This is a genomic window from Ruegeria sp. BG10 (genome assembly GCF_056538575.1).
Window position 1 is genome coordinate 109,031 of the sequence record NZ_JBQFTI010000005.1, and the last position, 55,560, is coordinate 164,590.

Annotated in this window: 58 protein-coding genes, 3 tRNA genes and 1 pseudogene (2 of these 62 only partly in view); 37 read left to right on the forward strand and 25 right to left on the reverse strand. The window is 55.8% G+C overall.

Annotation, left to right across the window (positions count from 1 at the left end):
- The 9 genes from nspC to ACR0D8_RS17630 all read right to left on the reverse strand — a co-directional run.
- Positions 1–1,053, reverse strand: the 5' portion of a protein-coding gene (nspC, locus tag ACR0D8_RS17590) for a carboxynorspermidine decarboxylase (RefSeq protein ID WP_480648445.1). Its footprint begins 117 nt before the window's first position; the window shows 1,053 of its 1,170 coding nt (coding positions 1–1,053); the start codon lies at positions 1,051–1,053; the stop codon falls past the left edge of the window.
- A gap of 102 nt (positions 1,054–1,155) precedes the next feature.
- Positions 1,156–2,367, reverse strand: coding sequence for a saccharopine dehydrogenase family protein (locus tag ACR0D8_RS17595; protein WP_480648447.1), 1,212 nt, complete (start codon positions 2,365–2,367; stop codon positions 1,156–1,158).
- 22 nt (positions 2,368–2,389) lie between these two features.
- Complete coding sequence (gene speA / locus ACR0D8_RS17600; protein WP_480648449.1) at positions 2,390–4,279, reverse strand: biosynthetic arginine decarboxylase; 1,890 nt, start codon at positions 4,277–4,279, stop codon at positions 2,390–2,392.
- Positions 4,280–4,379: 100 nt separating this feature from the next.
- Positions 4,380–5,465: a DUF1513 domain-containing protein gene (locus tag ACR0D8_RS17605; RefSeq protein ID WP_480648451.1), complete on the reverse strand. Its 1,086-nt coding sequence runs from the start codon at positions 5,463–5,465 to the stop codon at positions 4,380–4,382.
- Positions 5,466–5,468: 3 nt separating this feature from the next.
- The gene (locus tag ACR0D8_RS17610; protein WP_480648453.1) at positions 5,469–6,479 is read right to left on the reverse strand and encodes an imelysin family protein; all 1,011 of its coding nucleotides are present in this window, start codon (positions 6,477–6,479) and stop codon (positions 5,469–5,471) included.
- 3 nt (positions 6,480–6,482) lie between these two features.
- Positions 6,483–8,030, reverse strand: coding sequence for a di-heme oxidoreductase family protein (locus ACR0D8_RS17615; protein WP_480648454.1), 1,548 nt, complete (start codon positions 8,028–8,030; stop codon positions 6,483–6,485).
- Positions 7,990–8,475, reverse strand: coding sequence for a bacterioferritin (bfr, locus tag ACR0D8_RS17620; RefSeq protein ID WP_480648456.1), 486 nt, complete (start codon positions 8,473–8,475; stop codon positions 7,990–7,992). The genes ACR0D8_RS17615 and bfr overlap by 41 nt, the downstream gene beginning before the upstream one ends.
- Positions 8,423–8,716 carry a (2Fe-2S)-binding protein gene (locus tag ACR0D8_RS17625; RefSeq protein ID WP_480648458.1) on the reverse strand — a complete coding sequence of 98 codons (294 nt, stop codon included), beginning with the start codon at positions 8,714–8,716 and terminating at the stop codon, positions 8,423–8,425. The genes bfr and ACR0D8_RS17625 overlap by 53 nt, the downstream gene beginning before the upstream one ends.
- 157 nt (positions 8,717–8,873) lie before the next feature.
- Positions 8,874–10,145, reverse strand: a complete 1,272-nt coding sequence (locus ACR0D8_RS17630) for an imelysin family protein (RefSeq protein ID WP_480648460.1) — start codon at positions 10,143–10,145, stop codon at positions 8,874–8,876.
- Positions 10,146–10,444: 299 nt separating this feature from the next.
- On the opposite strand from ACR0D8_RS17630, the gene ACR0D8_RS17635 reads away from it, so the two are divergent.
- The gene (locus tag ACR0D8_RS17635) at positions 10,445–10,912 is read left to right on the forward strand and encodes a ZrgA family zinc uptake protein (protein WP_480648462.1); all 468 of its coding nucleotides are present in this window, start codon (positions 10,445–10,447) and stop codon (positions 10,910–10,912) included.
- A 267-nt stretch (positions 10,913–11,179) separates the two neighbouring features.
- Here the strand turns inward: ACR0D8_RS17635 and ACR0D8_RS17640 are convergent, their stop codons facing one another.
- A complete protein-coding gene (locus ACR0D8_RS17640; RefSeq protein WP_480648464.1) occupies positions 11,180–11,476 on the reverse strand; it encodes an RraA family protein in 297 nt (98 codons plus the stop codon).
- A gap of 124 nt (positions 11,477–11,600) precedes the next feature.
- Positions 11,601–12,518, reverse strand: a complete 918-nt coding sequence (locus tag ACR0D8_RS17645; protein ID WP_480648466.1) for a LysR family transcriptional regulator — start codon at positions 12,516–12,518, stop codon at positions 11,601–11,603.
- Positions 12,519–12,620: 102 nt separating this feature from the next.
- On the opposite strand from ACR0D8_RS17645, the gene ACR0D8_RS17650 reads away from it, so the two are divergent.
- The 10 genes and pseudogenes from ACR0D8_RS17650 to ACR0D8_RS17695 all read left to right on the forward strand — a co-directional run bounded on the left by ACR0D8_RS17650 (position 12,621) and on the right by ACR0D8_RS17695 (position 20,440).
- On the forward strand, positions 12,621–13,580 hold the full coding sequence (locus ACR0D8_RS17650) for a tripartite tricarboxylate transporter substrate binding protein (protein ID WP_480648468.1): 960 nt from the start codon (positions 12,621–12,623) through the stop codon (positions 13,578–13,580).
- 68 nt (positions 13,581–13,648) lie between these two features.
- Entirely contained in the window at positions 13,649–14,116 is a 468-nt protein-coding gene (locus ACR0D8_RS17655) for a tripartite tricarboxylate transporter TctB family protein (protein WP_480648469.1), read from the forward strand.
- A gap of 5 nt (positions 14,117–14,121) precedes the next feature.
- On the forward strand, positions 14,122–15,636 hold the full coding sequence (locus ACR0D8_RS17660; protein ID WP_480648471.1) for a tripartite tricarboxylate transporter permease: 1,515 nt from the start codon (positions 14,122–14,124) through the stop codon (positions 15,634–15,636).
- Entirely contained in the window at positions 15,629–16,732 is a 1,104-nt protein-coding gene (locus ACR0D8_RS17665) for a lyase family protein (RefSeq protein WP_480648473.1), read from the forward strand. Before ACR0D8_RS17660 ends, ACR0D8_RS17665 begins: the two co-directional genes overlap by 8 nt.
- Before the next feature lie 133 nt (positions 16,733–16,865).
- On the forward strand, positions 16,866–17,456 hold the full coding sequence (locus tag ACR0D8_RS17670; RefSeq protein WP_480648475.1) for a TetR/AcrR family transcriptional regulator: 591 nt from the start codon (positions 16,866–16,868) through the stop codon (positions 17,454–17,456).
- Entirely contained in the window at positions 17,453–17,716 is a 264-nt protein-coding gene (locus ACR0D8_RS17675) for a hypothetical protein (RefSeq protein ID WP_480648477.1), read from the forward strand. Before ACR0D8_RS17670 ends, ACR0D8_RS17675 begins: the two co-directional genes overlap by 4 nt.
- Positions 17,717–17,725: 9 nt before the next feature.
- Positions 17,726–18,877: an aromatic ring-hydroxylating oxygenase subunit alpha gene (locus ACR0D8_RS17680; RefSeq protein ID WP_480648479.1), complete on the forward strand. Its 1,152-nt coding sequence runs from the start codon at positions 17,726–17,728 to the stop codon at positions 18,875–18,877.
- Positions 18,878–18,895: 18 nt separating this feature from the next.
- Positions 18,896–19,369, forward strand: coding sequence for a hypothetical protein (locus ACR0D8_RS17685; protein WP_480648481.1), 474 nt, complete (start codon positions 18,896–18,898; stop codon positions 19,367–19,369).
- 12 nt (positions 19,370–19,381) lie between these two features.
- Positions 19,382–19,681: pseudogene (locus ACR0D8_RS17690) on the forward strand (FAD-binding oxidoreductase); the annotation flags it as partial.
- 33 nt (positions 19,682–19,714) lie between these two features.
- Entirely contained in the window at positions 19,715–20,440 is a 726-nt protein-coding gene (locus tag ACR0D8_RS17695) for a flavin reductase family protein (RefSeq protein WP_480648725.1), read from the forward strand.
- Positions 20,441–20,815: 375 nt separating this feature from the next.
- Here ACR0D8_RS17695 and ACR0D8_RS17700 read toward each other — a convergent pair.
- Positions 20,816–20,890, reverse strand: a tRNA-Thr gene (locus ACR0D8_RS17700).
- Positions 20,891–20,973: 83 nt separating this feature from the next.
- On the opposite strand from ACR0D8_RS17700, the gene ACR0D8_RS17705 reads away from it, so the two are divergent.
- From ACR0D8_RS17705 to ACR0D8_RS17745, 9 genes are all read left to right on the forward strand, one after another.
- A complete protein-coding gene (locus tag ACR0D8_RS17705; RefSeq protein WP_475158003.1) occupies positions 20,974–21,129 on the forward strand; it encodes a hypothetical protein in 156 nt (51 codons plus the stop codon).
- 6 nt (positions 21,130–21,135) lie between these two features.
- Positions 21,136–22,404: a UDP-N-acetylglucosamine 1-carboxyvinyltransferase gene (murA, locus tag ACR0D8_RS17710; RefSeq protein ID WP_480648483.1), complete on the forward strand. Its 1,269-nt coding sequence runs from the start codon at positions 21,136–21,138 to the stop codon at positions 22,402–22,404.
- Complete coding sequence (locus ACR0D8_RS17715; protein ID WP_480648485.1) at positions 22,401–22,877, forward strand: DUF2948 family protein; 477 nt, start codon at positions 22,401–22,403, stop codon at positions 22,875–22,877. The genes murA and ACR0D8_RS17715 overlap by 4 nt, the downstream gene beginning before the upstream one ends.
- A 43-nt stretch (positions 22,878–22,920) precedes the next feature.
- Positions 22,921–23,427, forward strand: a complete 507-nt coding sequence (locus ACR0D8_RS17720) for a GNAT family N-acetyltransferase (RefSeq protein WP_480648487.1) — start codon at positions 22,921–22,923, stop codon at positions 23,425–23,427.
- Between the two features lie 21 nt (positions 23,428–23,448).
- Positions 23,449–24,750 carry a histidinol dehydrogenase gene (hisD, locus tag ACR0D8_RS17725; protein ID WP_480648489.1) on the forward strand — a complete coding sequence of 434 codons (1,302 nt, stop codon included), beginning with the start codon at positions 23,449–23,451 and terminating at the stop codon, positions 24,748–24,750.
- An 85-nt stretch (positions 24,751–24,835) separates the two neighbouring features.
- The gene (locus ACR0D8_RS17730) at positions 24,836–25,315 is read left to right on the forward strand and encodes a UPF0262 family protein (protein WP_475158013.1); all 480 of its coding nucleotides are present in this window, start codon (positions 24,836–24,838) and stop codon (positions 25,313–25,315) included.
- Between the two features lie 3 nt (positions 25,316–25,318).
- On the forward strand, positions 25,319–25,771 hold the full coding sequence (locus tag ACR0D8_RS17735; protein WP_475158015.1) for an arsenate-mycothiol transferase ArsC: 453 nt from the start codon (positions 25,319–25,321) through the stop codon (positions 25,769–25,771).
- A gap of 2 nt (positions 25,772–25,773) precedes the next feature.
- Entirely contained in the window at positions 25,774–26,172 is a 399-nt protein-coding gene (locus ACR0D8_RS17740; protein ID WP_480648491.1) for a ketosteroid isomerase-related protein, read from the forward strand.
- Positions 26,165–26,764 carry a GNAT family N-acetyltransferase gene (locus ACR0D8_RS17745; RefSeq protein WP_480648493.1) on the forward strand — a complete coding sequence of 200 codons (600 nt, stop codon included), beginning with the start codon at positions 26,165–26,167 and terminating at the stop codon, positions 26,762–26,764. The genes ACR0D8_RS17740 and ACR0D8_RS17745 overlap by 8 nt, the downstream gene beginning before the upstream one ends.
- A gap of 22 nt (positions 26,765–26,786) precedes the next feature.
- On the opposite strand, the gene ACR0D8_RS17750 is transcribed toward ACR0D8_RS17745, so the two are convergent.
- Positions 26,787–27,002 carry a hypothetical protein gene (locus ACR0D8_RS17750; protein WP_480648494.1) on the reverse strand — a complete coding sequence of 72 codons (216 nt, stop codon included), beginning with the start codon at positions 27,000–27,002 and terminating at the stop codon, positions 26,787–26,789.
- Positions 27,003–27,151: 149 nt separating this feature from the next.
- Here ACR0D8_RS17750 and ACR0D8_RS17755 point away from each other — a divergent pair, with 149 nt between their 5' ends.
- The 8 genes from ACR0D8_RS17755 (at position 27,152) to ACR0D8_RS17790 (ending at position 32,014) form a co-directional block, all read left to right on the forward strand.
- Positions 27,152–28,027 (forward strand): carbon-nitrogen hydrolase family protein, encoded by an 876-nt coding sequence (locus tag ACR0D8_RS17755; RefSeq protein WP_480648496.1) that lies wholly within the window; start codon positions 27,152–27,154, stop codon positions 28,025–28,027.
- Between the two features lie 91 nt (positions 28,028–28,118).
- Positions 28,119–28,337 (forward strand): translation initiation factor IF-1, encoded by a 219-nt coding sequence (infA, locus tag ACR0D8_RS17760; protein WP_005978431.1) that lies wholly within the window; start codon positions 28,119–28,121, stop codon positions 28,335–28,337.
- 11 nt (positions 28,338–28,348) lie between these two features.
- Complete coding sequence (locus tag ACR0D8_RS17765; RefSeq protein ID WP_480648498.1) at positions 28,349–28,927, forward strand: Maf family protein; 579 nt, start codon at positions 28,349–28,351, stop codon at positions 28,925–28,927.
- Positions 28,924–29,946 carry a ribonuclease E/G gene (locus ACR0D8_RS17770; protein ID WP_480648500.1) on the forward strand — a complete coding sequence of 341 codons (1,023 nt, stop codon included), beginning with the start codon at positions 28,924–28,926 and terminating at the stop codon, positions 29,944–29,946. The genes ACR0D8_RS17765 and ACR0D8_RS17770 overlap by 4 nt, the downstream gene beginning before the upstream one ends.
- Entirely contained in the window at positions 29,943–30,125 is a 183-nt protein-coding gene (locus ACR0D8_RS17775) for a DNA gyrase inhibitor YacG (protein ID WP_480648502.1), read from the forward strand. Before ACR0D8_RS17770 ends, ACR0D8_RS17775 begins: the two co-directional genes overlap by 4 nt.
- A gap of 79 nt (positions 30,126–30,204) precedes the next feature.
- Positions 30,205–30,279: transfer RNA gene (locus ACR0D8_RS17780), tRNA-Phe, on the forward strand.
- Positions 30,280–30,378: 99 nt separating this feature from the next.
- Positions 30,379–31,560 (forward strand): tyrosine-type recombinase/integrase, encoded by a 1,182-nt coding sequence (locus tag ACR0D8_RS17785; RefSeq protein ID WP_480648504.1) that lies wholly within the window; start codon positions 30,379–30,381, stop codon positions 31,558–31,560.
- Positions 31,561–31,645: 85 nt separating this feature from the next.
- Positions 31,646–32,014 carry a hypothetical protein gene (locus ACR0D8_RS17790; protein WP_480648506.1) on the forward strand — a complete coding sequence of 123 codons (369 nt, stop codon included), beginning with the start codon at positions 31,646–31,648 and terminating at the stop codon, positions 32,012–32,014.
- A 634-nt stretch (positions 32,015–32,648) separates the two neighbouring features.
- On the opposite strand, the gene ACR0D8_RS17795 is transcribed toward ACR0D8_RS17790, so the two are convergent.
- From ACR0D8_RS17795 to ACR0D8_RS17815, 5 genes are all read right to left on the reverse strand, one after another.
- Positions 32,649–33,182: a hypothetical protein gene (locus ACR0D8_RS17795; RefSeq protein WP_480648508.1), complete on the reverse strand. Its 534-nt coding sequence runs from the start codon at positions 33,180–33,182 to the stop codon at positions 32,649–32,651.
- 274 nt (positions 33,183–33,456) lie between these two features.
- Positions 33,457–34,320 (reverse strand): hypothetical protein, encoded by an 864-nt coding sequence (locus tag ACR0D8_RS17800; protein WP_480648510.1) that lies wholly within the window; start codon positions 34,318–34,320, stop codon positions 33,457–33,459.
- Between the two features lie 91 nt (positions 34,321–34,411).
- On the reverse strand, positions 34,412–34,651 hold the full coding sequence (locus ACR0D8_RS17805) for a hypothetical protein (RefSeq protein WP_480648512.1): 240 nt from the start codon (positions 34,649–34,651) through the stop codon (positions 34,412–34,414).
- Between the two features lie 338 nt (positions 34,652–34,989).
- The gene (locus tag ACR0D8_RS17810; RefSeq protein WP_480648514.1) at positions 34,990–35,313 is read right to left on the reverse strand and encodes an H-NS histone family protein; all 324 of its coding nucleotides are present in this window, start codon (positions 35,311–35,313) and stop codon (positions 34,990–34,992) included.
- A gap of 789 nt (positions 35,314–36,102) precedes the next feature.
- Complete coding sequence (locus tag ACR0D8_RS17815) at positions 36,103–36,786, reverse strand: recombinase family protein (protein ID WP_480648516.1); 684 nt, start codon at positions 36,784–36,786, stop codon at positions 36,103–36,105.
- Between the two features lie 342 nt (positions 36,787–37,128).
- On the opposite strand from ACR0D8_RS17815, the gene ACR0D8_RS17820 reads away from it, so the two are divergent.
- Complete coding sequence (locus tag ACR0D8_RS17820; RefSeq protein WP_480648518.1) at positions 37,129–38,292, forward strand: DUF3800 domain-containing protein; 1,164 nt, start codon at positions 37,129–37,131, stop codon at positions 38,290–38,292.
- Positions 38,293–39,044: 752 nt separating this feature from the next.
- On the opposite strand, the gene ACR0D8_RS17825 is transcribed toward ACR0D8_RS17820, so the two are convergent.
- Positions 39,045–39,998: a TAXI family TRAP transporter solute-binding subunit gene (locus tag ACR0D8_RS17825; RefSeq protein ID WP_480648520.1), complete on the reverse strand. Its 954-nt coding sequence runs from the start codon at positions 39,996–39,998 to the stop codon at positions 39,045–39,047.
- 156 nt (positions 39,999–40,154) lie between these two features.
- Here ACR0D8_RS17825 and ACR0D8_RS17830 point away from each other — a divergent pair, with 156 nt between their 5' ends.
- The 3 genes from ACR0D8_RS17830 to ACR0D8_RS17840 all read left to right on the forward strand — a co-directional run bounded on the left by ACR0D8_RS17830 (position 40,155) and on the right by ACR0D8_RS17840 (position 44,468).
- Positions 40,155–41,603, forward strand: a complete 1,449-nt coding sequence (locus ACR0D8_RS17830) for a hypothetical protein (protein ID WP_480648522.1) — start codon at positions 40,155–40,157, stop codon at positions 41,601–41,603.
- A 143-nt stretch (positions 41,604–41,746) separates the two neighbouring features.
- On the forward strand, positions 41,747–42,853 hold the full coding sequence (locus ACR0D8_RS17835; RefSeq protein WP_480648523.1) for a tetratricopeptide repeat protein: 1,107 nt from the start codon (positions 41,747–41,749) through the stop codon (positions 42,851–42,853).
- A 595-nt stretch (positions 42,854–43,448) separates the two neighbouring features.
- Positions 43,449–44,468 carry a S1 family peptidase gene (locus ACR0D8_RS17840; RefSeq protein WP_480648525.1) on the forward strand — a complete coding sequence of 340 codons (1,020 nt, stop codon included), beginning with the start codon at positions 43,449–43,451 and terminating at the stop codon, positions 44,466–44,468.
- A gap of 121 nt (positions 44,469–44,589) precedes the next feature.
- Here ACR0D8_RS17840 and ACR0D8_RS17845 read toward each other — a convergent pair whose 3' ends face one another.
- Positions 44,590–45,438, reverse strand: coding sequence for a M43 family zinc metalloprotease (locus ACR0D8_RS17845; protein ID WP_480648527.1), 849 nt, complete (start codon positions 45,436–45,438; stop codon positions 44,590–44,592).
- 64 nt (positions 45,439–45,502) lie between these two features.
- Positions 45,503–46,237, reverse strand: coding sequence for a hypothetical protein (locus tag ACR0D8_RS17850; protein WP_480648529.1), 735 nt, complete (start codon positions 46,235–46,237; stop codon positions 45,503–45,505).
- 1,206 nt (positions 46,238–47,443) lie between these two features.
- Here ACR0D8_RS17850 and ACR0D8_RS17855 point away from each other — a divergent pair.
- Positions 47,444–48,637, forward strand: a complete 1,194-nt coding sequence (locus ACR0D8_RS17855) for a hypothetical protein (protein WP_480648531.1) — start codon at positions 47,444–47,446, stop codon at positions 48,635–48,637.
- A gap of 1,362 nt (positions 48,638–49,999) precedes the next feature.
- Here the strand turns inward: ACR0D8_RS17855 and ACR0D8_RS17860 are convergent.
- Positions 50,000–50,075, reverse strand: a tRNA-Ala gene (locus tag ACR0D8_RS17860).
- Between the two features lie 142 nt (positions 50,076–50,217).
- Positions 50,218–50,544, reverse strand: a complete 327-nt coding sequence (locus tag ACR0D8_RS17865; RefSeq protein WP_475163220.1) for a TIGR02300 family protein — start codon at positions 50,542–50,544, stop codon at positions 50,218–50,220.
- Between the two features lie 100 nt (positions 50,545–50,644).
- Here ACR0D8_RS17865 and ACR0D8_RS17870 point away from each other — a divergent pair, with 100 nt between their 5' ends.
- The 3 genes from ACR0D8_RS17870 to ACR0D8_RS17880 all read left to right on the forward strand — a co-directional run bounded on the left by ACR0D8_RS17870 (position 50,645) and on the right by ACR0D8_RS17880 (position 53,257).
- Positions 50,645–51,340 (forward strand): M48 family metallopeptidase, encoded by a 696-nt coding sequence (locus ACR0D8_RS17870; RefSeq protein WP_480648534.1) that lies wholly within the window; start codon positions 50,645–50,647, stop codon positions 51,338–51,340.
- Positions 51,341–51,370: 30 nt separating this feature from the next.
- Entirely contained in the window at positions 51,371–52,018 is a 648-nt protein-coding gene (locus ACR0D8_RS17875; protein WP_480648535.1) for a GntR family transcriptional regulator, read from the forward strand.
- A gap of 111 nt (positions 52,019–52,129) precedes the next feature.
- Complete coding sequence (locus ACR0D8_RS17880) at positions 52,130–53,257, forward strand: lytic murein transglycosylase (protein WP_480648537.1); 1,128 nt, start codon at positions 52,130–52,132, stop codon at positions 53,255–53,257.
- A gap of 4 nt (positions 53,258–53,261) precedes the next feature.
- Here ACR0D8_RS17880 and ACR0D8_RS17885 read toward each other — a convergent pair whose 3' ends face one another.
- Positions 53,262–54,224 carry an acetyl-CoA carboxylase carboxyltransferase subunit alpha gene (locus ACR0D8_RS17885; protein WP_480648539.1) on the reverse strand — a complete coding sequence of 321 codons (963 nt, stop codon included), beginning with the start codon at positions 54,222–54,224 and terminating at the stop codon, positions 53,262–53,264.
- A 121-nt stretch (positions 54,225–54,345) separates the two neighbouring features.
- Between ACR0D8_RS17885 and ACR0D8_RS17890 the strand changes: the two genes are divergently transcribed.
- Positions 54,346–55,179, forward strand: coding sequence for an AraC family transcriptional regulator (locus ACR0D8_RS17890; protein ID WP_480648541.1), 834 nt, complete (start codon positions 54,346–54,348; stop codon positions 55,177–55,179).
- Position 55,180: 1 nt separating this feature from the next.
- On the opposite strand, the gene ACR0D8_RS17895 is transcribed toward ACR0D8_RS17890, so the two are convergent.
- Positions 55,181–55,560 carry the 3' portion of a LysE family translocator gene (locus ACR0D8_RS17895; protein WP_475163208.1) on the reverse strand. It continues 217 nt past the right edge of the window, so only the last 380 of its 597 coding nucleotides appear in the window; the start codon falls outside the window, past its right edge; its stop codon occupies positions 55,181–55,183.

Consider the following 55,560-nt stretch of genomic DNA (forward strand, 5'->3'; position numbering starts at 1 on the left):
CTTGACCATCGAATAATGCGCCTGATCAAGGAAGGCGAAGCGCTGACCGATCTCCAGCGGTTTGTCCCACGTGTAATCGCCGATCACGTCGCCCGCCAGACAGGACGGGCCGCCCAGACGGTAGGTATGGCCCGTCTCGGCCTCGTCCATCAGGGCCGGGCGATAGGGCGCTTCGATGACGTCCGGCATGTGGCAGGTGGCCGAGATATCGGTGATCGCGAGGCTCATGCCATTGGTCGGCAGGTCGAGGATTTCGCCAACCAGAATGCCCGCGTCCAGCGCCACGGCCTCGCCGGGTTCGAGGTAGACGTCGATGTCATAGGTTTCGCGGATGGCTTTGATGAAGGCCACCAGCCCGTCGCGGTCATAATCGCCGCGGGTGATGTGGTGGCCGCCGCCGAAGTTCAGCCATTTGAGCTGGCCGAGGAAGGGTTTGAGTTTTGGTTCGACCGAGGCCCAAGTGCGTTGCAGAGGCTCAAACCCCTGTTCGCAAAGCGTGTGCATGTGCAGGCCGTCCACGCCGCTCAGCGCCTGCGCGTCAAGCTGGCTGACCGGCGTGCCGAGGCGTGAGCACGGGGCGCAGGGGTCGTATTTCGGAACCTCGCCTTCCGAGTGTTCGGGGTTGATGCGAAGACCGATCTGCACGCCTGCATTTTGGGCTTTGGTCAGGAACCGGTCTTTTTGCGCCGGGCTGTTGAAGATGACATGGTCGGACAGCGACAGGATTTCGTCGATGTCGCTGTCTTTGTATCCGGCGCAGAAGGTCGCGACCTCGCCCCCGTATTCCTCGCGGCCGAGACGGGCCTCGTAGATACCGCTGGCGCAGGTGCCGCCGAGATACCGGCGCACCAGCGGCGCCAGAGAGAACATCGAAAACGCCTTGAGCGCGCTGAGGATATGCGCGCCGGATTGTGTGCCGATATCGGCGAGGATGGCCAGGTTCCGTTCCACGGTCTTTTCGTCGACCACGAAACATGGGGTTGGCACGCGACTGAGGTCGAGCTTTCGGAAGGCTCCGGCGTCTCCTGCCTGTGTGGTCATCATATCTGCCATCGTGGTGCGCCTTAGATGTTGGGGAGGCAGGGGGCGCTGCCCCCTCTTGCCCTGCGGGCAATTCACCCCTGAGGTATTTTTGGCCAGATGAAGCTGCGCGGATCAGAAATCGACCGGGCCGTCAAGTTCGTGGACCTGCCATGGAAGGCCATGGGTGTTCAGCATGTCCATGAAGTCATCGGGGTCGAGCTGTTCCATGTTCCACACGCCCGGCTCGGTCCAGTTGCCTTTCAAAACCTGTGCAGCGCCGATCATGGCAGGGACGCCGGTGGTATAGCTGACGGCCTGACTGCCCACTTCGCGGTAGCATTCTTCGTGGTCGCAGATGTTGTAAATGTAGTAGGTCTTCTCGCCCGAGCCGTCCTTGGCCTGACCTGTGGCGATGTCGCCGATACAGGCCTTGCCCTTGGTTTCCGCGCCCAGGTCACCGGGATCGGGCAGCAGGGTTTTCAGGAACTGGATCGGGATGATTTCCTTGCTGTCATGCATCACCGGGTCAATGCGGGTCATGCCGACGTTTTCCAGCACTTTGGCGTGGGTGATATAGGCGTCGCCGAAGGTCATCCAGAAGCGCGCGCGCTCGATCTCGGGGAAGTGGGTCGACAGCGATTCCAGTTCCTCGTGATACATCAGGTACATGTTCTTGGGGCCGATGGCGGGAAAGTCAAACTCGACCTTGTGGGTCATCGCCGGGCTGGTTTTCCATTCGCCGCCTTCCCAGTGGCGGACCTCGGCCAGCACTTCGCGGAGATTGATCTCGGGGTTGAAGTTGGTGGCGAATTCCTGATCGTTGCTTCCGCCGTTGGCATCGAGCACGTCGATCTGACGGATCGTGTCCAGCTTGTGTTTCTTGAGCCATGTGGCGAAGACGGATGTGACACCCGGATCAAAGCCCGAGCCGAGGATGGCGGTCAGGCCTGCTGCTTTGAACCGTTCCTGATAGGCCCATTGCCAGTGGTATTCGAACTTGGCCTCATCCTCGGGCTCATAATTCGCGGTGTCGAGATAGTGGATGCTCGCCTCAAGGCACGCGTCCATCAGCACCAGATCCTGATAGGGCAGGGCGAGGTTCACCAGAATCTCGGCGCCCGTTTCCTTGATCAGCTTGACCGTGTCTTCGACCTTGTAGGCGTCCAGTTCCGCGGTCTTGATGTCTACACCGACGCGGTCCTTGACCGCCGCAGCGATAGCGTCGCATTTCGATTTCGTGCGGCTAGCCAGAGTGATTTCGGTGAAGATGTCCGAGTTCATCGCCATCTTGTGCACGGCTGCGTGGGATACGCCGCCTGCGCCGACAACCAGTGTTTTGCCCATGGGGTTTTCTCCTCTCAAGGGGTTATTCGTAATAGGTGTAGCCGTTGATCGAGTCGCGATAGGCGCTTATCAGGGTTTTGCGGTCCTTGGCTTTCAGAGTACCTGTCGAGATCGCCTCGTCCACCATTTTGCGGAAGGCGGCGAGGCAATCCTGCGGGTCGAACTCGACATAGGACAGGACCTGGCTGATCGTATCGCCCTCTTGTTCGTGCAGCAGGTCAAAACCGCCATCGGCGCGCAGGTCGATGGTAACGACATTGGTGTCCCCGAACAGGTTGTGCAGATCGCCCAGCGTTTCCTGATAGGCGCCGACAAAAAAGACGCCCATCAGGTATTCTTCATCCTCTGGCAGGGAATGCACCGGCAGGCTGGGGGAAACGCCGTCGGCCAGAATAAAACGGTCGATCTTGCCGTCACTGTCACAGGTGATGTCCGACAGAACCGCGCGGCGGTCGGGGGATTTGTTCAGCCCTTGCAGCGGCACGATCGGGTGCAACTGGTCGATGGCCCAGACATCCGGTAGCGACTGAAACAGGGAAAAGTTGCAGTGGTAGATGTCGGCCACTTTCTCAAGCTGATCGTCGACGTCGGTTTCCAGATCGTCGGAGGCGGCCAGGGCCTTGAGGCGGGCCATCAACGACAGGTAGATGCGTTCGGCCCGGGCCATCTGGCGCAGGTCGACATAGCCGCGGCGGAACAAAGCGCGCAGCTCGTTGCGATAGAAGGTGGCGTCGTTCCAGCATTCCTGCAGGCGGTCGCTGCTGAGGTAGCCGTGCACGGCGGCAAGGTCCGCAACCATGTGGTGATCGTCCGACTGGACCTCTGGTCCGTTGGGCGCATCATAGAGCGTACTTTCCAGTACGTTGAACACCAGCATCGAGGAGGTCGCCACCACAGCACGCCCACTTTCGGTGACAAGTGTGGGGTGACCCACTTCGGCCTCATCCATCGCATAGGCCACGGTTTCGACGACATTGGCGCAGTATTCCTCGACCGTGTAGTTGATCGAGTTTTCGGCGGCCTTCTTCTCGCCTGTGTAATCCACTCCCATACCACCGCCGAGGTCCAGATGGGTCAGCGGTGCACCTTCGCGGGTCAGTTCGGTGTAATACCGGCAAGCCTCACCCACGGCGCGGCGTACGTCGTTGACGTCCTGCACCTGTGATCCAAGATGCGAATGCTGCAGCTTGAGGCAATGCAACAGACCGGCCTCTTTCAGCTTGTCTACTGTGGCGACCAGTTGATCGGTATTCATGCCAAAGGCCGAGCGGTCGCCCGAGCTTTCCTCCCATTTGCCGCTGATCTGGTTGGTCAGTTTGACGCGCACGCCGATAAGGGGTTCGATGCCCAGTTCTTTGTAGACCTCGATCACCGTATCCGCCTCTTTCGGGCTTTCCAGCACGATCACCGTGTTGAACCCGATCTTGCGGCTGAGGATGGCGAGTTGGATGAATTCAGCGTCCTTGACGCCGTTACAGACAATCAGAGCCTCACTGGCCAGCCGATGTGCCAGCGCAACAACCAGTTCTGGTTTGGAGCCGGCCTCAAGCCCGTAATTGTACTTCTTACCGAACTCGACGATGCGGTCGACCACCTGCGCCTGCTGGTTGACCTTGATCGGGAACACCCCGCGATAGCTGCCCTTATAGCCCACCCGCGCAATGGCATCGCGGAAGCTTTCATTCAGGTGGGCGATCTCATGTTCCAGATAAGAGGTGACGCGCAAGACCATCGGGGCTTTGATCCCGCGGTCATCCAGATCGCTGAGAATGCCGGGCAGGCTGATGGCTGCCGCCTCGGGGGCCATCGGATTGCGCAGACCGATCTCGCCCCGCTCCGTCACCTCGATGAGGCCTTTCCCCCATTTCTCAACTCCGTAGACGGAATGCGGTGCGTCGGGCGTCTGTTTCAATCAAGTCGGTCCTTACAGCAGGGGTGCCAGTTTCGCGCCCGCCAATACGGCAGCAGTTTGATTCTTCCAAGTGTAATCTATGTGACGGGTTTTGCCGAATTCACGCTGTTGGGCGAATTGGGATCAGGTGGTTGTCCCACAGGCAGTCCGGTCGGGCGAAAACGCGGACCCCGTCATCCGTCAATTGGCCGATGGTTCCGGTGCCGGTGGTGAAGACGAACCCGTTGCCGCCGGGGCCTAGACCGCAGACATCCTCCAGCGCGAAAACGCCCGCAATCTGGCCGTCCGCCACCCTGAACCTGTGCAGTGCGTTTCCGCGCGGACAAGTGATGGCAACAGTTTTTCCGTCCCCGGCAAAGGCGACGCTGCCGGCATAGCCCTGCGTCTGGCTTTGGGCGGTGTCCGGGGCCGTCAGCAGGCGCGGTGCCCCGCCCCGTTGGTGCAGGCCCAGCAAGGGCGGGTGCCGGGACTTGTCCCCCTGCCATTGCATGGCAAACGCCACCAGCCCGTCCGGCCGCACCGCCAGATGACGGATCGAGTTCTTGTGCAACTCCCGTGGCAGCTCAACCTGCTCCAGCAGCGCGCCGGACAAGTCAAGATAGCTGAGCCGCGGCTGCATCACCGGCAGGTTCAGCTTGGTGCGGCCGGTTTCGGGATGGGTTTCGATCCCGCCATTTGCAACAACAAGCGTCTTGCCGTCGGGTATCAGCCGCATGTCATGCGGGCCAACGCCGCCCGAGGGGAATTCGCCGATCCGGGTATAACTGGTGGTGTCCCAGATGCCGATCACGCCCTCGGCGGCCTCAAAATCGTTTTCGGTGGTGTAAAGCCGCGCGCCATCGGGCGAGAATACGCCATGACCGTAAAAGTGTCGCCCGACCGGGGTGTTCAGCCGGGTCAGTTCGGTGCCCGAGGCACAGTCGATGACAACGGCAAAGGTGCCGGGGCGGCGGGCAAAGGCAACGGCCTGCGGGCGATGAGGATGCGCCGCCGCCGCATGGCCGCGGGCGGGCAGGGGTAATGTGAATATTATATCGCCCTCTGCGCCCAGCCCGGCCAGTCGGTAGCTGCCGTCCGGAAACAAAGCCGCAGCCAGATAATCCGGCGCGCCGACCGATGCCCAGCCGCGCATCGGTGCAAGGCTAGCGGCGGCCAGACCGGCCAGAAAGTGGCGGCGGCTGGGCATCGCTTAATCTCCATCCAATGAGTTGAACCCGGCGCTTATACCGAGCGTCGGGCCAAGCTCGGCCGAAACAATCGCGCGGATATCGTTGATCGACTGCTGCAACGCCTCGATCCGGAACCGCGTCCGGGCTGAGGCCACACCGGCCAGCGCCGGGTCGTCCAGTGACTGCGCCCGGTCAATCGCCGCTGCAAACGCCCGGTCCAGATCCGCCGCGATCGCCATGTGATCAACCGACAGATGTGCCGCCAGATCCCGCAATGCGATCAGGGAAAGCTCTACGTGGCGCAGGGACCGATCCGACCGCCGCGCCTCGGCCCGGTTGGGACGCGGGCGGTCGAAAGCGCCAAGGGGGCGGCCCAGCCTCGTGTCGGCGGTAAATTCCAGACCGGTGGTCAGGGCCCTGAACAACTCCTGCATGGCCTCGTCGTCTGAACGGTAGGGGCTGCTTGCGTCCTGCTGGGTCAGGGCCAGGGCATAGCTCTTCCAATCGGTGCTGATGTCACGGGCATTGCGGTCGATTTCGGTGGAAATCGCCTGAACCAGCGCGCAGCGATAGGCGGCGCTACCCTGTTCCGCAAATTGCGGGTCATATAGCATCTGCTCCAGGGCAAAGAACCCGCGCCCCGCCACCGATGTTTCCGCAAATGCAGCGGGGTTTTGAACGGCTGCGTCCCCGGCGGCGATGAGACCGGACAGCGCCTTGGGTGTAAAGCCTTTGGCGTCCGGCCAGAAGGCCAGCGCAAAAGCGCGGTCTTCAACCTCGGATGGGCCAAAGCGCAGGTGGCTGACTGAAATCCAGTCGTCGAAAGCCGCGTGGTAGGCTGCGCGCAACTGCGGCGAGTTCGGTGTGCAATCCGCCTGCGCCGCCTGTGCCAATGCCCCGGTCTTGTCTGACAGGGCGGCAAATCCGGGCAGGATATGCTGGTCGACCGTGCTGGTCAGGATCGGCGCGCGATCCTGCGCGAGCGCCGAAAAAGGCAGCGTCAGGGCGAGGACATAGGCAAGGGTACGCATTGGTCAAAGGCTTTCCAGAAAACGGATCAGGGCGTCGCGGTCGGGTTTGGGCATGGAAACGACCCTGTCGCGGGCCGCCTGCGCCTCGCCCCCGTGCCAGAGGACGGCCTCCAGCAGCGACCGTGCGCGGCCGTCATGCAGAAACTGCGTGTGGCCCGAGACCTGTTCGGTCAGGCCGATCCCCCACAGAGGCGGCGTACGCCATTCACGGCCAGTTGCGCGAGCTTCTGGGCGATTGTCGGCCAAGCCTTCGCCCATGTCGTGTAACAACAGATCGGTGTAGGGCCAGATCAGCTGAAAACTGTGTTCCGGCTGGTCATCCATGCGGTGAGTGACAAATGCGGGAGTATGGCAGGCCGCACAGCCGGTATCGTGAAACACTTTCTTGCCGCGCAGAACCTGCGGATCGTCCACATCGCGCCGGGCCGGTACGCCCAGATTTCGGCTGTAGAAGGCAACCAGATCCATGCCGACCTGATCAATCTCGAACCCGCGCACGTCACCATCCCCATGCGGCGCGTTTGTGCATCCAGCCTGTGCCTGGGTGCAGTCACCGTGGCCCGCTGGATAAAGAGGGCTGGAGATACCGATATCGCCCGCAAAGGCGGCCGCCGATTGCTCCATGATCGTGGGCATCCCGGCCTTGTGGCCGAACCGGCCCATCATGGGAGCGCCAAATTCGATGGACCAGACGATATTTGGCCGTCCTGAAATTCCGTCGCCGTCGGTATCGTCCGGGTCCGCGTTCGCAAGCAGATCTTCTACCGGGATCGACTCGAGCAAACCCAGACCGATCATCTGCGGCGCCACCCGCGGGCTGAACATCGCGTCGGGATGCAGCGGTCCGTATCCCAGATCGGCCGCCTTGTAGTGGGGTTGGCGCAGGGAGACGGTATCCCCGCCCGACAACATGACCGGAAACTCGTCATAGGTGATGTCCAGCCGGTACTCTGCCGGATGTCCCGGCAGCGCCAGATCCTGCATCTGGTTGCCATAGTTCGGCTCGGGCAGGGTGGCGATATAGTCCTGAATCTCGGCAAACCCGTCTTCGGGCCCGCCGGGGATCGAAACACGCAGGAACATGGAAATCGCATTGTCATCCGGGCCGTTCGGCGTATGCCCGCGCCCGTCCTTGATGTGGCAGCGCTGGCAGGATCGCGCGTTGTAAAGGGGTCCCAGCCCGTCAGAGGCCAGGGTTGAAGAGGGCGACGACACCCAGATTTTTCTGAACAAGCCGTTGCCGACCCGGAAGTCCAGTTCCTTCTCAAAGCTCAGGTTGCCCGATGGTTGCGAAAACGCATCCGCATCGGTGCGCGCCCGGACGGTCGCGACCCCGGCAGGCAAGCCTTCGAACGGCTGTGGCGCACTGAAATCCTCCGGGGCTGCAGTGGCCTTGGTGATCCGGGCGCGTTCGTCTTCGGTTCTGGGAAGGTGGTTCAGATGATAGTCCCGCAATTCGGCGGACAGGGACTGGGTGGCCGCCAAGGCGGCCACCGTCAGGATGACTGGCCTACTCGCCTTCGTCCATTTTCGATGCGTTGAGTTGCGCATAATTGGCTTCGCCAATCCTTTCGTACAGGTCAAGCTGCGTTTCGAGGAAGTCGATATGACCCTCTTCATCCGACAGCAGTTGTTCGAACAGACCCATCGACACGTAGTCGCCGGCCTCGCGGCAATACTCGCGCGCCTCGTTGTACAGCGCCCGGGCATCGATCTCGGCCGCCAGATCGCATTCCAGCGTTTCCTTGGGCGTCTGGCCGATCCTCAGGGGGTCCAGCTTTTGCAGATTGGGATGACCTTCCAGAAAGATGATCCGTTCGATCAGCTTGTCCGCGTGGCCCATCTCTTCGATGCTTTCCTCGCGGCTTTTCTTGGCCATATGGCCAAGGCCCCAATCCTCCTGCAGGCGATAATGCAACCAGTACTGGCTGACGGCCGTCAGCTCATGCCGCAGGGATTTGTTGAGATATTCTATGACTTTGGGATCGCCCTTCATCTTCACTCTCCTGTGATGCTCCGGTGCGCAGTGCACGAAGCTGCATGGGGACTTCCAGCTTATCGCTGGAACGCATCGAGTCTAGGAAAAGTGGCATGCACCCGCCACAATCCGCTGACTTACCAAGGGCGTGGTAGATCTTGCCGGGCGTGATGACCGCGTTAGGGTCCGATGTTCGCATCCAGTCAATCGCGGCGCGAATGTCGTGGTCCGAGATTTGGGTACAGTGGCAGACGATCATGGTCTCAGGGCTTTGAAGTCGATATCTTACAAGAATAGTAAGTTATTATTTCCGCGTCCAGATGCAAAACGTGCGCTTGCCGTAACAAAGGCGCGAATGGGCGGAAAGTGACGCACCGGAACCGGGCCGGGTCGTAACTGACCCGGCCCAGAATATGTCACTGAAACACCGCGCTGGGGTTGTCCAGGCTGTCCGATCCTTCGAACTGGATCTGGTCCAGCTCCAGCGTGCTGACGATCCGTTCGATAGTCTTGGTCTGATCCACCAGACCGTTCACACCGCCCATGATCAGCACCTCGCCCCCCTTGTTGCCGCGCTCCAGCATCTGGTCATAGGCGAACCCGGCCTCAGCGGTCGATTTCAACCGACTAAAAGCCTGCATGGTGTTGGCCAGCTTGACCTTCATCTCGGCGTCGAGTGACGGGTCGGTGGCAATCACCAGATCAGACATGGACGCGCCGCTGACCGGGGTGCCGTCGATGCGGGTGTAGCGGCCCAGATAAACGTTCTGAATACCCAACCCATCATAGTAGTGGCTGTTGTGGGTATTGTCCGAGAAGCAATCATGCTCTTCCTCGGGGTCGTTCAGCATCAGGCCCAGACGCATCCGCTCACCCGCTTGTTCGCCATAAGACAGCGAGCCCATGCCGGTAAGAATCGCGCTGACGCCTGCGGTCTCGTTCGCGGCCAGGGCAGCCCGCGCGTCGCCACCATCCCGCCATTGGGCGGCCATCCATTCCAGATCGCTGACAAGAAGCTCGGTCGCGGCGCTCAGGTATTGGGCGCGGCGGTCACAATTGCCGCCGGTGCAAGCGTCACCCTGGGCATAATCGGTCCACGGACGGTTGCCGGCGCCGGCGCCATGACCGTTCAGGTCCTGACCCCACAGCAGGAATTCGATGGCGTGATAACCGGTGGCGACGTTGGCCTCGATCCCGTCGGCCTCATGCAGGGTTTCGCCCAGCAGTTCAGGGGTGATCTGGCTCGCGTCGATAGTTTCGCCAGACAGCTCGAAGCTGGGGTTGGCGATAACGTTCAGGGCGGCGAATTCATTCTCGTCGGTGGGGCCGCCGTATGCGGCGTCTACATAGTCAATCAGCCCCTCGTCCAGTGGCCAGGCGTTTACCTTGCCTTCCCAGTCGTCGACGATGGCGTTGCCGAAACGGTAAACCTCGGTCTGCTGATAGGGCACGCGCGCCGCGATCCAGGCAGCGCGGGCCAGGTTCAGCGTAGCGTCCGATGGATCGGCGATCAGGGCGTTGACCGCCTCCTGCAACCGTTTTGCCGCGATGAGGCTGTCATCATACTTGGCCTCAGCGATATCCGCATAGGTGTTCAGAACATCCGCCTTGGACGGGGCATCGGCGGCAACTGATGCCGATGCGAGGCTGAGCGTCATGGCGGTTGAGGCCACAAAATATCGGATCATGGGTTAAGCTTTCCTGTCAGAAACATATTTCAGGCGCCGCCTGCGCGGCACGACACGGGGTAATAACTGAGTGAAATAGTCACCTATGTCAACCTGAGTTTTATTGTCAGGTAATGGCGCCTGTACTGCACATTGATTGGGCAAGGACGGGTGCGCCAACGCCCTGAGTTTGCGTGGTTTCTGAAACTGACTAGTATGAATCCCGTGATTCCCAGTTAGGTGGTGACCGGTTTATGAAAAGCGTTTTTCTTTCACTGATCCTGTTTCCTTCCGCTGTCTTGTCGCAAACTTCAGGAGAAGTGGCGCATGAACACGGCACCGGGCATCTCGATATCACCTTTTCCGAAGCCGGGTTTTCGCTGTCCCTGGTGGTTCCCGCGGCCGATATCGTCGGCTTCGAAGGTCCGGCGGAAACCGATGATGATCGCGCGCTGGTCGCGGTTGCGATCTCGGAACTTTCCAAGCCGCTTGAGTTGTTTGTCCTGCCGGAAGAGGCGGGGTGCTTTTCAGCATCCGCGAATGTGACACTGTCCGGCGAGGCGCTGGGCCAGGGCAGCGGAGACGGGCAGTCGGCGGATCAGACGGAACACACAGAGTTTCGCGCCGATTATCAGATACAATGTCAGGAATTCGGCCTGGTCGAAGGTATCGAGCTCTTGTACTTCGACAACTTCCCAAACGCGCAGCGGCTGATCGTCCGGACGGCCCAATCCGGAGAAGTACGCACGACCGAAATCGCGCGAGACCAACCCAGGCTGGCGTTTTAGCGGCGCGCAATTACTCGTCTCGAATAAACCCAGTCAAGGGAAGTTCGGGGCGCTGCCGACGGTCTTATTTTCGTTGTTTCCGGTTTTGATGGGATTGATTTTTGTGTGACTGCTCCAGAGCTTTCGCCTTGATAGGGAGACATTCAGTCAAGCCCTGGCCTTTTCGAACGCCCCCCAGGCTGTTTGGAACGCGTCGAAATTAAAAATTGGTCTGCCTGCGGCATCGAGGACAATACGTTCGGTCGTCAACAGTTTTTGAATTGATGCTTACAATTGGTCTGTAGTGTTTTCGGACACCACCTTCGCGCCATGGCGATCAGCGTGAATCAGGTCGCCCGGATTGACCGTCATGCCGAAGATCGACACCGGGATATCGATCTCGTGAACGTGGACGAAACCGTGGCTTGGTCCGACAGAGCCAGCGACGACAGGGAACCCCTTGGGCAGATTGCCCAGGTCACGCATCACGCCGTTGGTCAGGGCGCTGGACATGCCGAACCCTTTGCGGATGGACGTATTGATCTCGCCCCAAATAAGCGCCGATGCAATCCGGGTAGTCCTCATCCTCGATCACAGCGTCGGACGGACCAGGTGCGCCGGCCTTGTATCTCTAATAGGCCATACGCCGGGTCTTTGTGAGTTCGTGTTGTTCGGTCGGAGGATCGATCGCAGGAACGCTTAGGCGTGCTTAATTTGCTAGTTCAAGCGTCGTACTTTTTCGCGCTAACCCTTCAACTACGTCGAACAATGCTGTTTCGAACTTAACAAGTGCATCCGATCGTTTGTTGGACACGGGGTAGAGCAGACCAAAGGTCATCCAACGTGCGGGTGTAACAGGTACAAGCGCGACACTCTCCGGTTTGGACTGTGCGGCGACCAATTCATCTGCAATTGTTAGCCCCGCACCTTGGGCAACCAATGAACAGGCAATCTGGGAAGCCGCAACTTCGCAAGTTTGCACCGGTGTAACACCAGCCGAGTGGAAGATGTCATCAAGTTGGTCGCGCAACAGCAAGCCGTGCATCAGACGTATTATGGTCTCATCTGCAAGATCACCCGCCGTCAGTTCTGCTCGGGCAGAAAGTCTATGAGCCAAAGGTAGAACGACCTGAGCCCTCACTCTCAACAAAGGCTTCGTGATGATACCCGGATGATCGACCGGCAGCGCGCCAATCCCGATGTCGTATTCCCGTCCGGCCAGCCATTTTCCTGCTTCTCTTCGGGCCCGCACATCCAGGCTGATATTGGTGTCGGGATTGTTTTTCATGAACCGCGCGACAGCTGGGGCCGACAGGGATTGCGCGATCCTTGGCATGGTCACAATGCGCAATGTTTCAGTGCGCCCCGCCTTAATGTCTGCGGCAATGCGCGGAACCTCGTCAAGGTTATCGAGGATCCGTCCGGCCTCTTTGTAAAAGGCCAGCCCCTCTGCGGTCGGGGTCAGGTTTCGGCCGCTGCGATCGAAAAGCGTCAGTTTGAGCTCGGCTTCCAGTCCCGAAATCAGACGGCTGATCGCAGGCTGGCTAAGGTGAAGGGTCTCCGATGCGGCGACAAGCGAGCCTTCGGACAACGTTGCCCGAAACGCGCGCAGGGCTTTGATATTCATTTTCGATGCTTTCGAAATTTGCAAGAGTAGATAACATCTTTGCATTTTTTACAATAAAAGCCTTGCCGTAAGTTTGTCCCAAGTGAAATTGGGAGGAAACACATGATACGCAGAACTTTTCTTGGTGCTGCAATCGCGGCTATTGCCGCCACCGCATCCGTCACCGCGGGCTATGCCGCGGATTGGCCGAAGCGACCGATCAACCTCGTTGTTCCCTACAAGGCTGGCGGAGGCACCGATGCCTACGCCCGCGCCATTTCGGCCGCTGCCGATGGTGTTTTGGATGTGCCTGTGGTCGTTGTGAACAAGCCCGGGTCGGGTGGGTTGAACGGTGCCAATGCCGTTGTCGGTGCCCGTCCTGATGGCTACACGATGATGATGACTTCCGGCGGGTCGTTCCTGTTGTCTACCATGACCCGCGACACGAAGATCGACGCTTTGGAAAGCTTTGATTTCGTGGCTCAGGTGGGTCAGTTGCAAACCTCGCTGATGGTGCCGGTCAACAGCCCGTTCGAAACCGTTCAGGACGTGATAGATGCGGCCAAGGCAAACCCGGGTGAATTGCGCTGGGCGCATTCGGGGCGCGGCGGGTTCCATCACGTCGGCGGCCTGGGCTTTTTGGCCGGCAACGACATCAAGGCACAAGATGTGCCGTTCAAAGGGGGCGGTCCGACCCGTGCCGCTCTGATCGGTGAGCAGGCGGATTTCGGGTTTCTCGGCGTTCAGCAGCTTGCAGGTTTCGAAGAACAATTGCGCGCACTGGCCGTCAACAGCCAGAACCGTGACAGCATCATGAAGGATGTCCCGTCGTTTGGTGAGTTGGGCATTCCGTTCGCCGCTGTCTCCTCACCGGTGATCGTGTTTGCGCCAAAAGGCACACCAGAAAATGTTGTCGCGGCGATGCAAACCGCACTTGAGCAGATCGCTGCCAAGCCCGAGTTCGCCGAACTGCTCGCCTCGCGCGGAACAGGTCCGGTCTACCAGAGCGGTAAAGACGCCAAAGCGACACTGTCCGCCATGAAAGAGGATGCCACTCCCTTGGTTCAAAGTCTGACCAACTAAAGTTCTCAGGACCGGATGGCAGTAGCCCCTCCGGCCCTTCTTTACCATTGGAATTCGGGAGGAAAATCATGCGTGCTTATGCCGAGGGTTTGGTGCTTGCCTTAATCTCGATCTTTGCCATTTGGGGCGCCTGGCAAGTGCCGGCTGCATCCCCGGGAGATACCTGGGCCGGGATAGTACCATTCTCAGCATCGGTTGCCTTGCTGTTCCTGTCGGGTCTGATGCTTTGGGGCGCCGCGCGCCAGACAGCGGGACACCCGAGCCGGGAACAAGACGGCGGTGCAACACTTCAGATCATCGGTCTGTTCATCATCGCCGTGATCTATCAACAATCCTTCCGCTGGTTCGGTTACCTGCTGCCCACGGCAATTGTTGCACCGATCGTCCTCTACTTCTTCGGCGTACGCAGTTGGGTCGGGCTGGGCTTGTCTGTGGTTCTCTGCCCGCTGGCTTTCCATCTCATCTTTTTTGTCCTGCTTGGTGTGTTCCCGCCCTATGGCGAGGTTTTCGACCTGCTCAGCTGGATTCAGGGGTAAACATCATGGAAATTTTTCCCGCACTGCTTTCGGTAATCACCGACCCCACACTGCTTTTTGCCATCGTCCTTGCCGCAGTTGTGGGCATGGTCGTGGGCGCCACACCTGGGCTGACGGCCTCGGCGGCAATTGCGATGCTGCTTCCAATCACCTTCTACATGTCTCCGATTTTTGCCCTCGCCTTTCTCTACGTGATCGGCAAATCAGGCCGGTATGGCGGCTCGATTGCAGCCATCCTGTTCAACACGCCCGGGACGGCGGCCAGTGCTGCGACACAGATTGACGGCTACCCGCTTGCGCGGGCGGGAAAGGCGGGCAAGGCAATGAAAGTCGCCACGATCTCGTCGATTATCGGTGACCTGATGGGGGACATCCTGCTTGTCATCGGTGTCGGCTTCATCGCAGCCATCGCCCTGAAACTGGGTCCGCCCGAAACCTTTGCAATCTACTTTGCCGCCTTCGTCGTCATCGGGTCTGTCATTGGCAATTCCATCGTCAAGGGTCTGGCATCGGCGTTGATGGGCATCCTGATTGCCATGGTCGGGCTTGATCCGATCTCAAGCGAAGAGCGCTATACGTTTGGGTCGTTCGAGCTGTCTAACGGCATTGGCCTTGTGCCGCTGATGATCGGTGTATTCGTTCTGGGCGAAGTCTTTGCCCAGTTGGAAACGCGCCGCAAAGCCTTGGGCGAGACCGAAGAGAATGAAAGCACCAAAGACGGCAACACGCTGACCTGGGAAGAATACAAACCCTGCCTGCCGCATGCTTTTCGTGGTGGCTTTATCGGAGCAGGAATCGGTGTTCTGCCCGGCCTGGGATCTGCCATCGCGGCGTTCATCTCATATGGTGAGGGTAAACGCCGCGCCAAGAACCCCCAGATGTGGGGCAAAGGTGCGCTGGAAGGCGTGGCAGCCCCCGAAGCGGCCAATAACGCCGTATCCGGACCATCAATGGCACCGCTGCTGACACTGGGCATTCCGGGTTCGACCATCGGGGCAATCCTGCTGGGTGTTTTCCTGATCCATGGCATTCAGGTTGGCCCGACCCTGTTTCTGACGGACAAGGAGCTGGTCTACAAACTGTTCGCCTGCGGCATGCTGGGTATTCTGGCCTATGGTCTGATCGGCTATTTCGGTGCCACGCAGGTGGCTCGCCTGATCCTGAAAATCCCCACCAACGTTCTGTATCCGCTCATCTTTATGACGGCGTTTGTTGCGGCCTATTCCGCCCGTGGGTCTATGTTCGACGTGACGGTCATGACGATTGCGGGCTTTGCCGGCTGGCTGATGCGGAAATTCGACTTCAACGTCGCGGCCTTTGTGATCTCGTTCGTGCTGGCCAAGGGCGCCGAAGAGACCTTTCGCCAGTCGCTGCTGATGTCCGAGGGCGGCGCGATGATCTTTGTCGAGCGCCCAATCGCGCTGGCTTTCCTGATCGTTGGTTTGGCCGCCATGGCGTTCCGTGTCCGTGGAATCCTCAAAGAGCGCAAGATCGCACAGGGAGAGCTGGAAGATGCTTGACTATGGGATCTATCGGGACTGTTTTTCCAGCCCCGACATGCGCGCCATTTGGTCGGAACATGCCACGATTTCAGCCTGGCTAAAGATCGAACAGGTACTCGCCGAACATCAGGCAAGCGTCGGTCTGATTTCGAATGAGGCCGCTGCGGCGATCCAAAAGGTTTCAATCGGCGATCTGAATCGGGCCGAGTTGCAGGCCGAGATGATACTAGTCGGCCGCCCGATCGTAGGGCTGGTCCAGCAGTTGCGCAGGTTGCTGCCGGATTACGCGACCCAAGTGCATTTCCGCGCGACAACGCAGGACGTCATGGACACTGCCATGGTCCTGCAGATGAAATTTGGGCTTGAGCACGTCCAGGCCAGTCTTTCGACGGTTGAGGCTTTGATCGACGACCACATCACTGCCTGTCAGGACACGATGATCATGGGGCGCACCAACGGTCAGCACGCTGTTCCAATCTATTTGGCGACGAAGTTCAAGGTCTGGCGATCCGAGCTGGCACGCCGGTCTCAAGCGTTGGAAGCAGCGGCGGAACGTGGCCTGAATGTTCAGATCGGTGGTCCTATGGGTGATTTGCGCGGGTATGAAAACGGCACTGGCCAGCAAGTCAAACAGGGGGTCGCGGCCGCACTGGGGTTGAACGTGTTCGAGCCACATTGGCAAAACGCGCGTGACGGGGTGGCCGACATCGTCACCGCTCTGGGCGCTTTGTGCGGGACGCTTTGCAAAATCGCCCACAACGTCAATCAGCTCTCGTCATCTGACATCGGTGAATTCACCGAGGTTCATGAGCCGGGCAAAGGTGCATCCTCTGCAATGACACACAAACGAAACCAACGGGCCTCGGAATTCGGCGAAGCGGTGGCCCGTCTGGGACGCCAACGCGCTGAACAGATTGGGGAACTGACCCTGCACGAACATGAGCGGTCCGGCGGCGTCTGGATTGGTGAATGGATCGTCGTGCCTGAGACATTTCTTCTGACCTCGGGCGCGTTGCGGTGGTCAGAACAAATGCTGAAGTCACTGGTCGTGAACCCGGTTGCGATGCGGAGGCTGGTGGCAGACGGCGCTCACTTGAAAATCCCCCACGCGTAATTTGGTCTTTGCTTTGCAAGACTCCGCTGATCGCGGGCGGTCTGGTATTAGGGGCAGCCCGAAAGTAAATTGTCACTATTGACAAATTATAATCGGTCGTTATTTGTCAATGGTGACAATTTAAGGGGCGCAGATGCCAAGACCCTCACTGAAAGACCAAAGATCCCACGAAATTCTTGAAGCCTACCTGACCTGCGTGGCGCGGTTCGGGCTTGAGGGCGCAACCCAGGCGCGGATAGCCGATGAGGCGGGCGTCAAGCGTCCCCTTTTGCGCCATTATCTGGGCAATAGGGACGAGATGATCACGGCGCTGGCCGAATATGTCGTTGCGGGGTTTGCAGAATCGTTGGACGGGCTACGTCAGGCTTTGCCGGACGGCGCAACGCCGTCCGATCTTGTGGACGAGTTGTTTGCCGAAGCAAGCGGGACTGATCCGCGGTTGATGCTGGCGTACCAGGCGCTCGTGACAGCCGTTCCGGATCGACCGGATCTGCGGCAAGACCTGATGGACAGCCTCACGGAATTCTTTGACGTGGTCGAGGAAATCCTGAGGCGAGCCGCTCCTGACGCGGCGGATACCAGCATTCGCGCAGTGACGCAGGGAATATCGGCAATCTTTGTCAGCATGGACGCCCTGTCTCCGCTGGAGCCACCCGCAATTTGGCGCGCAGAATTGAAACTGGCGGCCACTTTGCTCGCCTCCACCCTGGAGACAACACCATGAGCCACGCCAGAACAGCGAACTACATCGCTCTGCCTGTCCTGCTGGCCGCCACAGCGCTGGGTCTTTACTGGGTCTGGGGGCTACTTTTTGTCTGGTGGATCATTCCAACAGTCATGAACGGGCAGGCTTTTCTGGTCTTTGAGATCAACCGCACAGAGGACCCGGTTTTGTATTGGGCCATCGTTGGTCTCTGGGCGGCGCTGGGTCTGATGATGATCATGGCCAGCCTGTTTCCCCAATACGCCCATCTTCTGGTTTGAGGTGCCTTTATGACCAACATGTATCACCATCTGCCGGTTGACGCTTATACAGCGCAAGACTGGTTCGATCAGGAACAACGCCGGATCTTCTCGCGCACCTGGCGTTTCGCCGGTTTGGCCGAAGATATCGAAGGGCCGGGACATTACCTGTCGGTTCAGGCGGGCCTGAATAACCTTTTCATTGTCATGGGGCGCGACCACCGTCTGCGCGCCTTTCACAATATCTGCCGCCACCGGGGTACGCAGTTGATCCGGGCGGTCGGCAAGACGCAAAAGGCGCTCACCTGCCCTTATCACGACTGGACGTACGACCTGGAAGGCAACCTGATCTCGGTTCCCGATGAAGCGACCGAGTTCCCCGACGGTGTCGACAAATCCTGTCTTGGTCTAAAGCGCGCGAGCGTGGATGTCTGGCGCGGCATGTTGTTCGTGCACCCCGACCCGGACGCGCCGACTTTGGCGGAATGGTTCGGGGAGGTTGACCGGTATCTCGGGCCTCACAAGCCAGAGGAACTGGTCGAATATACCGAAGGCCGGAACAGCTATGAGATCAGGGCCAACTGGAAGATCGTCGTCGAGAATTATATCGACGTCTACCACCTGAGCCACCTGCATTCGAATACCCTGCACATGTATGACCATGCCAAGGCCGAGTACGGGTGGAAGGGGCCACACTATCACTTTTGGGAACCCCCGTCGGCGGCTTATGCGAAGGACCACGAAGCCAACCTGCCGATGCCGCGTACGATCCCTGAACCGCATGTAGGCGCTTGGGTTCCGATGCTGTTTCCCGGCATTGGCATCGGGGCCAGCGAGGAAAGCTGGAATCTGTTCATTGTCACTCCGCTGGCCCCTGATCTGACGCGGGTCGAAAACCGCACGAAGCTGGCCAACGTGTCGGACTGGGCGTTTCAGAAACAACAATGGAAAAGCCGGGGCTTCTGGAAGGACTTCGGCGGTGCAAAATACCAAGGGGATGATGCTGCCGGTGCCGACGACCCGATGGCCTCTGGCGATTTCACGGCCGAGGATATCTACGCCTGCGAGCAGCAGCAGAAGTCTCTGAAAAGCCCGTATCTTGAAATTGGCCCGGCCGGGAATGGCGAAAGCCCGATTACGCAGCACCAGAAGACGGTGCTGGATTTCATGCAGGATGACTGAACAATGCGGAGACAGATCATGAAACCAGTACAAGCCAGCCTGATCGGTGTTGCGCTCGCGTCGGGTCTGGTGCTGACGGCGCAGGCAGACGCGCCCGAGGACATTGCCGTTCGCGTCCTTCAGGCTCGGGACGACCAAAGCCTACTGGCCACATGGGACAACTGGCACCCCGAAGCCACGCATCAGGTCATCCTAAAATACGGCATGGGCCAAGAGGATGACGTCTTCTCATACCGGGTCGCCGACGCATCTGATGCCGAAGACCCCGAACTCACGCAGGCGTTGGAGGGCTACACTGAAACCGCACGATCCGCGCCTCGGATTACCGCGCGCATCGAGGACGGAGTGCAGCACGTCACAGCCGTTACCCGTGTCGATTATGACTGGCAGGGATATGTCGGCAAAATGCGTCAGACCGATAATTTTGTCTTTGAACCTTACCTTGGCCGCGCGGTGATCCGTTCTTTGACCACGACTTACGATTACCGGTGACGGGAAACCCAAATGCAACGTGACTTTCATTCGCTGACTGTATCCGACATTCGCAGGGAAATCGGCGGCGCGGCCACCAGTGTTTTTTTTGACGTCCCTCCGGCACTGACAAAACCGTTTCAATGGACGGCCGGACAACATCTAACCGTCAGATTTTGGATTGACGGGCAGGAACAAAGGCGAAGCTACACCATTTCGAACCCTCCCGGATCAGCGTTGCGCATCACGGTGAAACGCGTGAAAGGCGGGATCGTCTCGAACCACATAGGTGACAAGCTATCACCGGGAGATGCTGTTGAAGTCCTGCCCCCGTTCGGACAGTTTGTGCTACGCCCGGGGCCCCTGATGCGCCGCACCCATTATTTCTTTGGCGCAGGCAGTGGCATCACGCCGTTGTTTGCGATGATCAACTCGGTTCTGGCAAACGAGCCTCACTCCACGGCGCATCTGGTGTTTGGCAATACAAATGCGGACAGCATCATTTTCCGGGACGATTTGGAGAAGATACAGACGCAAAACCCACAGAGGTTCACTTTACGGCATGTTCTGTCCCACCCCGCCTTGCTCAGTTGGTTCAGCCCCTGGCGCACGGGGCGGCTTGATGCAGATGCCATTAAGGCCGCAATTGCCGAAACGCCGCCGGTTGCCCAGGACGCCCAATACTGGATCTGCGGCCCTGGCAGCATGAACTCAGATATCCGCGCTGCGCTGCAAAATCTGGACGTTCCTAATGACCGTATTCACACAGAGAGTTTCGGCGGAGATACCGAAAGCGACCTGAGCGTGGAGGGCGTCGCGGCGACGGCCCAAATAAGGCTGAACGGCGCATGGCACGAAGTTCAGGTTGACGCCGACCAAACTATTCTCGAAGCTGCCCAATCTGCCGGACTATCCCCACCATTCAGTTGCCAGTCTGGCGTCTGTGGGGCCTGCATGGCCCGCCTGACCGACGGGGCCGTCCACATGCGGAATCGGACGGCTCTTGAAGACGATGATATTTCCAGGGGGTTCATTCTGTGCTGCCAAAGTGTCGCCACGCAAAAGAAAATTGCATTGAAGTTTCAGGACTAAATTTGACGTGTGGTTAACCCACTGGTCGAGTCTTCGATGCATGCCGAACGCACACTAAGTTGCCGTCCTTCTCAACCCTGACATCCGGCAGTCAACGATGAGGGAGTTGAATTGCAATCACGAAATTCGGTGAGTTTCGGTCCGAGTTGTCGCGAAATGTACCCGCGCAATCGTCAACCTATAGCTTGTTCGTTCTTCGGGTAGCGTCAAAAGTTATGTCCGCTGGGGCTGCAATCCAAAGTTAAAAGGTCCTGTTATCTCGCAAGCAGGTTCGGCATCATATTCACTCGCGTCAATGTACCACCTGCATCTGCCAGACACCACGGTGCTGCACCCAAAGATAAAAGGGAAACCATATAAACAAGGCTGATTGGATGGTGCTGCTGGAGAGAATTGAACTCTCGACCTCTCCCTTACCAAGGGAGTGCTCTACCTCTGAGCTACAGCAGCGCTGTGGGCGGGTGATTAGACTCAAACGAAACGGGGCGCAAGGGTGTCTGGACGGTTTTTTTCGCCTCCTGTAGAGAAAGACAATGGCAGACAAAGATACACCCAAAAAACACGGCAAATCCGGGGATGCGCGCGAAGAGCGGCTGAAGGCGGCGCTGAAGGCCAATATGGCGCGGCGCAAGGCGCAGGCGAAGGCACGCGCGGCATCCGGGGACAAGGCCGGCAAGGACGAGGGATAAGAGCAGATGGATTCGATTCTGGTGACAGGCAACGGGCCGCTGAACGGTCAGATACCGATTGCGGGGGCCAAGAATGCGTGCCTGACGCTGATGCCCGCGACCTTGCTGAGCGAAGAACCGCTGACGCTGACCAATGCGCCGCGGTTGAGCGACATCAAGACCATGACAGCCCTGCTGCAATCTCTGGGGGCCGAGGTTTCGGCTTTGCAGGACGGACAGGTGATCGCGATGTCCAGCCATGATCTGACCAGCCAGACCGCCGACTATGATATCGTGCGCAAGATGCGCGCGTCGAATCTGGTGCTGGGTCCGCTCTTGGCGCGGTTCGGGCAGGCGGTTGTGTCGCTGCCCGGCGGCTGCGCGATCGGGGCGCGGCCGATGGACCTGCACGTCGAAGGCCTTGAGGCGCTGGGCGCTGAGATTGAGCTGAAGGACGGGTACCTGCACGCCAAGGCGCCGGGCAGGCTGAAGGGTGCCGTGCATGAAATGCGGTTCGCCTCGGTCGGGGCGACGGAAAACATTGTCATGGCCGCGACTCTGGCCCAGGGCACTACGGTTCTGAAAAACGCCGCGCGCGAGCCCGAGATTGTCGATCTGGTCGAATGCCTGCGCAAGATGGGCGCGCAGATTTCGGGCGAGGGCACCTCGACCATCGAAATTCAGGGCGTCGACCGGTTGCATGGCGCGACGCATCAGGTCGTGACAGACCGGATCGAACTGGGCACCTATATGCTGGCCCCAGCGATTTGCGGGGGCGAAGTTGAACTGCTGGGCGGCCGCATGTCTCTGGTCGAATCCTTTGCCGAGAAGCTGAACGCCGCTGGCATTGACGTGTTCCAGACTGAAAACGGCCTGAAAGTCACCCGCAGAAACGGCCGCGTCGGCGCAGTGGATGTGGTGACCGAACCCTTCCCCGGCTTCCCCACCGATCTGCAGGCGCAGATGATGGCGCTGATGTGTACGGCCGAAGGCACCTCGGTTCTTGAGGAACGCATTTTCGAGAACCGCTTTATGCACGCGCCGGAACTGGTTCGGATGGGGGCGGAAATCGAAGTGCATGGCGGAACCGCCACCGTGACCGGGGTGGAGCGCCTGAAGGGTGCGCCGGTTATGGCGACCGATCTGCGGGCTTCGGTCTCGCTGATCCTGGCTGGACTGGCGGCAGAAGGGGAAACAATGGTCAGCCGGGTCTATCATCTGGACCGCGGTTATGAACATGTGGTGCGCAAGCTGGAAGGCGTGGGCGCAAAGATTGAACGGATCAAAGGCCAATGACAGACGCAAGTTTCAAGGACGGGCGCGAGGCCCCGCTCAATCTGGGGGCCGAGGACGGGGATGACCTGCAGGTGATCTCCAGCCTGACCCAGGACGCGGTGTTTCCGGTGACGGAAATGACATGGCGCCCGTCCGAGCGCCGCTTTGGGCTGTTGCTGAATCGCTTCCGGTGGGAAGACAAAGACGCCGCCGCCCGCCGGGACCGCCCGTTCGAGCGTGTGCAATCGGTTTTGGTGTTCGATTCTGTTCTTTCAGTGTCCAGCCAGGGCATCGACCGCAGCGACAAGGATATGGTGATGTCGCTGCTGTCCGTCGATTTCGAGGCGGGCGAGGACGGGGCCGGTCAGATCATGCTGACCTTGGCCGGCGACGGCGCCATCCGCCTGTTGGTCGAGGCGTTGGAGGTCACCCTCAAGGACGTGACCCGGCCCTATCAGGCCCCATCAGGCCAGGCGCCGCATCATCCGGAATAAGCGTGGCATAGCGCAGGCTTTTCCCGGTCCTTCGACGGGTCTGGTGTTGCGCCGCGCGACCGTGTTCGACGTGTTCCACATCAGCCGGGTGCTGACCCGATCAATCACGCACCTGTGTGTTGCCGATCATCGCAATGATCCCAGCCTGCTGACGCTGTGGACCGCCAACAAGGACCCGCAGACGATACGGCGCTGGATACAGTCCGGTGCCGCGCTTTGGCTGGCCGAGGCAAACGGGCAGGTGGCGGGCGTTGGCTGTCTGGACAATCGGTCAGAAATTTCGCTGCTCTACGTCGATCCCGCCCACGCGCGGCGCGGCGTGGGCTTATCCCTGTTGATCCGGCTGGAAGACGAACTGGCCCGGCTGGGGTGCACGCAGGCGCATCTGGTTGCCACCGCTACTGCCAGAGAGTTCTACCGCAGGTATGGCTGGCAGGACGACGGCATCCCGGATGACTGGCACGGCATCGGGCAATTCCCGATGCGCAAATCGCTGCACCCGCCGGACGAAGGGTTGAGGCCGGCGGGCCCCGGCGATATGTCCCTGTGAAACGCCCCGGAGTGCCAGACAATGCCCGTGTTTCTTGATACCACCTCGTCCGATTTCGAGACCGCCTTTCAGGCATTGCTGTCGGCCAAGCGTGAAGACAGCCCCGACGTGGACGCCGTTGTGGCCGACATCATCCAGGACGTGCGTTCCCGCGGCGACGCAGCGGTGATCGAACTGACCGCGAAATTTGACCGGCTGGACCTGACACCCGAAACTCTGGCCTTTTCGGCCGCTGAAATCGACGCGGCAGTTGCACAGGTTTCGGATACGGACCGTGCTGCGCTGGAACTGGCCGCGGCCCGCATCCGTGCTTATCACGAAAAACAGATGCCGGCCGATCAGGAATGGACGGACGAGGCCGGCGCTACTCTGGGCTGGCGCTGGTCGGCCGTGTCGGCGGCGGGGCTGTATGTGCCGGGCGGGTTGGCCTCTTACCCCTCTTCCGTGCTGATGAACGCGATTCCGGCCAAGGTGGCGGGGGTCGAACGGCTGGCCATTGCCGTGCCCACGCCTGACGGGCAGGCGAACCCGTTGGTTCTGTTGGCGGCCCGGCTGTCGGGGGTGGACACGATCTATCGCATCGGCGGGGCGCAGGCGATTGCGGCGTTGGCCTATGGCACCGCTTCCATTGCGCCGGTGGACAAGATCACCGGTCCGGGCAATGCCTTTGTTGCCGCTGCTAAACGCCGGGTCTTTGGCAAGGTTGGCATCGACATGATCGCGGGCCCGTCCGAGATTCTGGTCATCGCCGACAAGGACAATGACCCCGACTGGATCGCGCTGGACTTGCTCAGCCAGGCCGAGCATGACGAAAGCGCGCAATCAATCCTGATCACCGATGATGCCGCGTTCGGCCAGGCCGTTGCCGCGGCGGTCGAGACGCGGCTGGAAACGCTGCAACGGCGTGTCATTGCGGGCGCAAGCTGGCGCGACTTTGGCGCGGTGATCACCGTGCGCAATCTGGATGAGGCGGCGGCCTTGTCGAACCGCATCGCGCCCGAACATCTGGAGCTTTGCGTGGCCGATCCGCGGGCGCTGAGCCGGAAAACCGTCCATGCCGGGGCCATATTCCTGGGTCAGTACACGCCCGAGGCCATTGGCGATTACGTCGGCGGCCCGAACCACGTTCTGCCGACCGCGCGCTCGGCCCGGTTCTCGTCGGGGCTTAGCGTTATGGATTTCCTCAAGCGCACCACGCTCAGCCATATGACGCCCGAAGCACTGCGCGCCATAGGTCCCGCCGCCGAGCAGTTGGCCCGGTCCGAAAGCCTTGAGGCACACGGGTTGTCGGTGACTGCGCGGCTGAAACGCCTGAACGGATGATTTGGCGCAACGTCCCTCGCGCCGGGCGTTGCCGATCCATTTCGCTTGTTATAGGTCTGTGCTGACCTGAACGGACCAGACACCAATGACCCGCATTTCGCATATCGAACTGGACGACCGAAACCTGCCGCCGCCGACCCCCGAGATCGAGCAGGAGCGCAAGGTTGCGATCTATGATCTGCTAGAGGATAACCGCTTTGCGCTGCCCAAGCGCGACGACCGGGTGGTGCCGGATGGCCCCTATCACGTCCAACTGTCGATCCGCGATAAACGGCTGGTCTTCGACATCGCCACCGAGGCCGAGGAAAAAGCGGCCGAATTTCACCTTTCTCTGGGTCCTTTCCGGCAGGTGGTCAAAGACTATTTTCAGATCTGCGAAAGCTATTTCGACGCGGTGAAATCCCTGCCGCCCAGCCAGATCGAAACCATCGACATGGCCCGGCGCGGCATCCACAACGAAGGCAGCCGGGTATTACAGGAGCGGCTGGAAGGGAAGGCCGACATCGACACCGATACCGCACGCCGCCTGTTCACGCTGATCTGCGTGCTGCATTTCGGGGGGTGACGGGTGAAGCCTCTGCCGCAGTCGGTCCTGTTTTGTTGCGACCACAACTCGGTTCGGTCCCCGATGGCCGAAGGCATCATGAAGAAATTCTACGGCACCGGCACTTATGTCCAATCCGCCGGCGTGCATAACGACCTTGAAATTGACGGCTTTTGCATAGCGGCCTGTCATGAGATCGGTGTCGAACTTTCGCGCCACCGGTCACGCTCGTTCGACGAGATGCAGGAATGGGGCGACGACCTCAGCTCGTTCGACCTGATCGTGGCCCTGTCGCCGGCCAGTCAGCGCCGCGCGCTGGAACTGACCCGGATTTTTCATCTCGATGTCGATTATTGGCCAATAATGGACCCTACCGGACTGGGCGAAAGCCGCGAAGAAAAGCTACATCACTACCGACAGACCCGCGATCAGATCATCCAGCATCTGACAGAGCGCTGGGGCGAACCAACGGAGTGATCATGAACCAGACCGTCAAAACCTATTTCGATGCATTCAATGCCGGGGATGTGGACGGCATGCTGGCCTGCCTGTCCGATGACGTGGCCCATCACGTGAACGAGGGGCAGATTCGCGTCGGCAAGGACAAATTTGCGGCCTTCTGTGCCCACATGAACCGCTGCTATCGCGAGAATCTGACCGACATCGTGGTGTTCGAGGCTGAGGGCGGCACACGCGCGGCGGCCGAGTTTATCGTGAACGGCACCTATCTGGAAACGGATGAGGGCCTGCCGGATGCGCGCGGCCAGACCTATCGCCTGCCTGCGGGGTCGTTCTTTGACCTGAAAGACGGCAAGATCACCCGCGTCACCACGTTCTACAACCTCGCCGACTGGACCAAACAGGTGGCAGGTGGCTGAGGTCACCGACATCAGCGCCCTGACCGGCGCGGCGCTGGAGACCGCGCTGGACGATGTCGCGCGCCTGCGGATCGAGGTGTTTCGGGCCTGGCCCTATCTCTATGACGGCGATCTGGCCTACGAGCGGAAGTACCTGCAATCCTACCGAGACAGCGACAAGGCGATTGTCGTGGGCGCATTCGACGGCGACGACCTGGTTGGCGCTTCGACCGGGGCGCCTCTGACAGACCATGCCGAGGATTTTGCCGCCGCCTTCGACGGCACCGGTCTGGATCTGTCGGACATCTTCTATTGCGCCGAATCCGTTTTGCTGTCGGACTATCGCGGGCAGGGCGTCGGCCACAAATTCTTTGACCTGCGCGAAGCTCATGCTCTTACCTTGGGCTTCACCAAATGCGCTTTCTGCGGCGTTCAGCGCCCGGCGGATCACCCGATGCGGCCCCGCAACTACCGGCCTCTGGACGCCTTCTGGCGCGCGCGCGGATATGAGCCACTGCCCGGCGTCATCGCCCAATTCTCGTGGAAGGACATCGGGGACGAGGCCGAGACGCTGAAGCCTTTGCAGTTTTGGATCAGGGATTTGTCAGCGTAATTGCGACGGTGGTTTCTGCGTATCAAGCCTGACGTTTGCGACTGAGAAGGCCGTATTTCACAGCCCACGCCCTGAACGATCGGCGCCTCCGCTTTTCCTGCTTCAGTGCCGTTTTCGTTTGCGCACCACTTTTTCGGTTGAATTCGAACACGTCGATGATGCGCTCGGCACAGCCGCAGGCTTCGCCCATGCCTACTTTGGCGAAATAGAACTTTTCGAAGCTTTCCCGGTTCTGCATGGTGGTCCTCCAGTTCCTATTGAACCAAATCAGGCGTTGGATGCCAATTCACATTCCCGTCTTCGCGTCATGATGTGAAAAGGGCGGCTGTACACTTCAAGACATCCTCAATTAGTGTCTGGCCAAACCAGTGTTGAAGGATCCGCCCGATGAGAGTCGCAACTGCCGCATATGATCTCAACTGGCTCGACAGCTGGGCGCAGTATGAGGACAAGCTGGACCATTGGGTTTCGGATGCCGCGGGGCAGGGGGCCGAGCTGCTGGTTTTTCCTGAATACGGTGCGATGGAGTTGTCGACGCTGGATGGGGCGGAGGTGGCCGGAGATCTGGAGCGTTCGATCCGAGCGGTTTCGGATCGGATGGAGGATGTGCAGACCCTGCATCAGCGCCTCGCACGGGAATACAAGACCTACATTCTGGGTGCATCGGCCCCGGTTGCGGAAGGGTCGGGGCGTCCGGTAAACCGGGCTGCATTTTATGCCCCGGACGGTGGACAGGATCATCAGGACAAACAGATTATGACCCGGTTCGAGCGTGAAGACTGGGACATTGCCCCCGGCGGCCCGCTTAAGCTTTTTGATACGGCCCTGGGGAAGATCGGTGTTCTGATCTGCTATGACAGCGAGTTTCCCCTGCTGGGGCGGGCCTTGCAGGAGGCCGATCTGATCCTCGTCCCTTCCTGCACCGAAGCACTCTCGGGCTATTGGCGGGTCCGCATCGGGGCGATGTCGCGTGCGCTGGAAAATCAGTGCGTTACGGTAATGGCGTCACTGGTCGGCAGCAACGACTGGTCCGAGGCGGTGGATATGAACACCGGGACCGGCGGCGTCTTTGGCCCGCCCGACAAGGGGTTTCCGTCGACCGGAGTTCTGGCAGAAGGCGCTCTGAACCAGCCCGGATGGACGTATGCAGATGTCGACCTGTCGGCCATCGCCGGGGTCCGCGCCGATGGTCATGTGCTGAACCGAACCCATTGGGAGGAGCAAACTCCCAGAGCCAATTCAGTCACAATATCCTCTCTTTAGGTGATTCTGGCCTTGAAATAAGGCGAAAATAGGCTCATTTAAGCCCACATCCCCGCAGATTCTGCGGGTGCAACGTAATGATGGAGACAACATGGCCAAGGAAGATACGCTCGAATTTCCCGGTGTCGTGAAGGAACTCCTGCCTAATGCGACGTTTCGGGTCGAGCTGGAAAACGGCCATGAGATCATCGCACATACGGCAGGCAAGATGCGCAAGAACCGCATCCGTGTTCTGGCCGGCGACAAGGTTCAGGTCGAGATGACCCCCTATGATCTGACCAAGGGTCGGATCAACTACCGCTTCAAGTAACGCCTGCCGCAATGGCGTTTATCTTAGGATCGGGCAGCCCAAGGCGGCTGGACCTGCTGGCTCAGCTTGGCGTGCAGCCCGATGCCATCCGTGCCCCCGATATCGACGAAACGCCCCTGAAAGGCGAATTGCCGGTTCCCTATTGCCACCGCATCACGCGTTCAAAAGTAAAGGCGGTTCAGGCAGATGACGATGACGTCACCCTGTGTGCCGATACCACGGTCGCGTTGGGTCGGCGCATTCTGGGCAAGCCGGCGGATGTGGGTCAGGCGGCCGAATTCCTGCATGCCCTGTCCGGCCGGCGGCACCGCGTGATCACTTCGGTGGCCGTGCGGCGCGGGGACCGGGTGTTGCAGCGCGATGTGGTGTCTCAGGTCAAGGTCAAACGGTTGTCGGACGTTGAGATCAACGCCTATCTTGCGACCGGTGACTGGCAGGGCAAAGCCGGCGCCTACGCAATTCAGGGACCGGCCGGGGCATTCATCCCGTGGATTTCCGGGTCTTTTACCGGAATTGTCGGCCTTCCTTTGTCCGAAACCGCCGCCCTGTTGCAGGGCATCGGTTTCCCCCTGTATCGTGAGGCACCATGAAGGGTCGCACCATCGTTCTGGATCACATCGACAACCGCGAAGCAGCGGCGCTGATGGTCGATGGCAGGCTGGACGATTTCCTGATCGCCGGAGACGCCCCGGCCCCCGGCACAATCTATCGCGCCCGCGCCGAACGTCCGGTCAAAGGGCAGGGCGGTATGTTCCTGACCACACCCGATGGCCCGGCATTTCTGAGGCAGGTTAAGGGACTGGCACCCGGAGCGCCAATGCTGGTGCAGGTGACGGGTTATGCCGAACCGGGCAAGGCGCTGCCTGTGACCGACCGCATCCTGTTCAAGAGCCGTTATGCCATCGTCACGCCGGGCGCGCCCGGTCTGAATGTCTCGCGCAGTATCCGGGACGAAGATGAACGCGACCGGCTGCTGGAGATTGCCCATGACTGCATGGACGGTAGTGAATATGGGCTGATCCTCCGGTCCTGCTGTCAGGGTGAAGATTCCGCTGAAATTGCAGAAGATATCAGTGCGATGCTGGCTCATGCAGAACAGGTGCTGAACGACCCGGGGACCGAGCCGGAACTGCTGCTTGAAGGCGACGCCCCGCATGTTCTGGCCTGGCGCGACTGGACGGATCCCGCCGAAGTCGTCACGCAGGCTGGCGGTTTTGAAACGCATGGCGTGCTGGACGCGCTTGACGTCGCACGAGGGATTTCTGAACCCTTGCCCGGAGGTGGCCACCTGTTCATTCAGCCTACCCGTGCTCTGGTGGCTGTGGACGTAAACACCGGTGCGGATACCTCGCTGGCGGCCGGAACAAAATCAAACTTCGCCTGCGCCAAAGCGCTGGCCCGCGCCCTGCGCGTTCGCGGTCTCGGCGGCCAGATCACGCTGGATCTTGCGCCCATGCCGAAGAAAGACCGCCGCGGGTTCGAGTCGGCCTTGCGCGCTGCATTTAAGGCGGATTCTGTCGAGACAACTCTGGCCGGCTGGACGCCGCTGGGTCACTACGAACTGCAACGTAAACGGGGCCGGATTCCCCTGGCGGAGGTGCTGAAATGAGCTGTCCGATCTGCGGTGAAGAGACGGTGACCAAGTTTCGCCCCTTCTGTTCCAGGCGCTGCGCTGACATCGATCTGGCCAAATGGCTGAACGGGTCTTACGCGGTCCCGTCGCAGCGCGCAGAGGACCTCGAAACGGATGTTTCCGAAGCCGAGGGAAGTCCGCAACGGCCGCACTGAAAAAATGTCAAAAAGCCTCTGGACACTGCCTGTGGCAAGTCATAGAAGGCCTCCACCCAACGGCAAAAGCCGTTCCCGTGCCCGGGTAGCTCAGGGGTAGAGCAGTGGATTGAAAATCCTCGTGTCGGTGGTTCGATTCCGCCCCCGGGCACCATTAACACCCTGAAATACTTGATTAATTTTGATTGTTGAGCGTTCTGATTTTCAGTCGTAAAAGTGATACACAGTTATACACTCCTCCGACGGGCTGACCTTGGTCAAAGATTCAAAAAACCAAATCTCCAAGCTGAAACACCTCCGAAAGGGTCTGGCGATCTATAAGATGATACGCAGCCCCTATTGGTATATTCGATACAGAGACCCGATTGCGGGAAAATACGTGACTCGTTCCTCCAAGGAAGAATCACGGCTGGAAGCCATCGAAGTAGCTTACGAGTTTGCTGATACCTTCCGTAGCAAAGCCAACAGCGACCATGCCAAGAAGAAAGCCACCAGCTTTGAGCACTATGCGAAAAAGCTGATGGGTGTGCAGAAGGGTAAGTCCAAATGGTCGGACGGTGACAACAAGTTGCTGAACCGATCCAAGGATGGGCTGATCTGCTACTTCGGTAAGTATGATGTCAGAAAGATCACCACGGGTATGGTTCGGGACTACCTGATTCATCTCGATGAGAACCGGCCAAAGCGGTTGGCAGAATCAACCAAGGCCAAGCACACGATCATTATCCGCAAGGTTCTGACGCTGGCCGTCGAGGACGGTCTGCTGGATGTGCTGCCGGTGATGCCAAAGCAGAAGACGGTTGATACACCCCGGCACACATTCACCGATGACGAATACAAGCGGTTCATGAAGGCTGCCGGTGAATGTGCCAAACGGGGTGATAAGGTACGTGGTGTTGAGATTACCGGCCACCATGCCAAGATGTTCCGCTTTGTGGTCCACACCTTCCTCCGTCCGACTGAGGGCGAACTGTTTGGCCTCAAGCATAAGGACATTCAGATTAAGGGAAAACCGGCGCATCTGGAAATGAATGTGCGAGGCGGTAAGACAGGTGGCCGTGTCAGCGTGACGATGCCTTTGGCTGTTCCGCTCTACCATGCCACCTTGAACCCGTTCGACGGGAGTGGCCCTGACAGGAACGGCTATGTCTGGATGCCGGAGTACCCAAACCGGCGCACGGCGATCAATACGGCTCGGCGTATCTTCAACCACATATTGGAAAGGGCCGATCTGCTGGATGAGGACCGTAAGCTGTCTCCTTACTCACTTCGGCATTATTCCATTCAGTCCCGGGTGAGGTCGTCGAATGGGAAGGTGAACACCCACACCCTGGCCAAGAATGCTGGAACGTCCGTGGATCAGTTGGAGCGGTTCTATTTGAGGAACATGGCTCCCACGACAGGGATCATTGAGAACTTGCAGCACAGGGAATAACGAGTTGTTGTGCCAACCGGCCATCTGCCCTGTTGTCTGCAATCGTGAGTCATAGGACGCCATTGGGGTAGCAAAGGAGACCCCAATGGCACTTGAAAAGCAATTCAATCTGGAAGCAGCGGAAAAGCCCAAGACGACCCAGCCTTCCCATCAGCGTCGTCAGAAATTCATCGCTGCCATCGACAAGCAGTTGGCAGGAATGGCGGCGGGGGAAGCCAGCAATACCTCGAAAAGCACGTGGGTCTGGCAGTCGAGCAAAGGAGAATGGTTCATCTCGCCAAGGTATGGAAAAGCGTCTCTCGAACTGGCTCCGGGCCTGTCGGCGATCAAATGCACGGATTCAGAAGACGTTGTGCAAAACCTTGAAAAGCTGAAATCCCTGACGAGTGACGGCAAGTTGGATGCGGTCCTTGAGACGGCTGCCACAGCAATCCGTAGCCGGTTCGGAAAGTGACATCTACCAGTTGCTCTGGACGTTCAAATGGTCCCGTTGGGTTCGGATGGAACGCAATGGGACTTTTTGCTTTCCGGTCTGTTCCTATCACCAGCAACAAAACCCAAATCATGCGAAGCACTTCACGAAGTGAAGCAGGTAGCTATCTGTTGGTTATCCTCCGGCAATAATTGATCAATCGCTTGCTTCGCAAGACATTCGTTGCACGAATGTTGTTTCTATTGTTCATTCTATCAGGACTGTCGAAGACCTGACCCCGAAGGGGTCTGTAGATAGGGTTCATTCAGGTCTCATCTGGCCCTGTTGACGTTCATTACGGTCCGGTAGATGCCATGGATTGATCATTGGGTTCCATCGGCATTCACCTGAACCCCATGTACTCATGTCCTCGCTACGCTCGTCCATGAGCTTTCAGTGTTCTGGATTGTTATTATCATTCCTATTTAAAGTCCTGAATTTGTTTTGGGTTTCTTTTATGCATCAACGTACTGATCCGACCCGAACCTGAATATCTGGCATGCGAACACTCGGCAGGGCCGAGAGATTGTTTTGCTGAATGTTTGAAAGTGTTTTGGTCCGTGTCAGGAGCTGAGGGTTGATGTTCGTGGTTCAGGAGGCATCCGAGCCTCTTGATCTAACCACTTGCCGGATTTCCAGCCAACTCCTGCTGATCTTTGTATTTGGCCCACACATAGCTGAGAACTGCGTTGTATGTGCAGCCAGCGTAGCCCTTCACACGGACGTATGCAGTCTTCACGGTGGTTGGGCTGTAACCAACCTTGATGGCTTTCGTCACACGTTGTTGCTTGATCCGTAGGGCTTCACGAACACCCTTTACCGTTGCTGCTACCTTGGCCAGTTTGCGAGCTTTGTCTTCCGGGGACAGGCTAATAATCCAACCGGATGCAATCCATGCCAGCCGTTGTTTCTGGGTGACGATCTTCAGGGCACGTTCAACAGCTTCAACAGTGTAGCCGAACTGAAATGCTTGCATGAAGTAATCCGCAGCCGGACGACCGCCACGGATGTAGGCTTCGACGATACGCATTGCCAGTTTGTGGTTGTCCAGCATCCAGCGGTCAGCTTGCCTGCGGAAATTGCGTTTTGTGAAAACGGAGCGCCCAAGCGCTTCGACGTTTCCGGTGTATTGGGTATTGTTCTGGGTCATGTCAGCCTCCGTCGATTGAGTGCTTGGTGTGTGGACCCGTGGGGACAATTGAAGGCAACCCATCCACACACCAAGGCTTTTGATCGGTCTATTTATAAGGCCGAGACCCAGAACTTCGGGTGATCCGGTGAAAAAAAGCAACTTTTTCAGTAGTTCTTGAGTCTCGTGTGTTCAATCAGCATTGCCCGTTCACCATGCACGTTTACCAAGGCTGGGGGCAGAAAAGGCCGCATTAATGCGGCCTATTCCGTTAAAATGATCTGCGGGTATATTTTTAGATCGGCAGGTATTTTGCTAACCGCCCTTTGTCGTCGTATACTCGTTTGATCTCGTCATACTCCAAGTCAAAGTGTGACATATCATCGAACCCTATAACCTCTTTTGGAATCCCCCAGACAGAAAGATTGTTACAAAATACATCTTCGTAGAATATTCCGTCGATCCAAAATCCGTCAGTCTGATTGAAATCTCCTTTTTCGTTCATACGGGTGAAGCCAGTTGTGTGCAGATTACGTGGGTGGCAATACAGATTTTCCTCTCTGTACTCCAATTGTAGAAAGTACATCTCCAATGTGCGATAAATTTCATCGGAGTGATCAATGTCAAATAGCGATTGGCTCCAATCGACCACATCGGCCTCGTCAACCTGACACAGCTCGTTCTCAAAGCCTTGGTCTAAAAGGGTGTTTAATCTATATCGACTTAAGGACTCTCCAGTTCGACGGTCAAACCACCGAATTCTGTCTTCATGGACGTAAAATTGGCGAACCATAAATTGGCTGTCTCTCTGTTTTTGATCCATCCATCGAACGAAGCATGCGGTTCCTGGAAGGTGCTTTGATACTCGTTTACTTATCAGATCAACAACCTCATCATATTCCAGCCCATTTGATAGAATGAGCGCGGAGTAAATGGGAGAGAACTCATTTTTGCCCCCAGTTTCACAATCAATCCAATGGCCAACGAACTCGACCATAATGTTTTTGGAAATGAACTCACGGCTGCAATCGTCGAGCGCTTCGTGCCAAAGTTCTAGTGACCAATTCTCATTTCCGGTTTGAGTTACAACACACACATTGCCGTGCATGACGCCCTCACCCATCGGTGTTGAAATAGTGAAGTTGGAATTACTTTTCATTGTGGTTTTTCTTTCTTTTAAGTATCAGGCATCACCCAGCGGCCCCCTGTAGGGGCTGCCAGATGTAAGTTTAAGTTTTCAATGATTTTGGTTAGATGAGCGATCCGCTCAGTGAGGCCACCTGTTGGGCGGCCTCGTTCCAACACAGTCCCAGAGCGACAAGTTTGATGACATCACTCTTCATCTGGGCTGCTGTGTTGGCACAGGGAATATCTAGTCCCCGTTCTTTGTAGATATTTTTCAGAACATCCGTCGCCTTGCTCCTCAGTTCCACCGAGTCCACGATGAATTTAGCGTATGTTGGGACGGATTTCTGGTGTTTTTTCATCATACAGTAATTACCTCATTGATTGATCATACCTTTAGAGCCCTCATAAGGGGTGTTCACAAAGGTTTAGTGTTGAGTTTTTGGGGAAGGTTCGAGCATTTGCTGGAACACGACGTTAATATCGAAGAGGTCATGTTTTGTCAAGTGCCTGGTGTAATGTTTTTTCGAAAAAATTTCTAGAACTAATTGGCAATATGACACAGAAATGAGTGGTCATTAGAGGTATATTAGAAGCGCATTCAGTTTCGTAATCCTCTGAAAATTTTGAAACCAGACGTCAGCATGAAAACAAAAAAGGCGGGGCTTAAGCCCCGCCTAGTGTCGAAACTGACTTCGTATCGTTAGTCTTCGATCAGGAACTCTTTCAGCTTGTGGCCAGCATCGAGCTTCTTCCTCAACCAGTCCGGCATCGGTCGACCAGAATCTTCGCCCGCCCAGCTTTTGCGATGGTTTTCCGGGTCACGGTATTTTGGCTTTGCTTTGGGGCGGCGCTGCTTTGACTGTTGCTCATCGTCGTTTGACAAAAACAACTCTTCAATTGAATAGCCTAACTTTTCAGCCTGCGCTCTGAGCTTCTTCCTTGCTTCCTCTTTTCCGCTTTCTCGTTCGATGGCAGCGTCGATCTCGGCTCTCTCACGTTTGAGCCTCTCAAGCGTTGTGCTCATATGAGTCTCCTTTTTAGTCGGGGTCCATGAATGTGTTCTGGTGATACGATTAGGAAGTAGAATGGTATAATGCAATTGAAATGTATGACTGCGTTTTACATTCTCGGGAAAGGATTTTGTCGTTCAACACACTGGTCGGGGGCTACGGCAGAGGCCTTCGTGCGCCGTCACGCACATTCGATCTGCTTCCTGTATTAGGTGCCACGGACGGCACAATCCGTTGAGCTGTTGGAAAGCATCAAGCGAGCGTTGTTCCCCGAACTGGATGTGGAGCGTTCCTGACGCCGAAGGCCGCGTTCGATTTGAATGCGGTAGAGACTGTTTTCCGTTATTCGGAGTTTAGCCACTGCGTGAGCCCATCTGCACATTCGTCAACGTTGGGCAGACCGTAACGAGTGGAGTTTGTTCCGATCTTTTCTAGGATGCAGTTGCTGCTCTCAGTTGTAGCAAACAGGCCGCTAATAACTTCGGTTAAGAGCGGTATCGTATAGTAGGAGGCCCAAATCCCAATTATCACAGTTACTTCACGTTTGGTGGTTAGCGTTTCAAAAAAAACACTAAGCGTCACGGCCACTGATCCAAGTGCCACCCAAACGGCATAAGGTTCGTCGGAAATACAGTATGCCAGAAAGATGGAAGTCAGCCCACAGAATAGCCCAAAATACTGGTTTGGGGACAAAAGCGAAAGCTTGTCAAGAATCCAATTGAAGATGCCCATTTCGCTCTAACTTCTGAGTTTTCTTAGCAGGATGTCTGGTTTAGGTGGCTTCGCCAGAGATGCTTGGCCATTTACTGCGGTGTATTCCGACTGTCCAGTGTTTGCGTCACTCCGCGAAATTTCTGCTTCGTAAGTTGTTGGTAGTTCTTGACTGTCTGCGGATACCAGCGACCGCCCTTGCACGTTGCAACGCCTCTTTCGTTCAGCAGTCTTGCTGCTCCGTAAAACGATCCAGCCTCAGCCATTGCCTGTTCAAAATCGGGGCGGATCGTTTCGAGGAATTTTCGCTTCTCTGACTGCCTCTGTGCCGCTAACGCATGTGCATTCCGGCCAAGGACGGTTCCCCGGTTCTTTGCTGCTCTGAGTGCGGCTCTGGTGCGTTCTGATATCTGTCGGCGCTCTTCCTCGGCAAAGCAGGCCAGCAGGTGCAGGAAGAACGTTGAGACGTTTGGGTGTTCACAGACGACCAGTTCAATCCTTTGGTCGATGATCCCGGAGATGAACGACACCTTCCGGGAAAATCTGTCTAGCTTGGGGATCAGCAGCTTCGACCGAGTCTTCTTCACAAGATTGATGGCGTTCCAGAGTTCGGCTCGGTCATCCCGTTTGCCGGATTGGATTTCCGTGAACTCGGCTATCACCTGATCGGTGGGGGTCAGGAATTGCTCGACCATCGCCCTCTGCGCTTCTAGCCCGAGGCCGGATCGTCCCTGCCGTTCGGTCGAAACCCGATAGTAAACTACATACTCGACCATGCTTCATCCCTTCGTAAACGACAAACCAACGATTGTTGTAGAAGGGGTCGGAGTTTTCGGATGGGTGGGCAACAGGGTTAGTCGAAGGGCGGAGGAGTCCCCTGAGATAAATGATGGGGGTGTTCATTGTGTGTGCGTCGAGCTGCGCTCAATGCCATACTGAATTATCTATAGCCGCTTTCCATCAGCAAACCAGATGCGCTGATTCCTCAGCTTAGGGTTGCGCCGAGCACTCTTGGCTTTCCGTGGCTTCGGGATTCCGATATGTCTCATTCTGTACCTTAGGCGGGTTTGTCCATCTGGGGTGGCATTCAGCAATTTGACTTGGAACGGACTTCCGAAATGTACGCATTTGTTGATGAAACAGGGAATACTGGGGCGAATCTCTTTGATGAGAATCAGCCGGATTTCTACACGGCAGGGTTGATGACTCGAAAGGACTTTGACGCGGTTCATGGTGATGCGTGGCATAGTCTTCTTGCCGCGAGCGGTCTTGATGAGCTGCATTCGAACCATGTCGGCCTCGGGCCGATTGAGGAACTCGCGCCGGGTGTGCGGGACCTCCTACGAAAGGCAGGTGCCCGGTTCCATTTGTCGCGCGTTGAGAAAAGCTATCTCTTGGCCACAAAGGTATTCGACACCTTCTTCGACAGCGGTGAGAACGCAGCGGTCGCTTGGATGCACTACAATACAAAGCACCTTCGCCTGCCACTTGTATTCAAAGTTGCTGCACTACTTGATGAAACATTGGCCCGTGCCTTCTGGGAGATGTTGCTGGCTCGAACAGAGGACGATGCCCGCAGCAGAATTCCGGATTTTTGTGCATCGTTGCTTGAGCGAATGACGGTGTTGCCGGACGAAAGATCCCAAGAGATCATTGGGCGCGCACTTGAGTGGGCACGAGACCATCCCGAAGCTTTTGATTTCGCACTCACTCGCAAGGAAGCACAAAAAGGCCACATGCCGAACATGGTCGCATTCAGCAACCTTCTCGACGGGCTTGAAAAGGCTTCGGTTCGTTGGAAGCGTCCAGTCATTCGGATCACACATGACCGACAGAACCAGTTTCAGAAGGCGCTTGCCTCACATCATGAGATGTTTTCCAACGCCGCACCAGACGTTATCGAGATGCCTGATGACAAGTATTCGTTACGTAAAGTGCCGGGCTCGGTTTTTGTCATATCGAAAGCGTCGGAGAGCCCTGGACTGCAAGTTGCCGATCTGATGCTCTGGTTGATGAAGCAACTGTTTGCAGGGAAGGAACTGCCGCCAGCTACGGCTCGGCTGGCTCGCTACATCACAGCTCGGTCGCATTGGCATGACTTTTCGTTCGCGGGGGTCGAAAAGGACTTGCTGGCGAGTTTCAACACAATGCCCACGCTTGAGGAAATGTCCCCGAAGCAGTTGGAGCGGGGGCGGGAACTTAGAGCCCTTGATGAAAAGCGGCGACAGGAGAGTATGCGGCAATACGAAGTGGATCGTATCAGTCCACACGCTCGAGCGTAGTCCTCGGAGCGCATCCGGCATAAAAGGAAGTGTTGGCGTAGGGCACCATTTTTGCCCTGCGCGTTTTTTTGTCTAGTCCAGCTAAACCAGACTGGCCCATCCTACTCAGGATACTGGCGCTGTGCAGTTGCTACCCCAATTGTCTTGCCGCCAGATTTTTTGGTGCGCGCAACGGCAGTCCATTCGCAGGTGTGAGCGCCGTTCGGTGTGCAGGGGCTTTTGTATTTGAACGCCCCCGATGGGACTGTGCCGTCCGCTAACATCTTCCTGCCTGAGATGCTGTAGATGCCGAAAGGTGATTATCGGTTTGCGACCCATTGCCTTGTGGATGAGTGCTAAGTGCAGGAAACCGGCTCTAACTCATAGTAAGCTGAAAGACCAGAAACTCACACTTAACAAAGCAACCGGGTGGCACACGATGGTATCAGCGATAGGGGATGATAATCGGCCAAGACCTATCAACGCGGCGCGGTAAGTCCGGATCATGCAGAAAGATATCGCATCGAGCCACGTCTGACCCTGCGAGGACTAGCAAAACTCCTATCTGTTGCATTTTGGGTAATGTGCAGATCGAATAGTTGAACCACTACTTCTTTGAGTACATCAAGTGGATTCAGTGTATTGAACCCAATGCCTATGGACTACAGTGACAAGTAACCAACAAAAGCACCGGTAGCATAAAGCATGCCCCAAAAAATTAGGATGGCTGCTAGAAATGCTAACAGGATGCCCTGAATTGCGGGGTTTCAAAACTACCGAGAATTGTTCTCAGAAATTAGTTCTAGAGCTGATTGGTGCCACTTTTCACCTGGACGGCCAATCAAAAGAGACTCTTTATCCAGATCGGCTAGTGAAGGGTGTATCTGAGAAATTTGTCCAAATTCATCAAGTAGTGCGCGAATGGTTAACTTGATTATCTCTTCCGGTGCTCCTTCAAGCGTTAGAAGTCTCGCTCGAGGACCAGCTGTTTTGACTTCTAAGTCTTGGCCGAAATAAGTACCCGCTGGGATCAGCGTTGCCTCGAATCCCATTTGTTTTTCGAGCAGGTGTCCAATAGTGTTTTCGTTCAACGACAGAAGTTCGACATCACAGCTTGAAAAGGCTTCAGCGACAGATGAGTTTGCTTTGCCAGCGACCCAAATAAAGGCATCAATATTACCGCTGCATAGCCTAAACGATTGGTCGCTCGGACTAAAGTTTGTTTCCGTGAAGTCTTCTCGAGTTATTCCGACCGAACCAAGAATCGACGTCGCGACTTCTAACGTGCCAGAACCTTCCTGACCAACGTTAACTCGTTTACCCTCCAAACCACTTAAGCTATCGATCCCGCTGTCGCTTCTAACGACGACGTGGATTGGTTCGACATGAAGGGAAAAAACGGACACGTACTCATTTTGCTCATACGCGGAAAAATGGCTCAGAACCAAGTCTGATTGCGCAAAAGACAGTTGAACTTCGCCTTCTCGTAGTTGACGCAAATTATCGTCTGATCCAGTTGTGGCTGACACACCACAGCGATATCCATGAAGTTCGCTGTTTGCATTTATGCGTTGGCAAATCCTATTGGACACGGGCATATACACACCTTTTACTGACCCTGTACCAATCAGAAAGAAGCTATTTTCATTTGCCAGAACGCTAGAGCCAAGCCCAATAGCCGAACACAATATCAAGATGTTGCGTAGTATGAGAAGTTTGATGTCCATAAGTTGATTATTTTTAAGTTTATCTATTGATGGGCGAATCGCTATATTTTTTGCTATACTAGCACGATGTATCCAAAAAAGTTTGCGTGTTTATTCTTTATAGTCCTTACATCAGTTGTGTTTGAACGAACGCGAGCAGCGTTCGCAGATGACTTTTTGTTCGATCCAATCGTGGTAAAAAGTAGTGGTGTGGCAACTTTTCCAGATAAAGTAGAGAACATTTTCCCTCAGTTTCAGCAGGTTCAAACCCCTGACTTGCGCGAAGTGTTAGAGGCAAACTTGGACTACAGTTCAGGAAGGCTTGAAGCGTTAGATGTTGTGCAAGCTGATGGAGCCAAAACTGATGAAAATCGTACCCTTAAGATAGAGTTGGGTTTTACGGCTCCAATCGAGTTGGACGCTCAAGTTGCCACTGATGGCGACATTGATATAGCGCAAGCAATCAGCTACCAACTTGAGCAGCTATCGGAGCATCATGTTGATCTTAAGCTACTTACTAATAGAGACGGGTACTTCATAGGCTATGCTGATATTGAACTGGCATCTATAAGCGATAACTTACAATCATTCCCATTTTCCACAGAAATTATTTTAAAAACCGTTTTCACGATTGTAGCCGACAAGCATCCAACGCCAATTGAGATTTATAGCCAAGTTGTAAAGGAAACAAATTATAATGGCCGCGGAGGGTTCAAAAATCCGGGAGGCCTGGAAATATTCGCCGCTGAAGAATTTGCTGAAAGGGTATTTTTCGCATTTGAAATGGAGCCTGGAGAAACAAATGCATACTTTCTCAATCTGGCTACAACCCTGATTGACCACATTGTCAAGAAGGGTGATATATCTGCGAAGCTCGCTCAAAAAGTGTCTATGCTTCCTAGCCAAAGAGAATATTCGAAACTTTCGCCCTCCACAAGAGCTGCTAAATTTCAGCAACTTGCTCTGGTATTGGCGAGAAAGAAAAACGCTCAGCAATCTGTCTCTGGAGGTGACACTTCTTATCAGGAGCTAGCCAGACTCCTGAGTCGATCAATATCATTTCCAACGTCGAGCGTAAGTTTGGGTAATAGGACCATAAAGGATTACCGAAGAGCAGCGGTTCAACGTCTTCAGGTTACTTGTGTAACAGAGCCTACGGACTGCCCGCTTGCGCTTGAAGATTTCCGAAAACATCACGCCGTATTCGTGATGGGAAAACAAACCATAAGAAATGCGTTACTCGCTTACATGACGGCACTGGAAACCATGGGGGAATGGCAAGAGTTAAACGGTGTCGACAATTTAGACTACGCTCGAAACGCATTTAATACTAACTTGCGTAGCCATTGGGTGGATTTCGCTGCGTTCACACACTGCGATAAAGTGAAGGAAGACAAAGAGAACGATCAGCGTGGGCGGCAACAAGGTTGGCTACGCATCTATTTGGAAAGCTTGCCTAAAAAAAGTGGCTGGAAAAAAAGGCTTGAGCAAGCTGACGAAGTCGCTAGATTGTCATATTTGTTAGCCAGCAACGGGTCACTAACTGACTCGGATATTACGGAATATGACATTTCGGTGTTGAGAAAGACGGACAAGGAGGTAATAAAATGGTTGTGCTCCGAATGATAATGGTGACCGCCCTTCTAGGCTTTCCTTCCATTTTTGAAGGTCCGGATGTGGTTGGTAGTCCAAAGACTTTCAATTCCCCACCAGGCTGCCCTCCAAGTGCTCCTAGCTGTTAAATGGTGAATTGCCGCTTTAGCAAATTGGTGGCTATTTCCTTGGGGTTAGCTTCGGTTGCCTTGTTGGATGGGCGCGCCATTGCGGAAGAGTCTTCACAAAATGAACAGCCTCCTTTTATTAAGGAGGTGAAGACACTCATACGAGATGGAAACTATGAACGTGCTTTAAGTGTACTAGAGCCCTTAAACTATTCCACACTTGAATCTGACGCAGTAAGAAATGAGCAACAAAAGCTTTTGGGAGATGCGTATAACAATCTGAAAAGATATGACGAAGCAATAGCAAGTTTTTCAAATGTTATTTCGTATCCTGGAACAGACAAAGTATTTGCTCTGGTCAACCGTTGCTACAGTTACCTTCAATTGAACCTTCTTGTGGATGCAAGAAGAGACTGTGGTGATGCTCGTTACCTAATCGAACGTATTGACGGCGATGGAGCTACCGTCCCGCTCCATAGAGTTGTTGGCTTGTTGCAAGTGCAATCGAATGTTTTTCGTGAAGAGGGAAATCTCGATGAGGCACTATCTTCTATAGAGATGGCTGCTGAGAAAGTCAGAGCGTTTACTGAGGGTTTGAACAAAGAAGAACTAGATCGAGAACAACCATCACTTCAGTATTTCGATGTTTTTGTCGATGAAATACAAACATTGGCTGAGTATCGTGACATCGGCCGCGCAAAGGATCGGGCAAATGAGCTTCTTCGGGCTTCCGAGGCTTCTTTTCCTTGGCGTGTGCCTGATGTTCTTGCGGAAATTGGAGCACTGCACAAAATGCAGCGAGACTTCGATGCAGCGGGAAGGTTCTATATCACAGCTTACAATATGAGCAAACATGGCATAGGGAATTTTGAATACTTTGGGTCTTCAGAAGAACTGGTGTTTTTGGCATGTATTTCGTATTTGCAAAGCTCAGACGTCGAAGCCGCAGTTGATAACTGTGAGGAGCTTGCCAATTATGACCCCTCGAATCTTAATTTCTTAGAATTTTATGGTGTTTCACTTGCTCGTGCCGCTCGGTATCACGAAGCTCTGGCAACATTCGAAACTATCCTCGCAAACTCACTTGTCGGACAAGCTAGGCACGATAGAGCAAAGCAACGAATTGAGAGCCTCAAGGCGTCTGTTAACGATTAGACAAATCAACAACTGCATTAAAAAACTTGAAATCTCGGATTGGCTAGAGTCTTGAATTTAGGTTGCTTTAGGCTTCAAGGAGTTTCGGCAATATGCGTGTCTTGAATACAATGCGATTGTCTAGAAAAATTAATGTCTGCGTAACACACTTTCATTTAACACTACGGGTGCTGCAGCATTAATGGGGCGAAAAAGGGTATTGGGAACTGAGCGTGAAATTGAAATACTAAGTAACTCCTACCATAAGGCCATAAGCAAAATCCAAAGTGTATGTTGCTTAAGGGACGTGAAAAAAGTCTTTTAGATTAAAAGGAAAAGTTAGTGTTGAGCAACTGAAAGTCAGGTCAAGCCATTTCGATTAAGCGAAGGGAGGGTTTATTGTTGGTCAAAATAGTTTCTGAAATCGAGAAGCTGTTCTTGGAAGAGTTTTGTGACCTCTACAGGAAGCCTGGCGCCTCTTCAGAAAATCGTTGGTTCGAGAGATAACTTATTGAAGTTGTTTCATATATATGGAATTATATTGGTGTTTATACGTATGAAGGTACATCATTTATCTAGCTGAAGAAATGAGGATTATTGGATTCGGGGTTTTACTATGAAAATATACTTTTCCTACCTTATGATATCAATTTCTTTTATTTCCGGGTTGTTGCTAGCCGACAGTGCGATTGCTCAAACACCGCCTAAGTTCAATCAGCGCGTTCTAGTTTTCTTGTGGGCCGAAGACCCAGAAGCGCCCGGCTCTGAAAGTTGGAGGGCCCTGGGCACTGGATTCTTGTTAAGTGCCAAGGGCGACATCTTGACGGCCAAACATGTTGTAAATGGGACAGTTGAGGGAGAAAGGATCGTCGCTTCGATAGCTACTAAATCAGCGTATCCAATCTCTATCGATTCCTCCGATATCGAGTGCGCTTCAGGCTCGCTAGACATCTGCTTTGTTAGTGTGAACCCTGGGTCGCTTATACATTTGAACTTCGGTGAATTTGGTGGTTTCGGTTGCTATGATCTTGAGTTGGATCAACGTCTAAGAGGATCTGGATTTATTGGTGGCGAAGATCAGCAAGCCGGATCAAGCCATCCTGTCGGTACCGTGATTTCAACAGAATTACCTGGAAACAAAGTTGGAACGGATTTGGCACTCGAAAATACTATGAGTGGTGGCCCGATCACTGACTCATTAGGGAATATTGTTGCGATAGTTACTGGCGGAGCAGGTCAGAATATGACAGTTGTTACTCCAATAGGCCGTGTCAAAAGTAACCTTGAAAATCGTGGGTATCAGTGTGAAGCGAGTAAACCGGAAATTATAAAGGGAGTTGTGCCACAAGAGTACTTCGTTCAAGGAGAGGTTACATGTAAGGGTGGCGGAGCATCTGGCGGCGAGGCAGTCGAAATAAGTGAACAAGTTTGTTTGGCCGCGCCTCAAGGTATGGCAATCTATGGGTCTATTGATGTTCTTGAGCAGAGTGGAAAGTTTGCAACTTTCGGAGCTGCGGAATACGATTCTTCGGGTGAGAAAGTTTGCGTTCAAATCGCTTGCGATCCTCCAGATCAGCCATTTGGCCCTGGCGGGTGGGCAAAAGTCCTATACAAAGTAAAGGCCGTAAAAAAATGACTTACAGAGTATTCGGTTAGAAGCACCTTTTCCTTTCGTCTACAAGCTTTGACATTGGACCAAACACGCATTTTGTCCTAAAATGTTGCCGTGAGAGACAAAGAGAAATACTAATGTAAGTTTACAATGAATAAACTGCGATGACGCAATTCCTGTCGCGTTGGGTGATGAACCCTGCTCTCTGATAGCTGGAACCATCTTTAGTCCAACTACTGGGTATCTGGTACATCATTATGGATTCTTTATTTAATTTTTGGTCGCCAACGCACACTGCGTTTTCACCGAGTGGCGTGAGAATGTTGCGATAAGTCATTACTGAAGTCCAACCACGTTTCTTCATGTCGCTTATCACTTTATCCTTATTAAACTGTATTCCGTTTGGAAAGAGATGCTCATGCCTCAAACCCAGTGCGTGACCGAACTCATGTTGAACCGTTGCGCTTCGGTTAAAGTTGGCCAAGTTCATAGTCGCCTTTGATTTAGAACGCTTGCGATTGTCTCGCCCTAAATAGGAGTTATTCCTAGTTCCACCCAAATTTATTCTAATGACTGATTCTTCTTGGTTAACACTAAAATCAAAGTCTATTAATTTGCCAAGATCGCCTTCCAGCCATTCCATAGCAGCATCTTTTACCATTTTTTGCTGTTTTGGAGTGCCGTTCATAAAATAGCAACCCAAGGTTATCTTGTTACCATTGGGTGTTAAGCCGTCACTCTTTCTCCAACGTTTGGGCAGTAGAAATGTCCCGTATTCTGTTATTTTGAACTCTTCAATAATTGCCTGCTGAGTTGGTGAAAAATTGTCGATCACTAAACCGCCATCTGTTGGCTCAATCGTGGAGCAAATCTCAATCTCTTCTGAAGGGATTGCGGTTTGATCGTCGCCCGCACTAACGGCTAAATTTGGGAAGGATGCACAACAGGCCGAACTACAGGCTGATGCCACGAAGCTTCTTCTCGAAATCTTCATAATTAAACTCCAGTCTAAGACAGTTAATTTATCTAGTATCGGCGTTCCTACCCGAATTTGTATACTAAAACCCAAATTCACCAACGAGCAATGCCTTCTGAATCGGTTCGTCTAAACCCATCCCAGGTTCGAGCACGATACCAAAATCTTCCGCTGTTGCCTGAACTGCTGGTGGAAAAGCTGCAAGCGCCGCAAGTTTATCTGCTTCGGACACTCGATGGTCGGCACATGCACCAGACCTGTTCCACAAGCGCCTGGAAATCGGGCCGGCCACGGTGTAAGAAATTGTACCGCCTGCAACGTCATTTTTGTCGACTTTACCTGCGACTTGAAGTGCTTTTATTGACTCTGCAATGATCAAGGCGGAGTCTCTAAAGTCAAGTTCCGCATGCTTTCTTTCCTGTTCGGTCGGAGTTCCGTCCACATTACAATGATGTGCTATGAACAACCAATCATGGATCATGTAAGCTGGTGCATAACCCCAGGGAGAGAACCCATTAAAAGCTGAAGCAATTCTTGGGATCGATCCCCCATCGGTATACATGATTTCAGGGGAAATTGGGTCGCCAATTACTTCGCCATTATCGTCGATCCGAGTAAAAGTTAAGGGATCTTCGGGGTTCGGTACAAACACAAAGCTCCCATCACCAAGGTAGGATGAACCTTCTCCAACCCACATCACAAAGAGCTTTCCGGAAAACTTTCCGTTCTCACTTACCTCCGAGTAGTCAAGTTCTGCACAGTTGGATAGTGCCAAAGAGGCTAACGATAAACACAACGCAGATTTAGAAGTACGCATTTAACACCTTAAAGGAGTGATGAATTCTGTGTCGACAATTCACTACATTAACATAAATCAACGAGACTGGCGCAATTGATTGCAACTTACGCCCAATGTTCGAGGTGCCGATAGATCAAAGATAACTTAACAAAATAATAACCCTCTAGAGTGTAAAATGCAAAAGCTTATTGCTTCCGGTGCTGGCTTCGCGGTCTTTGGTGGGGATTTCAGTAATGTGACGAGGGGAATCTGAACAACTGGAAACCTCTAAACGGTAGTTGGCCTGATTTGACTGGTCTAGTTTGATTGTTAGTGCTGACTGGCCTCCTGTCCATTGAGATGGTGTTTTCTGGTGCCGGCGGACTTGCTAGTATTCGACAAGATAAGTCGATCGCATTATCCAAAAAGATGAAAATGCCCTGAATGAGCGTAGTCTTGACGAAATGTCCGAGAATGATGATCGGCGGGCTATTGTAAAATTTTGGATTTCATCTTCTTGGAAACAGCAAAAGCGGCAGGTCTCCAAATGCCAGGGATCGAACGTGCCTACATGGGAAGTGATGCCCGTTATGTAGCTGCAACATTAGAACGTTGGACTAGGGCAAACGGTCAATAACTGATACCGAATGATTGGCCGGTGCGAACCTGATGTCAGTGTTAATTGCCGATTGAAGCCGCTAAAGTCTGGGAAATCAATATATTTCAGCAGCTTAAACTTAATTTACCACTCCAAATTTCAAAAGTTATTCACGAAGTGATGCACTTTGATGTAACCCATTGAAATTACATCTGGAAGCTTGATTGAAAATCCTCGTGTCGGTGGTTCGATTCCGCCCCCGGGCACCACTACTGAAATCAGGCGTAGTGAATTCAGTTGGTTACGGTTTTATTTAGTCCCACCGCCATGCTTGCGGGAAAAAGTGGGGCTTTTTGTCCGTACTTTAGCCAGAAAAGTAACGCATTTAGCCACCTCCAACATGGACATTGATAGTCTCGATAGAGAAAGGTGCTTATTGTGCAGCTTGTGATCTAGGATCTTGACGTAAGCATTCCTCCACGGTCTTCCCGACTTTAGGAAGTGTCATTCGTCATCGGTCTAACTTCCTTTTGAGTGAATTGTGGATGTCCCAATCTTCCAAGTTCGATAGTCTATATGTCCTCGTTGCCCACAGATAGTTTGACCCCAATGTTCTGACTGGAAGAATGAAATTTCGAGGGCGCACTATGGCCAAGCATCCAGAAATCAAAAGAGCCGAGCTTAATAAGTTGGTGTGGAGCAATCCGATGAAGTATATGCCCGAGGTCGTTGGTGTTTCCGCCGCTTCGGTTAAAAACGCTTGCAGAAAGTTCGACATTCCTGTGCCTGATCGCGGGCACTGGGCAAAGCTGAGGGCCGGAAAGTCACCCAAGCCAGCCAGTTTGCCGGATCGAGCGCCTGGAATGTCCGACGAAGTTGCTTTTGGCGTATATCATTATGGGTATGGCTCGACGGTAGACTTAGACGCGCCCTTGCCACCGGCACCAACTTTTGAAACGCCTATAGAAGATGTGCGGGCGGCGGTTGCCAAAAAAATTGGCAAAGTGACCATGCCGAGAGGTAAGCACGCATGGCATCATGTCATTCAACGCCTGTTCGCGGCAGAAGATAAGAGGCGTGCCAAAATTGCCGAAAGCAAGTGGGCCTACTTGTGGGACAAACCACTCTTTGACAATCCGTTCGAGTTGCGAAGACTAAAGATATTGCATGCTATTTTTATGGGTGTCGCCAAATGCGGTGGCAAACCCGGTATTGCGGGCAAGGAGGCCGTCAACATCTCGATTAGCGTGAATCAGCAACACGTTCCGCTAAAACTACTGGCAACCTCAGATTTAAAGCGCAACAACAACTACCGTAGCGCTGACAACCCTCATCCTGCCAAAGAACCCTTGTCGCTAATCGTTCCGAACTACATGCGCAGTAACGATGTCCGGATGTCATGGGTGGATACGCCAGACACAAAGCTTGAAACGCATCTCACCGAGATCACTGTGGAACTTGTGGTGCAAGCTGAAGGGTCGTATCGCGAAAGCAAGCAGCACCAACATGAATGGCGAATGGAGCGAAAAGCGGACGACGAACAACGCAAGGCAGAAGCTGAGGCGGCGCGACTTGAAAGGCTTCGCATCCAGAACGAAAAATTCGAAGCTGCGAAGCGTGAAATGCTCCTTGGGCATGCTCGCGACCTCGATCACGCGCGAACACTGCGCCGTATGGTGGATGACGTACTTGCTCAAAAGGGCGATGCCATCGAAGAAAATACAATGGATTGGGCGAGATTTGTCAGGGCGGAGGCTGAAAGTATCGATCCGATAAACGGAAATCGATTTCTCGACGTGATGCGTATGAAACTTGATAGCTTCGCTGGCAGCGGCGACTGATCCTTCGTTGTGAGCGCTTGTCTTCTTCATTCGGATGACCCCCACCTCGAAAGTCAAGCGTCCTACAGGGCGAGCTAAGATCGAGACAAAGAACGTTTCCTACCGATGTCGAAGTAAGCCCCGTCACATGAGTTCGCGGCGATAAAGGCCGAACTTCGTGGTCTTGAATTGAATCCGTATGGCTTCGACGGGCTGCCTGCGAAAAATATGTGTAAAGTCGGAAGGTCTGACATGGCTCGTCGTGACAGTCCTTGGGGTGAGGCAGGCGACCAAGTAACAAACGTCTGATACGGGCAGGCCGCTTCAAAGTTGTGCAGACAACAGCTATCCGTATGGCGGGTGTGTGTTTGGCGCGGGGTTCAAGTGCCCAGAGTTCAATCTGTCGCACCCGCATTGTCTGAGAGTAGATAATATAGAAGAAAAAGTTACAACCATTTGACAAATAATTATAAATTTGGTCTCTTTTGCTAAGGGGCTGCGCCGACAATCCGATCAAATCAGAAGTCGTTTTCAGCGACATTGAGCGATGTCATGGTGACGCGACTCACGTTTTCTATAAATAGATTGGCACATGCCAACAGAAGAAGAGGAGCAGTATGGCGAGCAGGAAAGCCGCTCAAGTTGTGAACGGCACTGCCGAAAGCGCCTGTGGGGGCTTCTTTGAAATTGTGACTGGAGCACTGCTGAAATTGGCGTGAGCGCGTTCTGCGGTGCTTACAATCGCGCTGGGCTTCGTGCTGAAATCGTAGCTCTCGAACGTCTTATCGTGTTCCAGCAGAGCCTTGTAAAAACTGGCTTGCGTTTTTCGAATTTCATCAAGGAATGCCCATTTGGTCTCAATCGATTGGGTTTGTACTACATCAGCGGCATCGCCAAATTTTGGTATTCCGGCGTGGCATATTCCTTACCCATCAACTGCCAATAGTCTTCGTTATCCATCTAGTAGTATTGGAGGGTATCAATCATGCGCTCCTTCTCAGGACCAGTGAATGGGCCGAGTTCATCCCTGCGCGCCTTTGCCCTTTTCAACACTCTCTTGAAATGCCCGTGCACATTTGCGCGTAGTTCGCCGTAGTTCATGCCTGATTGTTCTATTTGCTTTGTTATTGTGTCGCCGCACACTGCAAGACGCCGTGCCAGAGTGCCAGCCTCTTTAGGGCATCGCGTACACAAAGACACCCGAAGGGTCCTACGTGTGGTGCTTGGTCTAATGTGGGGATTTGACCTTGTGTCGGGCAGTGGCCAACGGAAGTAGTAGATGCCATGTCGGGACAGTGAGAGATACGCATGCAGCTTCATTTTGTGTCACACCTGTGTGTCACACCGCTCTAGTGCTTGCTATCTACTTGTATTGTTAGGTTTTGGTGGAGCCTAGGGGAGTCGAACCCCTGACCTCTTGCATGCCATGCAAGCGCTCTCCCAACTGAGCTAAGGCCCCATCCAGGGACTGCCGAAGCAGTGGACGGACGTTTATGAGACGGCGGCGGCAAGTGCAAGTCCAAAAAATGGAAATCGCCAAAAACTTTCCGGCCCCGGTCCGAAGGTGGTTCGAGGCGGCGCGGGGCCGCCTCTGACCGGTATCAGCTCTCGTCTTCCGACGACATATCGGTGATGTCGTCCAGCGAGACATTGTCATTGTCGTCGGCGTCATCGTCCAGCAGATCATCATCCAGATCGACATCGACGTTGTCGTCATCGTCCAGAACCAGATCCTCATCCGAAGCGTCTTTACGCGCTTTGGCCGAGGCGGCGTCTTCCGCATCTGCGGCGATCATCCGGCTTTTGCCGGTCTCAAGCTCCACGATCTCGCCAGTGTAGGGGCTGATGATCGGGTCCTTGTTCAGGTCGTAAAACCGCTTGCCGGTTGTCGGGCAAACGCGCTTAACGCCCCATTCTTCCTTGGGCATGTCAAATCCCCTTGATATCAGGTGAGTCGTAATAACGATTCAGGTCACGTGCCACATGCGGCGGGCACTGTCAAAGCCTTTGAGCAGGAGAAACAGGCATATGGGAGATCACGCACTGCCCGGCAAGCCTCCGGTGCCACTGAAGCTGCGCAGATCGGCACGCGCGCGGCGCATCAGCCTGCGAATTTCTCAGCTGGACGGGCGGGTTACACTGACCTATCCGCAGGGCGTCCCCGAGGCCGAAGCGCTGAATTTCGCGCGCACGAAGGAAGAGTGGATACGCCAGCATTTATTGGATCGCCCCGACCCCGCGACCATTCAGTTCGGGCAGACCATCCCCGTTGAGGGGATTGAGCGGCGAATCGTCCCGGCAAGCGGTCGCCGGGTTCAGTTGCGGGGGGGCGAAATTGCGGTGCCCCGGGACGCCGAGGCGCGGCGTCTTGCCAGGTTCCTGAAAGAGCTGGCGCGCGATCGTCTGACCGGGGCCTGCGATGATTACGCGGCGATGCTGGGACGTCCCTATACCAGCCTGACCATCCGCGATACACGCTCGCGCTGGGGGTCATGCAGTTCGGCGGGCGGTCTGATGTTTTCCTGGCGGCTGATCCTCGCGCCCAGCGAGATCCTGCATTATGTGGCCGCGCATGAAGTGGCGCATCTGGCCGAGATGAACCACTCGCCCGCCTTCTGGGCTCAGGTCGAACGGATTTTCGGCGACTACCGGGATCAGAGGCGCTGGCTGCGCGACAACGGGGCGCAGCTGCACCAGTACAGATTCGACACCAACCCGAGTTGACCCCGGGGCAGGATGTGATCACATGGGGCCATGTTGACCGCACGTTCCTCAGACTCTCAGACCGCAACGCATGACCGGGTCTATCGCGCCCTGCGATCGCGGATCATGCATGGTGAAATCGCGCCGGGTCAGGCGTTGACGCTGCGCGGAATCGGCAAGGAGTTCGACGTGTCTATGACGCCGGCGCGCGAAGCGGTGCGCCGTCTGGCTGCCGAAGGGGCGTTGTTTCTGTCAACTTCGGGCCGGGTCTCGACGCCGGAGCTGACCAATGACCGGATCGAAGAGCTGGCGGCGCTGCGCGCGTTGCTTGAAGTGGAACTGGCCAGCCGCGCGTTACCACGGGCGCATATCGCGCTGATCGACCGGCTTCAGAGCATCAACATGACGGTTGCCGAGATGGTGACGAAACGTGATGCGGTCGGGTATATCCGCACCAATCTTGAATTTCACCGCACGCTGTACCTGCGGGCGCAGGCCCCGGCGATGCTGGCGATTGCGGAAACGGTCTGGTTGCAACTGGGGCCGACCATGCGGGCGCTTTACGGGCGGCTGCGGCGGACCGAACCGCCGCATTACCACAAGCTGATCATCGCCGCGCTGAAGGCGGGCGACGAGCCCGGTTTGCGTCTGGCGGTTCGTTCAGATGTGACCCAGGGTCTGCGGATGCTGGTCAGTTAGGCGGCATGTCGCCGAGGCCGCCGGGAGACGCAGGTTCGGCATGGTCGTTCTGGCTTGCGCGCCGGGTCTGCGATATCCTGACCCAAATCACAACAAGAGCAGATTTCAGCCATGATCAATCGACGGATGTTTTCAATTGGGCTTGGGTCGGCCTTGCTGGCCGCCTGTTCCACCGGATCCCCCACCAGCGCCCCCGCATCGCGCATGCGAGCAGTTCCCAATGCGGGCTGGGACGCCTGGGTTGCGGGCTTCAAAGGGCGTGCCGCGTCGCAGGGAATTTCGCAGACCACGCTCAACCGGGCGTTTCAGGGTGCGGGGTATCTGCCGGGGGTGATCGAACGGGACCGCAATCAGGTCGAATTCAAACGGTCGCTTGAGGATTACCTCGCCATCGCGGCCTCGGACGAGCGGATCAGCACCGGCCAGCAGATGATGGTGCGGCACGCCGGCACTCTGTCGCAGATCGAGGCGCAATATGGGGTCGATAAGGAAGTTGTCGTTGCCGTCTGGGGGCTGGAAAGTCGCTACGGCGCCCGGCGCGGGGATGTGTCGGTGGTTTCGGCAGTGTCGACGCTGGCCTATGACGGGCGACGCGGCGCGTTTTTCGAAAAGCAGCTGGTTGCCGCCCTGAAAATCATTCAGGAGGGCGACACGTCACCGGCCAACATGACCGGAAGCTGGGCGGGTGCGATGGGCCACACGCAGTTCATCCCAACCTCTTATCTGGCCTATGCGGTGGACTTCACCGGCGACGGACGGCGGGACATCTGGTCTGACGACCCGACGGATTCGCTGGCCTCAACTGCGGCCTATCTGGCCCGCGCCGGATGGGTTCGCGGGCAGCCATGGGGTGGCGAGGTCGGTGCGGTGTCGGGCACTCCGGTCGCCGTGTTGCAGCCGCAGAAGCCGGGACCGCGCATCGCGGTGTTCCGCAATTTTCAGGTCATCAAGCGCTACAACAACTCCGACAGCTATGCGATCGGCGTCGGGCATCTGTCCGACCGGATTGCGGGCGGCGCGCCGTTTCAGGCGTCGTTCGGGCCGGATGCAACCGGTCTGACGCTGGAGGACAGGAAGGACTTGCAGCGCCGTCTGACGTCTGCGGGCTATGACACGCAGGGCGCAGACGGGGTAATTGGTAACAACACCAAATCCGCCATCAGTGCCTATCAACGTGCCAATGGTCTTTCGGCAACCGGTGAGCCGTCACTTGCGTTGCTGCGCAGGCTGGGCGGCTGACGGGTTACGCGGCCAGCCCTTTCGATCCGATATCCAGGAATTTCTGGCGGCGGTCCTTGATCAGAGCCGCCGCGTCCTTGCCGTCCAGCTCATTCAGCATGGCAGCAATCGCGGCACGCACGGCTTCCACGGTGGCGGGACGATCCCGATGGGCACCGCCTTTGGGTTCCGTAATGATATGGTCGCAGACGCCCAGTTTATGAAGGTCCTGTGCCGTCAGCCGCAGCGCCTCGGCGGCTTCGCGCATCTTTTCCGAATCCTTCCACAGAATCGAAGCGCATCCTTCCGGCGAGATTACCGAATAAACCGAATGTTCCAGCATCGCGACACGGTTCGCCGTCGCAAAAGCCACAGCCCCGCCCGAGCCGCCTTCGCCGATGATCACTGACACCAGCGGCACGCCGATTTTCAGGCACATCTCGGTCGAACGCGCGATGGCCTCGGATTGCCCGCGCTCTTCGGCCCCTTTGCCGGGATAGGCACCCGCCGTGTCGATCAGGGTAATCACCGGCAAACCGAACCGGCCCGCCATTTCCATAAGACGCACGGCCTTGCGATAGCCCTCGGGGCGGGCCATGCCGAAATTCCGCTCGATCCGCGATTTGGTGTCCGATCCCTTTTCGTGGCCGATCACCATCACGGGCTGGTCATTGAACCGCGCCAAACCGCCAATCACGGCCAGATCGTCGGCAAAGTTCCGGTCGCCCGCCAACGGCGTGAATTCGGTGAACAGCGCCTCGACATAATCCTTGCAATGTGGGCGTTCGGGGTGGCGGGCCACCTGACATTTCCGCCACGGGGTCAGATCACCATACAACTCGTCCAGCAGCTTGGCGGCCTTGGCGTCCAGAGCGGCGGCCTCTTCAGCCACGTCCATCTCTTCGTTGGCGCGGGCCAGGGCGCGCAATTCCTCGGCCTTGCCTTCAATTTCGGCCAGGGGTTTTTCGAAATCCAGATACTGGGTCATGACGCCTCTCAACGCGGAAGTTCCCTGCTATATGACCTGACGTCGCCCCGGATGCAACTCAGCAAGATTTGTGGATACGGAATATGCGACTTGGGAAATGCAAAGAGAAGGAAGGATGCCGATGGCAACCAGCTACGAGGATCGCGTTCTGCGCGTTTTGGCCTATATCCACGACCAGCCCGCCGGCGACTTGTCGTTGGACGCGCTGGCAGATGTCGCCGCCATGTCGCGGTTTCACTGGCATCGTGTGTTTCGGGCCATCACAGGTGAAACCTGTGCGCAGGCCGTTCGCCGGATCAGGCTGCACCGCGCCGCCTGCTGGCTGGTACAGTCGGACAGGCCGATGTCGCAGGTTGCGACCGATATCGGTTATCCCAATCTGAATTCTTTTGCGCGCGCCTTTTCCGAGGCCTATGGCAGCAGCCCCGCTGCCTTTCGCAGGGCCGGGCAGTTTCTGCCCGCCCATCCACATTTCAGAACCGGAGGATATCCCATGCATCCCGTGACCACCCGAACCGAACCCGCGCGCCGGGTCATCGCCCTGCCGCACAAAGGCGCTTATGCCGAGATCGGCAAGAGTTTTGAAGCCTTTGGCGCCCTGTGCGAATCCCGTCAGCTTTGGCCCCAGCTTGGACCGGCCATCGGGCTGTACCTCGACAGTCCCGATGACGTGCCCGAGGATCAGCTGCGCAGCTTTGCCGGGGCTGAATTCCGCGGCGACGCGACGCCCGAGGGCATGGAAGGCATGGAGATACCCGGCGGCAAGACCGCGGTTCTGACCTACAAAGGCCCGTATTCGGGCCTGGCCGCCGCCTATCACACCCTATTCGGCAACTGGCTGCCGGAATCGGGCGAGGAACCGGCGGATCGGCCTTGCTATGAGATCTACCTGAACAATCCGCGCGATACGGCCCCGGAGGAGCTGTTGACCGAAATCTGCCTGCCGCTGAAGTAGCTCAGGTCGGCCACAGGACCGGGTAGAGTGATGCCACCAGCAGGGCGGCCATGGTCCAGTTGAACACAACCAAGCGGCGCGGATTCGTCAGGATTCGCGCCATCTGCTGTCCCAGAACCGTCCATGTGCTGACCGAAGGCAGGTTCACGGCTCCAAAGATCAGCGCCACGATCACGATGGCGGTCAGTGTATGATCCGGCGCATAGGCAGTCGTGGCCGTCAGCGCCATGGCCCACGCCTTGGGGTTGACCCATTGAAACGCGGCCGCTTGCAGAAATGTCATCGGCGAACCTGATGTGGCGCCTGTGCCAGCAGGGGCGGCGTGTGCGATTTTCCAGGCCAGATACAGCAGATAGGCCACCGAGCCGAGCTTCAGCACCG

Bases quoted from the DNA above. Each gene is read 5' to 3' on its own strand.
- ACR0D8_RS17655 (WP_480648469.1), top strand. From the start codon at position 13,649: ATGCGTGCTTATGCCGAGGGTTTGGTGCTTGCCTTAATCTCGATCTTT.
- ACR0D8_RS17840 (WP_480648525.1), top strand. From the start codon at position 43,449: ATGAAAATATACTTTTCCTACCTTATGATATCAATTTCTTTTATTTCC.
- hisD (WP_480648489.1), top strand. From the start codon at position 23,449: ATGCCCGTGTTTCTTGATACCACCTCGTCCGATTTCGAGACCGCCTTT.
- ACR0D8_RS17820 (WP_480648518.1), top strand. From the start codon at position 37,129: ATGTACGCATTTGTTGATGAAACAGGGAATACTGGGGCGAATCTCTTT.
- ACR0D8_RS17610 (WP_480648453.1), bottom strand. From the start codon at position 6,479: ATGCGTACCCTTGCCTATGTCCTCGCCCTGACGCTGCCTTTTTCGGCG.
- ACR0D8_RS17890 (WP_480648541.1), top strand. From the start codon at position 54,346: ATGGCAACCAGCTACGAGGATCGCGTTCTGCGCGTTTTGGCCTATATC.
- ACR0D8_RS17730 (WP_475158013.1), top strand. From the start codon at position 24,836: ATGACCCGCATTTCGCATATCGAACTGGACGACCGAAACCTGCCGCCG.
- ACR0D8_RS17850 (WP_480648529.1), bottom strand. From the start codon at position 46,237: ATGCGTACTTCTAAATCTGCGTTGTGTTTATCGTTAGCCTCTTTGGCA.
- ACR0D8_RS17625 (WP_480648458.1), bottom strand. From the start codon at position 8,716: ATGATCGTCTGCCACTGTACCCAAATCTCGGACCACGACATTCGCGCC.
- bfr (WP_480648456.1), bottom strand. From the start codon at position 8,475: ATGAAGGGCGATCCCAAAGTCATAGAATATCTCAACAAATCCCTGCGG.
- ACR0D8_RS17750 (WP_480648494.1), bottom strand. From the start codon at position 27,002: ATGCAGAACCGGGAAAGCTTCGAAAAGTTCTATTTCGCCAAAGTAGGC.
- ACR0D8_RS17865 (WP_475163220.1), bottom strand. From the start codon at position 50,544: ATGCCCAAGGAAGAATGGGGCGTTAAGCGCGTTTGCCCGACAACCGGC.
- ACR0D8_RS17775 (WP_480648502.1), top strand. From the start codon at position 29,943: ATGAGCTGTCCGATCTGCGGTGAAGAGACGGTGACCAAGTTTCGCCCC.
- ACR0D8_RS17595 (WP_480648447.1), bottom strand. From the start codon at position 2,367: ATGGGCAAAACACTGGTTGTCGGCGCAGGCGGCGTATCCCACGCAGCC.
- ACR0D8_RS17885 (WP_480648539.1), bottom strand. From the start codon at position 54,224: ATGACCCAGTATCTGGATTTCGAAAAACCCCTGGCCGAAATTGAAGGC.
- ACR0D8_RS17685 (WP_480648481.1), top strand. From the start codon at position 18,896: ATGAAACCAGTACAAGCCAGCCTGATCGGTGTTGCGCTCGCGTCGGGT.
- ACR0D8_RS17660 (WP_480648471.1), top strand. From the start codon at position 14,122: ATGGAAATTTTTCCCGCACTGCTTTCGGTAATCACCGACCCCACACTG.
- ACR0D8_RS17640 (WP_480648464.1), bottom strand. From the start codon at position 11,476: ATGAGGACTACCCGGATTGCATCGGCGCTTATTTGGGGCGAGATCAAT.
- ACR0D8_RS17770 (WP_480648500.1), top strand. From the start codon at position 28,924: ATGAAGGGTCGCACCATCGTTCTGGATCACATCGACAACCGCGAAGCA.
- ACR0D8_RS17695 (WP_480648725.1), top strand. From the start codon at position 19,715: ATGCGCCGCACCCATTATTTCTTTGGCGCAGGCAGTGGCATCACGCCG.
- ACR0D8_RS17800 (WP_480648510.1), bottom strand. From the start codon at position 34,320: ATGAAAAGTAATTCCAACTTCACTATTTCAACACCGATGGGTGAGGGC.
- ACR0D8_RS17815 (WP_480648516.1), bottom strand. From the start codon at position 36,786: ATGGTCGAGTATGTAGTTTACTATCGGGTTTCGACCGAACGGCAGGGA.
- ACR0D8_RS17875 (WP_480648535.1), top strand. From the start codon at position 51,371: ATGTTGACCGCACGTTCCTCAGACTCTCAGACCGCAACGCATGACCGG.
- ACR0D8_RS17765 (WP_480648498.1), top strand. From the start codon at position 28,349: ATGGCGTTTATCTTAGGATCGGGCAGCCCAAGGCGGCTGGACCTGCTG.
- ACR0D8_RS17880 (WP_480648537.1), top strand. From the start codon at position 52,130: ATGATCAATCGACGGATGTTTTCAATTGGGCTTGGGTCGGCCTTGCTG.
- ACR0D8_RS17705 (WP_475158003.1), top strand. From the start codon at position 20,974: ATGGCAGACAAAGATACACCCAAAAAACACGGCAAATCCGGGGATGCG.
- ACR0D8_RS17755 (WP_480648496.1), top strand. From the start codon at position 27,152: ATGAGAGTCGCAACTGCCGCATATGATCTCAACTGGCTCGACAGCTGG.
- murA (WP_480648483.1), top strand. From the start codon at position 21,136: ATGGATTCGATTCTGGTGACAGGCAACGGGCCGCTGAACGGTCAGATA.
- infA (WP_005978431.1), top strand. From the start codon at position 28,119: ATGGCCAAGGAAGATACGCTCGAATTTCCCGGTGTCGTGAAGGAACTC.
- ACR0D8_RS17630 (WP_480648460.1), bottom strand. From the start codon at position 10,145: ATGATCCGATATTTTGTGGCCTCAACCGCCATGACGCTCAGCCTCGCA.
- ACR0D8_RS17740 (WP_480648491.1), top strand. From the start codon at position 25,774: ATGAACCAGACCGTCAAAACCTATTTCGATGCATTCAATGCCGGGGAT.
- ACR0D8_RS17680 (WP_480648479.1), top strand. From the start codon at position 17,726: ATGACCAACATGTATCACCATCTGCCGGTTGACGCTTATACAGCGCAA.
- ACR0D8_RS17605 (WP_480648451.1), bottom strand. From the start codon at position 5,465: ATGCCCAGCCGCCGCCACTTTCTGGCCGGTCTGGCCGCCGCTAGCCTT.
- ACR0D8_RS17665 (WP_480648473.1), top strand. From the start codon at position 15,629: ATGCTTGACTATGGGATCTATCGGGACTGTTTTTCCAGCCCCGACATG.
- ACR0D8_RS17650 (WP_480648468.1), top strand. From the start codon at position 12,621: ATGATACGCAGAACTTTTCTTGGTGCTGCAATCGCGGCTATTGCCGCC.
- ACR0D8_RS17855 (WP_480648531.1), top strand. From the start codon at position 47,444: ATGGCCAAGCATCCAGAAATCAAAAGAGCCGAGCTTAATAAGTTGGTG.
- ACR0D8_RS17670 (WP_480648475.1), top strand. From the start codon at position 16,866: ATGCCAAGACCCTCACTGAAAGACCAAAGATCCCACGAAATTCTTGAA.
- ACR0D8_RS17715 (WP_480648485.1), top strand. From the start codon at position 22,401: ATGACAGACGCAAGTTTCAAGGACGGGCGCGAGGCCCCGCTCAATCTG.
- ACR0D8_RS17805 (WP_480648512.1), bottom strand. From the start codon at position 34,651: ATGATGAAAAAACACCAGAAATCCGTCCCAACATACGCTAAATTCATC.
- ACR0D8_RS17615 (WP_480648454.1), bottom strand. From the start codon at position 8,030: ATGCGCAACTCAACGCATCGAAAATGGACGAAGGCGAGTAGGCCAGTC.
- ACR0D8_RS17870 (WP_480648534.1), top strand. From the start codon at position 50,645: ATGGGAGATCACGCACTGCCCGGCAAGCCTCCGGTGCCACTGAAGCTG.
- ACR0D8_RS17810 (WP_480648514.1), bottom strand. From the start codon at position 35,313: ATGAGCACAACGCTTGAGAGGCTCAAACGTGAGAGAGCCGAGATCGAC.
- ACR0D8_RS17790 (WP_480648506.1), top strand. From the start codon at position 31,646: ATGGCACTTGAAAAGCAATTCAATCTGGAAGCAGCGGAAAAGCCCAAG.
- ACR0D8_RS17845 (WP_480648527.1), bottom strand. From the start codon at position 45,438: ATGAAGATTTCGAGAAGAAGCTTCGTGGCATCAGCCTGTAGTTCGGCC.
- ACR0D8_RS17645 (WP_480648466.1), bottom strand. From the start codon at position 12,518: ATGAATATCAAAGCCCTGCGCGCGTTTCGGGCAACGTTGTCCGAAGGC.
- ACR0D8_RS17795 (WP_480648508.1), bottom strand. From the start codon at position 33,182: ATGACCCAGAACAATACCCAATACACCGGAAACGTCGAAGCGCTTGGG.
- ACR0D8_RS17675 (WP_480648477.1), top strand. From the start codon at position 17,453: ATGAGCCACGCCAGAACAGCGAACTACATCGCTCTGCCTGTCCTGCTG.
- ACR0D8_RS17825 (WP_480648520.1), bottom strand. From the start codon at position 39,998: ATGGACATCAAACTTCTCATACTACGCAACATCTTGATATTGTGTTCG.